Below are 57,671 nucleotides of genomic sequence, written 5' to 3' on the forward strand. Positions count from 1 at the left end.
GAGGCGTCACCTGCTGCGATCGTGGCGGCGGAAATCCCCGCGACACCCCGCCGACAGGCGCCTAGCGTGGCCCCATGACCCCGCACGACACCCCCCCCCCCCCCCCCCCCCCCCCCGCCCGCCCCCCCCCCCCCCCCCCGCCCCCCGCCCCCCCCCCCCCGGCCCGCCGTGCGGCGGGCCGGTGTGCCTAGGCCGGCTGGGTGGCCGCGGCGATGCGCTCGGAGCGCAGCGCCTCGTACCAGCGGTCGTCGATCGGCGGCAGCGCGTTCACGTCGAGCGCCAGCTTGAGCAGCAGGTCGGCGATCAGCGGATTGCGCGCGAGGACGGGCCCGTGCATGTACGTACCGAACACGGTGTCGTTGTACGCGCCCTCCGTGCCGTCACCCGTGCCGTTGCCCTTGCCGAGCCGCACGTTCGCGAACGGGCGGGCCGTGGGGCCGAGGTGGGTGACGCCCTGGTGGTTCTCGAAGCCGGTCAGCGGAGGCAGGCCGAGCCGCGGGTCGATGTCCCCGAGGACGTCGCCGACGCACCGTTCGCCCTCGCCCCGCGTGGAGACCACGTCGAGCAGGCCGAGGCCCGGCTCGCGCTGGCCGAGGTCGTTGATGAACTCGTGCCCGAGGATCTGGTACCCGGCGCACACCGAGAAGACGATCGCGCCGTTGCCCACCGCGCGGTGCAGACCGCCGTCGCGGCGCAGCCGCTCGGCCGCGAGCCGCTGCGGCCGGTCCTCGCCGCCGCCGATGAGGTAGATGTCGCCGGAGGTGGGGATCGGCTGGTCGCTGCGCACGTCGAGACGGGCCACGTCGAGGCCGCGCTGGCGGGCCCTGCGCTCCACGACGAGGGCGTTGCCCTGGTCGCCGTAGGTGCTCAGAAGGTCCGGATAGATCCACACCAGACGCAGGCTGTTGTCACTCATTCTCTTCGTCCTCCGTGGCTCAGTTGCCGACACGACGCCTCAAGTCCTGGAAAGCGGTGTAGTTGGCGATGACCTCGATGCGTCCGGGCGGAGCCATCTGCACGGCCTGGTCGAGGTTCTCGCATACCTGGAACTGCTGGTTGGCGACTTCGAGGCGTACGGCGAGGTCCAGCTTGCGGTCGCCGAGGACGAAGATCGGGTGCCCGGTCAGGCGGGTGTAGTCGACGTCCCACAGCCAGGACGTGTCCGTGCCGTCGGCGCCGCGCGCGTTCACCGACAGGATGACCGGGGTCGGCGGCGGGTCGATCAGGGAGAACGTCTCCAGCCAGCCCGCCGGGTTCTTGGCGAGCAGCAGACGCAGGTCGCGCTGCATGAACTGCACCACGTCGTAGCGTCCGGCGACGGCCTGCACCTTGTACATGCGCTCCAGGGCGACCTGCGGCGGCACCCCGAAGACGGCGGCCACGGCGGCCGACGAGGCGGCGTTCGCCTTGTTGGCGCGGCCCGGCAGCTGGAGGTGGATCGGCCAGGCGGAGCCGTGCGGGTCGAGCACGTGGTCCCCGGACAGGGCCCAGGTCGGCGTCGGCCGGCGGAAACCGCAGTCCCCGCAGAACCAGTCGTCGCCGGGGCGCTGCATCACACCGCCGCAGGACGGGCAGGACCAGGCGTCGTCCTTCCACATCTGACCGGCCGCCACCCACATGACGTTCGGGGAGGAGGACGCGGCCCAGACGACGAGCGGGTCGTCCGCGTTGGCGACCACGACGGCCTTCGAACCGGCGAGACCCTCACGCCAGTGCTCGGCCATCATCCGGGTCTCGGCGGCCCGGTCGAGCTGGTCGCGCGAGAGGTTCAGCAGCGCGATGCACTTCGGGTCCGTGTCCCGGGCCACGCCCGAGAGGTACTTCTCGTCGACCTCGATGACCGCGAACTTGGAGTCCGAACCCCCGGCCAGCGCCGAGGTGATGCCCGCGGGCATGTTGGCGCCGAGCGCGTTGGACACGACCGGGCCCGCGGCGCCGAGTGCCTCCGCGATCAGCCGGGTCGTCGTGGTCTTTCCGTTGGTCGCCGACACCAGGATCACGTCCAGGTGGGTGGCCAGCCTCGCCAGCAGGTCGGGGTCGAGCTTGAGAGCCACCCGGCCGCCGATCACCGATCCGCTGCCGCGTCCGGCGGCTCGCGAGACGGCCGCCGCCGCCTTGCCCGCCGTCACGGCCAGCTTGGCCCGCGGCGTCAGCGGGTCCGAGTTGCCTGACATCGTTTCTCGATCCTCCTTGCGTACGCGCCGCGCCCCTGCCCCCGGCACCGTGTGGGCCTCAGCCTATCGAGATCCACTCACGTGCCCGAATCGCGGCACCACCTGGGTGCCCGCGCGACATGCGCGCGCCTCCCAGGACCGTACCCTTGCCGCCATGCGACAGAGTTCCATCCCGGGCACCCGCGGGCGCGTCCGGCCCCTCTCCCTGCTCGGCGACCCCGTCCTGCGCACGGCGTGCGCGGAGGTCACCGACTTCGGTCCCCAACTCGCTTCCCTCGTCGAGGACATGTTCGCGACGATGTACGCGGCCGAGGGTGTCGGCCTCGCCGCGAACCAGATCGGCGTGGGACTCCGGGTCTTCGTATACGACTGTCCCGACGACGACGATGTCCGCCATGTCGGGTATGTGGTGAACCCTCGGCTCGTCGCGTCGGACGGTGTGGTCCTGCGCGGGCCCGAGGGCTGTCTCTCGCTGCCGGGTCTGGAGGCGGGTACCGAGCGGTTCGACCGCGCCGTCGTCGAGGGGGTCACCGTCACCGGGGAGCCCGTGACCGTCGAGGGCGCCGGCTGGTTCGCCCGCTGTCTCCAGCACGAGTGCGACCACCTCGACGGCCTGGTGTACGCCGACCGGCTCACCGGATGGCGCAGGAAGCGGATCCTGCGTCAGGTGGGCCGGGCGTCCTGGAGCGGATGAGGCGAGGTCAGAAGCCGGGGCCGCCCACGCGGTCGCCCGCCGCGGCGAGCCGGCCCCAGAGCAGGTCGGCCAGGCTGCGCACCAACTCGGCTCGGGTGCAGGGTCGTTCGCCGAGCCACCAGTCGCCGGCCGCGTGCATCATGCCGACGATCCCGTGGCCCCAGACCCGCGCGAGCTGCTGGCTGCCCGGACCGAGGTCCACGCGTTCCTCGATGACCTCGGCCAGTTCCTCGCCCATGCGGCGCAGCACCGGCGCGGAGTACTTGCCGACGTCGAAGCCCGGGTCGCCCGGCTGGCCGCCCTCCGACGGATGCATGAGGAAGCGGTACACCTGGGGGCGGGCCTCGATGGCGGCCAGATAGGTGTCGAGCGTCGCCTCGACGCGCTCACGCCGGCCGGCCGGAGCGTCCAGTGCCGCCCGCAGCGCCCCGAGGAGTGCGTCGGTGTGCCGCTTGGCGAGCGCGGCGTACAGGCCGCCCTTGTCGCCGAAGTGGCGGTACAGGATGGGCTTGGTGATGCCGGCCTCGGCGGCGATGGCGTTCATGGAGGCCCCGGGGCCGTCGCGGAGCACCACTCTGTCGGCGGCCTCCAGCAGCTCGCGCCGGCGGCGGTCCGCGGACCTCTGCTGGTCGGTCCGCTGTGTGGTGTCCATGTGCTCTCCCCACCCGTGGTGATTCGGTGACGCCTGCGCAAACTAACACTGTTCGGCGCACGGGGATCGAACGGGCTACCGAGCCGGACCCGGGAGTTGACTTTTTCTACTGGGCGGTAACAGACTCCAGTTACCGCAAGTAACATATCAGTGCAGCGCTGGAGGGGACATGGCCGAGTTCACCATGGAGCTCAACGACGAACAGAAGGAGGTCCGGGACTGGCTGCACGGCTTCGCCGCCGATGTCATCCGCCCCGCGGCCGCCGAATGGGACGAGCGCGAAGAGACTCCCTGGCCGGTCATCCAGGAAGCCGCGAAGGTCGGCATCTACTCCCTCGACTTCTACGCCCAGCAGTACTTCGACCCGACCGGACTCGGCATCCCCATGGCGATGGAGGAGCTCTTCTGGGGCGACGCGGGTATCGCCCTGTCCATCGTCGGCACCGGCCTCGCCGCCGTGGGCGTCCTCGCCAACGGCACCGAGGAGCAGATCGGCACCTGGATCCCCCAGATGTACGGCGACGCCAACGATGTCAAGGTCGCGGCCTTCTGCTCCTCCGAGCCCGACGCCGGCTCCGACGTCGCCTCGCTGCGCACCCGCGCCGTCTACGACGAGGCCAAGGACGAGTGGGTCCTGAACGGCACGAAGACCTGGGCGACCAACGGCGGTATCGCCAACGTCCACGTCGTGGTCGCGGCTGTCGACCCCGAGCTCGGTTCCAAGGGCCACGCCTCCTTCATCGTGCCGCCCGGCACCGCCGGTCTCTCCCAGGGGCAGAAGTTCAAGAAGCACGGCATCCGCGCCTCGCACACCGCTGAGGTCGTGCTGGAGAACGTGCGCATCCCCGGCTCCTGCCTGCTCGGCGGCAAGGACAAGCTCGACGAGCGCCTCGCCCGGTCGCGGGAGCGGGCCAAGTCGGGCGGCGAGCGCGTGAAGAACGCAGCCATGGCCACCTTCGAGGCCAGCCGCCCCGCGGTCGGCGCGATGGCCGTCGGCACCGCCCGGGCCGCGTACGAGGTCGCCCTCGACTACGCCAGGACCCGCGAGCAGTTCGGCCGCCCGATCATCGACAACCAGGGCGTCGCCTTCCAGATCGCCGACATGCGCACGTCGATCGACGCCGCGCGGCTGCTGGTGTGGCGGGCGTCCTGGATGGCGATCAACGGCAAGCGGTTCACGGCCGCCGAGGGCTCGATGTCGAAGCTGTTCGCCAGCGAGACGGCGAAGAAGGTCACCGGCCAGGCGATCCAGATCCTCGGGGGCAACGGCTACACCCGTGAGTACCCGGTGGAGCGCATGCACCGTGACGCAGCCATCTACACGATCTTCGAGGGCACGAGCGAGATCCAGCGTCTGGTGATCGCCCGGACGCTGTCGGGCATGCCGATCCGCTAGGCGCAGGCGAGCGGGCCGGTGGCCGGTGCCGGGGCGGTCCGCGGGACGGCGGGCCGGGGCCGGTCCTGGTCTCGCGCCGTCCGCCTCGGCCCCTCAGTCGCCGGTCGTCCCGCTGCTGTGCGCGATGCAGGCGACGTCGATCCGGTCGGCCAGCTTGGCCAGCTCGATGGTGAGCGCGGCCACCGTGTCCTCGTCGAGCCCGTCCTGGCCGGCCTCCACCAGATGCAGCCACCGGCCGCCCACCGTACGCAGCAGCTTGCTGACATCGGCGGCCGCCACCTGCAACGTGCCGCGGTCGTCGACGATCAGGGGGAGGGTCACTTCGCGGTTCACAGTGGGGATCGTAGCTGCGGAACGCTCACGCTCCGTGCCATACGGTGGTGATGTTGCAGAACTCGCGGATTCCGTGCGCCGACAGTTCACGTCCGTAGCCGGACCGCTTCTCCCCGCCGAAGGGGAACGCCGGGTGCGAGGCCGTCATCCCGTTGAAGAAGACACCGCCGGCCTCGATGTCCCGGACGAACCGCTCCACCTCGGCCTCGTCACGCGTCCACACGTTCGAGCTCAGCCCGAACGGGGTGTCGTTGGCGAGGGCGATGGCCTCGTCCAGGTCGGCCGCCCGGTAGAGCGTGGCGACGGGGCCGAACGTCTCCCCCTGGTGGACGCGCATCTCGGGGGTGATGTCGGTCAGCACGGTCGGCGCGTAGTACCAGCCGTCCGGGAACCCGGCGGGGCGTTCGCCGCCGCAGAGCACGGTCGCGCCGTTCTCCACGGCGTCGTCGACGAGCTCCTCCAGGTCGGTGCGGCCCTGCTCGGTCGAGAGCGGTCCCACCTCGGTGTCCTCGTCGAGCGGGTCGCCGACCTTGAGGGCCCGCATCCCCTCGGCGAAGTGCCGCGCGAAGGTGTCGAACACGTCGGTGTGCACGATGAACCGTTTGGCGGCGATGCAGGACTGTCCGTTGTTCTGCACCCGTGCGGTCACGGCGGTCCGCGCGGCGCGCTCGACGTCGGCCGACGGCATCACGACGTACGGGTCGCTGCCGCCCAGCTCCAGCACCGTCTTCTTCACCTCGTCACCGGCCACCGAGGCGACCGCCCGGCCCGCCGGCTCGCTGCCGGTCAGTGTGGCCGCCTTGACGCGCTGGTCGCGCAGGATGTCCTCGACCGCTCCCGAGCCGATGAGCAGCGTCTGGAAGCAGCCCTCGGGGAAGCCCGCCCTGCGGAACAGGTCCTCCAGGTAGAGCGCGGTCTGCGGCACGTTCGAGGCGTGCTTGAGCAGGCCCACGTTCCCGGCCATCAGCGCGGGCGCGGCGAACCGGACCACCTGCCACAGCGGGAAGTTCCACGGCATCACCGCGAGCACCGTGCCGATCGGCCGGTAGCGCACGAGGACGCGGGAGGCGCCGGAGTCCTTCGCGTCCGCCGCGTCCGGGTGCTCGTCGGCGAGCAGGCCCTCGGCGCGGTCGGCGTACCAGCGCATCGCCTTCGCGCACTTGGCGGCCTCCGCGCGGGCCTGCTTGACGGGCTTGCCCATCTCGACCGTCATCACCCGGCCGATCTCGTCCTGGTCCTGCTCCAGGAGGTCGGCGGCCCGGTGCATGAGCCGTGCCCGCTCGGCGAACGAGGTCGTGCGGTACGTACGGAACGTGGCCTCGGCGGCGGCGAGCCTGCGCTCGATCTCCTCGGCGCCGAGCGCGTCGTACGTCTTGAGCGTCTCGCCGTTCGCCGGGTTCACCGTCGCGATGGCCATGGGCCGACCTCCTGAGAGCGGGCTGTTGTTCGACCCTCCCGCGCGGCGGGGTCCGCCGCAACGCGGAGGGCTGCTGGGCGAGCCGGCGCACGTGGCCGAACGCCGGCTCTCAGGCCGAGTGCTCCATCAGGCGGTCGAGAAACGTGGACTGGGCCGGCACGATCAGCGTCCGGGCGCGGTCCGGGGTCATCCACTCCACCCGGTCCAGTTCGGGAAACTCCTGGTGACGGCCCGATCTCGGCGGCCACTCCAGGGTGAAGGTGCCGGGGACCATCGTGGCCGGATCGAGGTCCGCCTCGATCGCCCAGGCCGTGACGACCTTGCCGTTCGTCTGGGTGACCTCACCGAGTGTGACGGCCTCGCCGTCGGGGGGCGGCAGCCCGAGCTCCTCGCGGAACTCGCGGTGGGCCGCGTCCCAGGCGGTCTCGTCGGGCTCGTACTCGCCCTTGGGGACCGTCCAGGCCCCGGCGTCCTTCCGCGCGAAGAAGGGGCCGCCCATATGGCCGAGGAGGACCTCGAGGCCGTGACCGGTGCGCCGGAACAGCAGCAGTCCCGCGCTCCGCTTGACCCTCTTGGCGCTCATGCCGTCACCTCGGGGTGGGCGGCGAGCAGGGTCTCGACCGTGTCGGCCTCGGCCGGCCGCTTGTCCTCGCGGTAGCGGACCACCCGGGCGAAGCGCAGGGTGACGCCGGCCGGATACCGCGTGGACCGCTGCAGACCGTCGTAGGCGATCTCCACGACCAGTTCGGGCCGTACGGTCACCACGTGTCCGTCGTCCTCGACCGCCAGTTCCCGCAGCCGTCCGGTCTGCCAGGTGAGCATCGCGTCGGTCATGCCCTTGAACGTCTTGCCGAGCATGGCGAAGGAGCCGTCGCCGGTGCGGGCGCCCAGGTGCAGGTTGGAGAGTTTGCCGGTGCGCCGGCCGTGTCCCCACTCGGCCGCCAGGACCACCAGGTCGAGGGTGTGCACCGGCTTGACCTTCAGCCAGGAGGCACCGCGCCGGCCCGCGCTGTAGGGGGCGTCGAGCGCCTTCACCACGACGCCCTCGTGGCCGCGCGCCAGCGAGTCGGCGAGGAACCGCTCGGCGTCGTCGGCGTCCTCCGGTCCCGCCGCCAGTGTGCGCCTGACCCGCATCGGCTCGGGCACGAGACGGGCCAGCTCCGTGTGCCGCTCCGCGAACGGGAGATCGAGCAGGTCCTGCCCGTCGACCGAGAGGGCGTCGAAGAAGACGGGGGAGACGGGCACGGCCTTCGCGGCCGTCGCCACGTCCACGCGGGAGCCCACGCGCCCCGCCGTCTCCTGGAAGGAGCGCGGCCGGCCCCGCTCGTCCAGCGCGATCACCTCGCCGTCCAGGATGAACCGTTCTCCGCGCAACTCCCTCGCGATGACGGTCAGTTCGGGAAGGCGGTCGGTGATGTCGTCGAGGGTGCGGGTGTAGACGCGCACCTCCTCGCCGTCGCGGTGCACCTGTACCCGGATGCCGTCGAGCTTCTCCTCCACCGCGCAGGCGCCGAGCTTGCCGACCGCCTCGGACACCGACGCGGCGCTGTGCGCCAGCATCGGGAGCACCGGCCGGCCGACCGTGAGCCGGAACCCCGACAGCGCCGGTGGACCCTCGGCCAGCAGCGCCCGCGCCACCGTCCGGAGGGAACCGGCGAGCATCACCGCCCGCCGTACGTCCCCGGCGGGTGCGCCGGTCGCCTGGGCGAGCCCCTCCACGGCCAGCGCGTCCAGGGCGCCCTGGCGCACCTCCCCGGTGAGCAGCCCGAACAGGAAGCGCTGCTCCTCCTCGGTGGCCGCTCCCATCAACTCGCCTACCAACCGGGCCCGTTCGGCCTGTGAGCCGGTGCCGGACACCTGACCGAGAGCGGTGAGCCGGGCGTCCACCTCGCGCACGGTGAGGGTGGGCCCGGCGGCGGGTGGGACCCGGTCGCTCAGCACCTTCCAGCCGATACCGAGCCGGCCCTGCGGCAGCCGGCCCGCCAGATAGGGGATCACGATCGGCACGTCGTCCGGCTCGGCGTCCCGGAACAGCTCCGCGAGCAGAGCGGTCTTCCGGGACCGCGCCGAGGTGGCGGCGACCTCCTGGGACACATGGGCGAGCCGGCTCAGCAGCATGCAGCCATGGTGCTACGCGGACGCCGGGTTCACACCCGTACGGGCCGGCCGGTGGTCGTACGGTGCCGTGGCCGGGAGCGGTCCGCGGGGCCGCGTCCCTACCGCCGTCCCCGTGCCGCGGCCGCGTCGAGGTCGGTGAAGAGCAGCTCGCCGTTGAGGGTGGCCGCCGCCCGGTAGCCGGCGCTCGCCGCGTTCACGACCTGCTCGGCGAAGCCGGCCGCGTTGCCCGCCGCCCAGACGCCGGGCACGCTCGTCAGCCCGGTCGGGTCGATCGCCGGGTAGGAACCGAACGGGGTCTCGGTCAGCTCGGCGCCCAGCCGTTCGAGCAGACCGGTCTGCGGCACGGCCCGGGGCGCCACGAACAGCACCGAGCGCGCGTGCGTGGACCCGTCCGCGAGACGGACACCGGTGAGCCGGTCGGCGTCCACCACGAGCTCCGCGACCTCGCCGGGCACCACGGGGACCCCCGCGGCGGCCAGGCGGCGCAGATCCTCGTCGGCGAGCTCGTTTTCGGCGACCGTGTGCAGGAACAGCGTGACGTCCTTCGACCACTGGGACACCATCAGTGCCTGGTGCACGCTCATCGGCGTCGTGGCCAGCACGCCGAAGGCCTCGTCGCGGACCTCCCAGCCGTGGCAGTACGGGCAGTGCAGCACATCGCGTCCGAAGCGCTCGGCGACGCCGGGCACCGCGGGCAGCTCGTCGACCAGGCCCGTGGTGACGATCAGCCGACGCGCGTGGACGGTGCGCCCGGCCCCGAGCGTCACCTCGAACTCCCCGGCGCCGTCGCGGGCCACGTCCACCGCCCGGTCGCGGACGATCTCCACCCCGTAGCCCTCGACCTCCCGGCGGCCCTCGGCGAGGAACGCGGCCGGCGCCATGCCGTCCCGGGTCAGATACCCCTGCAGGTGCGCGGCGGGCGCGTTGCGCGGCTCGCCCGCGTCGACGACGAGGGTGCGGCGCCGCGCCCGGCCGAGGACCAGCGCCGCGGACAGTCCTGCCGTGCCGCCGCCGACGACGACCACTTCGTATGTCTCGGTCATGGTGACCACCTCCACCCCGAACGTCGCCGATGCCCACCGGATTGACAAATGGCTTTGCCGATTCTGCAATATGGGGATGAGCGAGGAGACGCACGCGGACGGGAACGGGGCGGGCCTGCCGGGAGTGACCGGGGACGCCGGCACGGACGAGGTGCTGGCCGAGGTGGGTCCCCGGCTGCGCCGGATCCGCAAGGACCGCGGGGCGACGCTGGCCGGACTGTCCGAGGCGACCGGCATCTCGGTGAGCACGCTGTCGCGGCTGGAGTCGGGGCTGCGCAAGCCCAGCCTGGAGCTGCTGCTGCCCATCGCGCGGGCGCACCAGGTCCCGCTCGACGAACTGGTCGGCGCCCCGCGGGTCGGCGACCCCCGGGTGCGGGCCGAGCCCATCGTGCGGGGCGGCCGCACGCACTGGCCGCTGAGCCGCCAGCCCGGCGGCCTCCAGGCGTACAAGGTGCTCGAACCGCAGCGGTCCATGGCCCCGGACCCGCGGACCCACGAGGGCTACGAGTGGCTGTACGTGATGTCCGGGCGGCTGCGCCTGGTGCTCGGCGAGCACGACGTGGTGCTCGGGCCCGGGGAGGCGGCGGAGTTCGACACGCGGGTGCCGCACTGGTTCGGGTCGACGGGGGAGGGGCCCGTCGAGTTCCTGAGCCTGTTCGGGCCGCAGGGCGAGCGAATGCACCTGCGGGCCCGGCCGAAGGTGCGCGGTCAGGAGATCTGACGGCCGGGGCGGCTCCACCGGGCGTGGTGAAGATGACGGGCGCCCCCTGTTCCCAGGTGGGCAAGCGACCGCTTAGTATGCGATCGACCCCGGTCAGACGACGCAGTCCCCTGGAGGCCCCGCATGCAGGCATGGCAAGTGCACCAGAACGGCGAGCCCGCGGAGGCGATGCGCCTCCAGGAGGTGGACCGGCCGACGCCCGGTGACGGCCAGGTCCTGCTCACGGTCCGCGCCGCCAACATCAACTTCCCGGACGCGCTGATGTGCCGCGGCCAGTACCAGGTCAAGCCGCCGCTGCCGTTCACGCCCGGCGTGGAGATCTGTGGCGAGACCGAGGACGGACGCCGGGTGATCGCCACCCCCGTCCTGCCCCACGGCGGATTCGCCGAGTACGCGGTCGCCGACGCCGCGGCCCTGCTGCCGGCCCCCGACGCCCTGGACGACGCCGAGGCCGCCGCCCTGCACATCGGCTACCAGACGGGCTGGTTCGGCCTGCATCGCCGCGCCCGTCTGGAAGCCGGCGAGACGCTGCTCGTCCACGCCGCCGCCGGCGGGGTCGGCAGCGCGGCCGTACAACTCGGCAAGGCGGCCGGCGCGACCGTCATCGGCGTCGTGGGCGGCGCCGACAAGGTCGCGGTGGCACGGGAACTGGGCTGCGACGTCGTCATCGACCGGCGCGCCGAGAACGTCATCGGCGCGGTCAAGGAGGCGACCGGCGGACGCGGCGCGGACGTGATCTACGACCCGGTCGGCGGCGACGCCTACACCCAGTCCACCAAGGTCGTCGCCTTCGAGGGCCGGATCGTGGTCGTCGGCTTCGCGAGCGGCACCATCCCGAGCGCGGCCCTCAACCACGCCCTCGTGAAGAACTACGCGATCCTCGGCCTGCACTGGGGCCTGTACAACACCAAGAACCCGAAGCTCGTCCAGCGCTGCCACGAACAGCTCACCGAGCTGGCCGCGCGCGGCGCGATCAAGCCGCTGGTGAGCGAGCGGGTACCGCTGAGCGGGGCCGCGGCCGCCGTGCAGCGGGTCGCCGACGGGGTCACCACCGGGCGGATCGCCGTGGTGCCCGCACTGGAGAACGGAGCGGCCGCATGACCGACGCAGCCGAACTGCGCCGCCGCACCCAGAAGTTGCTGGTCGCGCACCCGCCCGCCGAAACCGATCGCCTCGACTTCCTCGCGGCACGCTTCGACGCCGGACTCGCCTGGGTGCACTACCCGCAGGGCCTCGGCGGACTCGACGCACCGCGCCGCCTCCAGGCCGTCGTGGACGCCGAACTGGCCGCCGCGGGCGCGCCCGACAACGACCCCCGGCGCATCGGCATCGGCCTCGGCATGGCCGCGCCGACGATCCTCGGCTTCGGCACCGAGGAGCAGAAGCGGCGCTTCCTGCGCCCCCTGTGGGTCGGCGAGGAGGTGTGGTGCCAGCTCTTCAGCGAGCCCGGCGCCGGCTCGGACCTCGCCGCGCTCGGCACCCGCGCCGTCCGCACCGACGGTGACGCGCCGGAGGGCGGCGGCGACTGGGTGATCAACGGACAGAAGGTGTGGACGTCCAGCGCCCACGTCGCCCGCTGGGCCATCCTCATCGCCCGCACCGACCCGGACGTCCCCAAGCACCGGGGCATCACGTACTTCATCTGCGACATGAGCGACCCCGGCGTCGAGGTACGGCCGCTGCGCCAGATCACCGGCGAGGCCGAGTTCAACGAGGTCTTCCTCACCGACGTCCGCATCCCCGACGCGCACCGTCTCGGCGAGGTCGGCGACGGCTGGCGGGTCGCCCAGACCACCCTGATGAACGAGCGCGTGTCCATCGGCGGCATGCGCATCCCGCGCGAGGGCGGCATGATCGGCCCGGTCTCGAAGACCTGGCGCGAGCGGCCCGAGCTGCGTACCCACGACACGCACCAGCGCCTCCTGAAGCTCTGGGTCGAGGCCGAGGTCGCCCGGCTCTCCGGTGAACGCCTGCGCCAGCAGCTCGCCCAGGGCCAGCCCGGCCACGAGGGATCCGGCATGAAGCTCGGCTTCGCCCGGCTCAACCAGGAGATCAGCGGCCTGGAGGTCGAACTCCTCGGCGAGGAGGGCCTCTTGTACGAGGACTGGACGATGCGCCGACCGGAACTGGTCGACTTCACCGGCCGGGACGCCGGGTACCGCTACCTCCGCTCCAAGGGCAACAGCATCGAGGGCGGGACCAGCGAGGTCCTGCTGAACATCGTCGCCGAACGCGTCCTCGGCCTGCCGTCCGAGCCGCGCACCGACAAGGACGTCGCATGGAAGGACCTCGCCCGATGAGCCAGGTGAGCACCGAACCCGATCTGCTCTACACGGAGGAGGAAGAGGCGCTGCGCGCCGCCGTGCGCGACCTCCTCACCGACCGCTGCGCCGCGGCCGACGTCATCACCCGCGGCGAGTCCGCCACTCCGCACGACCCCGAGCTGTGGAAGGCCCTCGCCGACGGCATGGGGCTCGCCGGACTCCTGGTGCCCGAGGAGCAGGGAGGCCAGGGTGCCACGCACCGTGAGGCCGCCGTGGTCCTGGAGGAACTGGGCCGCGCGGTCGCGCCCGTTCCTTACCTGACGAGCGCCGTCGTCGCCACCGAGGCGCTGCTCGCCTGCACGGGAGCGAGCGCCGCCGAACTGCTCGCCGCGCTCGCCTCGGGCCGTACGGTGGGCGCCCTCGCCGTCCCGCTCAACGCCGGACCCGGCGCCGTCCACCGGACCGTCCGGCTGGAAGGCGGCTCGCTGCACGGCGAGTTGACGGGCGTCGCGGACGCGGCCGCCGCCCATGTCCTGCTCGTGCCTGCCGACGACGGCGGTCTCTACGCCGTCGACGCGGACGCCGTCACCGTCACCCCGCAGGTCTCCCTCGACCCGACCCGGCCGCTCGCCCGGGTCTCGTTCGACAAAGCGCCCGCCCGCCTGCTCACCGACGACGCGCCGAGCGCTGTCCGCCGCGCGCTGCGGGCCGGTGCCGGACTGCTCGCCTCCGAGCAACTCGGCCTCGCCGAATGGTCGTTGACGGAGACGGTCCGCTACCTCAAGGAACGCAAGCAGTTCAACCGGCCGGTGGGCGGCTTCCAGGCGCTCAAGCACCGGCTGGCCCAGGTGTGGCTGGAGGTCGTCAACACCCGCGCCGCGGCCCGGAACGCCGCCGACGCGCTGGCCACCGGCAGCACCGACAGCGACGTCGCGGTCGCCGTCGCCCAGGCGTACGCGGCACCGGCCGCCGTCCACGCGGCGGAGGAGGCACTCCAGTTGCACGGCGGGATCGGCATGACGTGGGAGCACCCGGCGCACCTGTACCTGAAGCGCGCCAAGGCCGACTCGATCGCGTACGGCACGGCGGGCGCCCATCGCGCGGCACTGGCGGAACTGGTGGACCTCCAGGCGCCCTGACCCGACCGAGTACCGGCACCGGGAGTGACCCGGGAGCAGTCCGGAAAGGCCCGCCCCGCCCGGGGCGGGCCTTTCCCGTGCGCCCGACCCGTCCGAGGGAACCGGCCAGGACAGGACGGCCACGAGGCGGCTGACGAGGCGTCACCGGGCGCGCGGTACGCCGTGGAACGCCCGGATCCGGTGAAGTGAACGAACCGCGGCAGTCCGGCCAACTCCCGCGACGGCAGGGTTTCCTGGCCTCTGCCGGACCGCATACTCCCTGAGGTCCCGTACGGCCCCTCAAGGGAGGCAGAGCATGGCCCTCACCACCCGCCGCAGAGCCCTCGGCGCCCTCGGCGCCGCCCTCGCGAGTTCGGTCGCGCCATTCGCGTCGCGGGCCCTGGCCGCCGACGCCGAGCCCCGCACCCGACCCCTGTGGCGCGCCCACGCCCACAACGACTACGACCATCCGCGCCCCCTTCGCGACGCCCTCGACCACCGGTTCGGCAGCGTCGAGGCCGACATCTACCTCGTGGGCGACCAACTCCTCGTCGCCCACGACCCGGTGGACCTCGACCCCACCCGCACCCTCGAATCCCTCTACCTCGCCCCGCTGGCGGCCCGCGTCCGCGCGCAGCACGGCTCCGTCTACCGGGGCCACCGCGCCCCGCTCCAGCTCCTCGTCGACATCAAGACCGAGGGCTCCTCGACCTACCGCGAACTCGACCGCCATCTGCGCCGCTACCGGCACCTGTTCACGACGTACGCGCACGGCCGGGTGCGGCCCGGACCCGTCACCGCCGTGATCTCCGGGGACCGCGCGGCCCGGGCCCCCATGGAGGCGCAGACCGTCCGGCACGCCTTCTACGACGGCCGGCTCACCGACCTCGGCAGCGCCGCGCCCGCTTCCTTCGTTCCGCTGATCAGCGACAACTGGACGCTCAACTTCGGCTGGCTGGGCGAGGGACCCTTCCCGGACGCCGAACGGGCGAAGCTGCGCACCATCGTGTCCACCGCCCACCGGCACCGGCAGAAGGTCAGGTTCTGGGCGACGCCCGACGTGGCGGGCCCGGCACGCGACGCCCTGTGGCGCGAACTCCTCGCCGCCGACGTCGACTACCTCAACACCGATGACCTGGGCGGTCTCCAGGAGTTCCTGGACGCCCACGACCGTCCGTAGAACACCACTCGTTCGGCGGACACGTCAGCCGCCCGGACGAACTCCCCGCTGGGCCACACTTGCGGCCGAACGCCGCGAAAGCGGACGTGGCGGAGGAGGTTGACGATGGCCATTTCCATCTCTGCGGTGCTGCTGCTCCTGGTGCTGGCGGTGATCTTCCTGCGCAACGGGCTGAAGGTCTCCCACGCACTGGTCTGCGCCCTGCTGGGGTTCCTGCTGGCCAGTACGAGCATGGCGCCGACGATCCACAGCGGACTCACCGCCACCGCGGACATCGTCGGCAGTCTCACGCCGTGACGCTCCGGGGCGTGCACCGGCGTGCCGCCCCGGAGTCGTGGTCGTGACGGTGCCTCACGGGCGGGAGAACACCCCGATGCCGTTGGGTACGGGGCGTTCCGCGCCGCCGGTCGGGTGGTTGAGGACGCTGACGGAACCGGAGCCCGCCTGCCGGGCGACCATCGTGGTGGACCCGCCGCCGTCCAGGCTGAACGCGTCCTGTGATCCCAACTGCCGCATCGCCGCTGTGACTTCGGCGATGGTGAGTCCGCTGCGGAACTCCGGGGCGCCGTCCAGGGCGAGGAGCTGCAGCCGGTGCCCGTGGTCGGAGAAGCCCACGGCGGTCCGTACGGCCGAGGTCCTGTCGTCCAGGCCCGGCAGGGGTACACCGCCGGTCATCATCGGATAGCCGCCCACCGCGAAGCGGTACGGCACCCGGGACGACCCGGCCACCAGCCTGTGCCGGACGAGGACGCGTTCGCCGACCGACAGCGTCCGCAGCAGCCCGGCACCCGTCTCACGGCCCACCAGGACCGTGGTGTCCGGCGCGATGCCGCCACTGCCCGGGGTGTCGGCGACGGCCACGACCCGGCCGCCCCGGACCGTCACCTCGTAGGTGTCGGTGCTGCACGGCGCGGCGCGCTCGGTGTCCGTCCCGCAGGTGGCGCGCAGCCGCGAGACGCCGCCCCAGTCCGAGGTGAACGCGCCGACGGAGCCGACCGGGAGCGCGTACTGGTTGAACCCGCCGAGCGGCCAGGTGCCGTCCTGGCTGCGCACGGATCCGTCGAGGTCCAGGCCGTCCAGCCGCGCCCGGCGGTCGACGCCCACCCCGAACACGTCCTCGGTGTGGGTGCCGGGCGGCAGGGCGGGCCCGAACCGCTGGCCGTCCGGAACCGCCGCCTTGAGCGCGTGACCGCTCGCGATCGCGGGTCCCACGGTGGCACCCGTGGCCTCGACACCCGGGTGCTGAGACTCCTCGATGTCGAAGAAGTCGCCGTTGACCCCGGCGACGGCCCCCTGGTCGCCGGCCAGTCGGGACACGGGCTCCCGCGACGCCACGGCGCCGGGGTGCAGCAGGTCGACCCGCACGTGGGGATCGCGCAGGTCGACGGTCAGGACGTGCGCGTGCGCCACGCCCTTCGCGGCGGGGATGTCCAGCTGGCTGTACTGGACCCCGGGCGCGATGGTCCCGGTGTCCTCCGCGCCGCTGGCCGGTGCCGCCCCCACCAGGGCCGCACCGGCCAGCGCTCCGCATGCCGTGAAGACCGTCAGTGCCGATCTGAACCGTCCGTCGCGACGCGTCACTGTGCCCCCTGATGTCTCGTCAACTTTCCCAGGACTCAGGGGGATTGCACCAGAGGACGGTGCCCGTGCCGGTGGCTAGCGGCCGACGACCCGGGAACGGATCAGAAAACGCACTCCTTCGGGTGCTTCGAGGGAGAAGCCGCTGCCCCGGCCCGGCACGACGTCGACGGTGAGGAGCGTGTGGCGCCACAGCTCGTACTGGCTCTTCGACATCCAGAACGTCACCGGCTCCTCGACGCCCTCGACCTCCAGCTCTGCCAGCAGCACGTCGGAGCCTCCGGTGCGGAACTCGCCGGCCGGGTAGCACATGGGCGCGCTGCCGTCGCAGCAGCCGCCCGACTGGTGGAACATCAGGGGCCCGTGCAGGCCGTGCAGCCGCCGCAGCAGGTCGGCGGCCGCGGGGGTGAGCCCCACGCGCGCGACGTCGTCGTCCTTGTCGTCGTCCATCGGTACTTCCCGTCGGGTGTCACGGCTCGGCTCGCACGGCTCGTGCGCAGGGTGCGGGACCGCGCGCCGGGCGACCCCCGGCGCGGGCCGAGGGACCAGCACAGCACGGGGGACGTTGCGACGAGGTTGCACTCACGGGATGCGCACGGGATACGAAGAGCCGGCCCCGGTGACGCCCGCGAGGGTGCGGGTCGTCACCGGGGCCGGCCAGGGCGTGCGCTGTTCGGGGTGATCGGCCCGGGTGATCGGTCCGGGCGTGGGGACGGTGGCGGGTGAGCGGGTGTGCCCGGTCAGCAGATGCGCGGCAGTTGCTCGCCGAGCGGCATGTCGACCACGCGGGTGCCGCCCAGACCGGTGGCCGCGACGACCATGCCGGGGTGTTCGGGAACGCAGTGGCCGATCACCACGGACTCCTTGCCCAGCGGGTGCGCGCGCATCGCCGCGAGGACGGCGTCGGCGTGCTCCGGCGGCACGAACGCCACCAGCTTGCCCTCGTTGGCGACGTACAACGGGTCCAGACCGAGGAAGGCGCAGGCGTTGGCGACCGTGTCGGGGATCGGCAGCGACCGTTCGTCGAGCGCGATGCCGACGCCGGCCGCCGTGGCGATCTCGTTGAGGGAGGTGGCCAGGCCGCCCCGGGTCGGGTCGCGCAGTACATGGAGGTCACGGCAGGCGGCCAGCATGTCCGCGACGAGTCCGGCCAGCGAGGCGGTGTCGCTCTGGATCTCGACACCGAACTCCAGCCCCTCGCGCACACTCATGATGGCGACGCCGTGCACCCCGATGGGCCCACTGACGACGACCACGTCGCCGGGTGCCGCACGCTGCGGGCGGATGTCGACGCCGTCCGGGATCAGGCCGATCCCGGCGGTGTTGATGAAGATGCCGTCGCCGTGCCCCGCGTCGACCACCTTGGTGTCGCCGGTGGCGACCACGACGCCCGCGGTGCGGGCGGCCTCGCCGAGAGCCTCGGCCACCCGGCCCACGACGGACAGTTCGACGCCCTCTTCGAGGATGAACCCGCAGGACAGATAGGCGGGTACGGCCCCCGCCATGGCCAGGTCGTTGACCGTCCCGTTCACGGCCAGGTCCCCGATGCTGCCGCCGGGGAAGAACAACGGCTGTACGACGAAGGAGTCGGTGGAGAAGGCGAGCCGGGCGCCGCCCATGTTCAGGTGCGCCGAGTCGCCGAGTTCGGCGAGCACGTCACCTCCGAACGCGGGGGCGAACAGGTGCTCCACCAGTTCGGCGGAGAGTGTGCCGCCCCCGCCGTGCCCCATGATGATCCTGTCGTGGTCGCGCAGCGGCGCGGGACAGGTCCAGGACGAGAAGTCGACCGGAGCCGACGCGGAGTCAGCCAACGGAACTCGCCTCCTTGTCCGGGGTCTCCAGCCGCCGGTACAGGTAGTACGCGGCACACGCGCCCTCGCTGGAGACCATCGTCGCGCCCAGCGGGTTGCGCGGGGTGCACTCCTTGCCGAACGCGGCGCACTCGTGCGGCTTGATGAGCCCCTGGAGCACCTCGCCGCTCCGGCAGACGGTCGACTCCTGCGTGTCGATGCCGGTCACCGAGAAGCGGTGCTCCGCGTCGTACTCGCGGTACTTGGGCGACAGACGCCAGCCGCTCGCCGGGATCATGCCGATCCCGCGCCAGGCCCGGTCGGTCACCTCGAACACGTCCGCCAGCATGGCCCTGGCCGCGGGACTTCCCTCGGCCTGCACGGCCCGCGGATAGGCGTTCTCCACGGTGTGCTCGCCCGCCTCCAACTGCCGTACCGCGCGCCGGATGCCCTCCAGGATGTCGAGCGGTTCGAACCCGGTCACCACGATCGGCACCCGGTGCTCCTCGGCGAGTTCGGGGTATTCGGCCATGCCCATCACCGTGCAGACGTGCCCGGCGGCGAGGAAGCCCTGGACCCGGCAGTCCGGCGAGCGCATGATCGCGTCGATGGCCGGCGGTACCCGGACGTGCGAGACCAGCAGGCTGAAGTTGGCGATGCCCAGCTTCTTCGCCTGGTAGACGGTCATCGCGTTGGGCGGCGCGGTCGTCTCGAAGCCGATGCCGAAGAACACGACCTGTCGCTCGGGGTTCTCCTGGGCGATCTTCAGGGCGTCCAGCGGCGAGTAGACGACACGTACGTCCGCGCCCTCGCTCTTGACCTTGAACAGGTCGCGTCCGCTGCCCGGCACGCGCAGCATGTCGCCGAACGAGCAGAAGATCACGTCGGGCCGGGAGGCGATCTCCAGGGCCTTGTCGATGATCTCCAGCGGGGTCACGCAGACCGGGCAGCCCGGTCCGTGGATCAGCTGGATCTCCTCGGGCAGGAGCTGGTCGATGCCGTGGCGGATGATCGAGTGCGTCTGACCGCCGCAGACCTCCATGAGCGACCAGGGCCGCGTGGTGATGGCCCTGATGTCGTCGAAGAGCCGTTTGGCGAGGACCGGGTCGCTGAACTCGTCCAGGTACTTCATGGCCGCGCCTCCTTCTCGACGCCGTCCGCGGGCGGCAGTCCGGTTCCGGCGGGGCGTTCGGCGCCGGCGTCGCGGGCGGCCTTGCCCCACGGGTCGCCGAACTCCTCCTCCAGCACTCCGAGGTTCTCGAACAGTTCCAGGGTCTGCTTCGCCGACTCCTCGTCCAGCCGCTGCAGGGCGAACCCGACGTGGACGATGGCGTAGTCCCCGACCTGCATGTCCGGCACGTACTCCAGACACACGTCCTTGACGACACCGCCGAAGTCCACCTTGGCCATCCGCGTCGCGTCGCGTTCCTCGATCTCCAGCACTCGGCCGGGTACGGCCAGACACATGACGCGCTCCTCGCTAGTCCTGTGCTCGGGCGGCGACGATCAGCTGCCCGAGGGCAAGACCGCCGTCGTTGGGGGGAACCCTGCGGTGCCGCAGCACGGTGAAGCCGTCCCGTTCGAGGACGGTGCCGCAGCCCTCGGTGAGCAGCGCGTTGCAGAACACTCCGCCGCTGAGGGCCACCGTGCGGATTCCGGTGCGGTCTCGTGCCACCGCGCACACCTCCTGGACCAGGGCGACCACCGCCCGGTGGAACCGGCGGGCCACCGGCCCGGCCGCGACCCCGTCGCGGACGTCCGCCGCGGCGGCGGCCAGGACCGGACCCGGATCGGCGATCAGGGGCGCCGCGGGGTCCTGGCGGTCCGTTCTCAGGATGAACCGGTACGCGTCGTCGCGCTCGTCGTCGGCCGGCGGGCCGGTCAGGTCGCCCAGCGCCGCGTTCTCCAGCTCCATCGCGGCCTGCGCCTCGTACTCGACCCGGTGGCGGATCCCGGCGAGCGAGGACACCGCGTCGAACAGGCGTCCCATGCTGGAGGTGGGCACGCAGTTGAGCTCCCGCTCCAGCTGCCGTTCGAGCAGTCGGCGCTCCTCGGGTGTCGCGGCGGCCGCGCACGGCAGCTCGTCCGTCCAGGGCAGGCCGGCCGCCCGCAGATGGGACAGCGCCATCCGGTACGGGTTGCGCACCGCCGCGTCGCCGCCGGGCAGCGGCACGTACCCCAGATGGGCGAACCGCCGGTATCCGTCGTAGTCGGCGAGCAGCACCTCACCGCCCCACACCGCGCCGTCGTCGCCGTATCCCGTCCCGTCGAAGGCCACGCCGATCACCGGTGCCGAGCCGTCGAGACCGTGCTCGGCCATGCAGGAGGCGACATGGGCGTGGTGGTGCTGCACGCGGCGCAGCTCCAGCCCGCGTGTCTCGGCGGCGCGGACCGCCCACCGGGCCGAGCGGTAGCCGGGATGCCGGTCGGCGACCAGCAGGCGCGGCGCGACGTCGGTGAGGTCCGTGAGGTGTCCGGTGGCCCGTTCGAAGGCGGTCAGGGTGGCGAGGTCGTCCATGTCCCCGACATGCGCGGACAGCCAGGCGTAGCGGCCGTCGCCGGCGCAGAAGGTGTTCTTCAGGTCGCCGCCCACGGCCAGCGCCGGCAGCACCGGGACCGGCAGCGCGACCGGGAAGGGGGCGTAGCCGCGCGACCGGCGCACGGGCAGCTCGGCGCCGGCGCAGACCCGGACCACCGAGTCGTCGCAGGGCACGTGGATCGGGCGGTCGTGGGTGAGCCAGGCGTCGGCCAGCCCCGCCAGCCGGGTCAGTGCCTCCTCGTCGTCGGTCACGATGGGCTCGCCCGAGCGGTTCCCGCTGGTCATGACGAGGACGGTGGGGCCCGGCGGGTCACCCGGCAGACCGAGCAGCAGGCGGTGCACCGGCGTGTACGGGAGCAGGAAGCCGAGGTCGGGGCTGCCGGGCGCGACCTCCGCCGCGATGTCGTCGGACCCGGCGTCCCGCCGCCGCAGCAGGACCACCGGCTTGCGCGGCCCGCGCAGCAGCTCCTCCTCGACGGGCCCGAGGTGGGCGAGGCGCCGGACGGTCCCCACGGAGTCGGCGAGCACGGCGAAGGGCTTGCCGCCGCGGTTCTTGCGCTTGCGCAGGGCACGGACGGCGGCGGTGTCGCCCGCGTCGCACGCCAGGTGGTAGCCGCCGATCCCCTTGACCGCCACCACGGCCCCCTCGGCCAGCAGCCGGCGGGCCTCGGCCAGCGCCTCGGCGTCGCGGGGCGCGCGGAGGTCGCCCGGGCCCGTGCGCAGCGTGAGCCGGGGACCGCACGCGGGGCAGGCGATCGGCTGGGCGTGGAAGCGCCGGTCGGCCGGGTCGGCGTACTCACGGGCGCAGTCCGCGCACATCGGGAAGTCCGCCATGGTGGTGCGGTCCCGGTCGTAGGGCAGCGACGTGACGACGGTGAAGCGGGGGCCGCAGTGCGTGCAGGTGATGAACGGGTGCCGGTGGCGCCGGTCGGCGGGGTCGGCCAGCTCGCTCATACAGGCGTCGCAGGTGGCGGTGTCGGGGGAGACCAGCGTGCGGCCCGGGCCGCCGGACGAGGGGCGGATGGTGAACACCGAGCCGTCGTTCTCCAGGGGCACGGCACGTTCCTCGACGGACTCGACCACCGCGAGCGGCGGCGGACGGGTCCCGATCAGGGCGCAGAACGCGGCCACGGCCGCCGCCGGGCCCTCCACCTCGGCCTCGACACCGCCCGCGTTGTTGGTGACCCAGCCGGACAGGCCGAACTCCTCGGCGAGGGTGTACACGAACGGCCGGAAGCCCACGCCCTGCACGACCCCCGTCACGGCGACGTGCCGGCGCTCGCGCCCCGGAGGCCCTTTCACGGCGCGTTTCCCCGTGCCTCGGCGGGGACCGGCGCGGCTCCGGGCGCCCGGTCGTGCCGGTGTTCCCCGCCGGGGGCGGGTCCCCGCCCGCCGCCGTCGCCGTCGCCGTCGCCGTCGCCGTCGCCGTCGTGGGTGTGCGGGCCGGTTCCGTCGCCGTGGTCGTGACTGTGCAGGTACCGCTCGTGCTGCCGGGCCAGGACGGGGACGTGCGCCTCCTCGCCGTCCGCGGCGCGCAGGACGTGAGCCAGCAGGGCGTCCACCCCCTCGCCGGTGCGGGCCGAGGTCTCCAGGACCGGCACTCCGGGGTTGACCTGCTCGACACCGCGCAGGAACGCCTCCCGGTCGAAGCCGACGGCGTCCGCGATGTCCGTCTTGGTGATCACCACCAGCTGCGCGAGGCCGAAGGCCGTCGGGTACTTCACCGGCTTGTCCTCGCCCTCGGTCACCGACGCGAGCGCGATGCGCAACGTCTCGCCGAGGTCGTACGAGGCGGGGCAGACGAGGTTCCCGACGTTCTCGACGAACAGCAGTCGCGTCCCGTCCGGCAGCCAGCCCTCCAGCCGCCTGCGGAGCATGCCCGCCTCCAGGTGGCACAGGCCGTCGGTGAGGATCTGCTGGACCGGGGCGCCCGACCGGGCCAGCCGGGTCGCGTCGTTCTCCGTCGCCAGGTCGGCGGTCACGGCCGCGGCCGGGGTGCCGCTCGCCACCGCCCGGGCCAGCAGCTGTTCGAGCAGGGCCGTCTTGCCGCTGCCCGGGCTGGAGAGCAGATTGACCGCCACCGTGCCGCGGTCACCCAGATAGCCCCGCAGCGCCAGCGCGTTCTCGTCGTTCCTCGCCAGCACGGCCTGATGCAGATCAACGGTGCGGCACATGGCCCGCCTCCTCGTCGCGTGTCGGCAGCCCGGCCGCCGCGGGCCGTGGCCCGTCCTCCGCGCTCTCCGCGCCCCGCGGCCCGTCGGCGAGGACCACCCGGACGATCTCCAGCTCCCGGCCGCCGAGCAGGGTCAGCGTCGCCCCGCACGCCGTGCACCAGAGCACCGGCGGCATCCCGGTCGGCGCCTCGCGGCCGCAGTTATCGCAGCGCCCGCGCCCTTCGACAGTGTCGATCAGCAGCCGGGCCCCCGCCAGCGAGGTCCCCTCCGTCGCCAGGGTGAACGCGAAGTCCAGCGCCTCGGGCACGACCCCCGCGAGCTCACCGATCCGCAGGGTCAGCGACGCCACCGCACGTCCCTGGTGCCGCACGGCCTCCTCGACCTGCTCGACGACGGCCACGGCGATCGACAGCTCATGCACGGCCGTCACCCCCGGTGACGACCGTCCCGTCCGGCGCCGCTCCCGGGTGGGTGGCGAGCGCGCCGCTGGCTACTCTGAGAAGACGATGACTGGCCACGAGGTCGAGCGACGCGCGCTGCTGACCCCGGTGCTGCTCCTGCTGTTGGCCGAACGCCAAGGCCATGGCTACGAGCTCGTTCAGCGCCTGGGCGCCTTCGGCTGTGCCGAGGCGGATCCGGCCCACGTCTACCGGCTGCTGCGGGGCATGGAGAGCAGCGGCGAGGTCACCTCGCACTGGCACGCCTCGGAGAGCGGTCCCGCCCGCCGGGTCTACGCGATCACCCAGCAGGGCGCCATGAACCTCGCCCTGTGGTTCGTCCGTCTCGGCGACCTCCATGGCACCCTGCACCTCTTCCTGGAGCGGTACGTGCAGCTCGACGGCGTCGCCGGACGTCCGGGCCGCGGCCGCGGGGGCCCGGGTGCCGCCGGCGCCGATTCGCCCGGTCATGAGCGCACGCCGGATCACATGCGTCGCATGCGCAAGTAGCGGCGGATGTCCGACAGGTTCCTGGCGACCCCGTAGGCCACCACGAGCCCTGCGGCCACGCCGACCCATGTCCATTCCATGCCTGCCTCCATCGTCGTCAGCTTCCTTGGGGTACGGCGCTGTCGCGGCGCACCAGGTCCAGCACCAGGTCGGCGGCGGCGTCCACGACCGCGGCGACCGGGGGCGTCAGACCCATGCCCTCGTCCGTCGCGCCGGGTTCGCAGCCGATGACGTACACCGCGTCGGGAAGGGTGCCGCCCGCTCCGGCGTGCAGGTCGTGCAGCAGGGCCAGCACGGTGGCCGGGTCCATCGCATGGGTGTCCAGCGGGCCCGGTCCGGGCCGCTCCGAGGGGGGCTCGGGGCCGATGTCGATCGTGTAGAGGGTGCCCGGCGTGCCGCCCCGGCCGACGAGATCGACCAGGACGAGGGTCCGGTAGCCCTCCAGCAGGCGGTAGGCGAGGTGCACCCCGCGGATGCCGACGTCCATCAGCTCGACGCCGGGCGGGAGTTCGGGCATGCGCGCGGAGAGGCGCCGTACGGTCTCCACGCCGAACCCGTCGTCCTGGAGGAACACGTTGCCGACGCCGGCCACCAGCACCCGCCCGGTGCCGTCGGGCTCGGACGCGCCGGCCGGTTCCGTGTGCGCGGGTCCGGTCACGGCGCCACCCCCTTCCCGTCCTGGAGCTCGTCCCTCAGCGGAACCACCTCGTCGGGCTTGAAGTAGAGGAAGCGGCCCTGGGCGCGCCGCAGGTCGGTGCCGGGGTCGTCGTCCACGACGACGGCGAGGTGGGTCTCGCCGTCGAGGTCGCCGACCACGGCCTCGACCGTGGCGTGCCGGCCGACGAGGAAGGAGTCCTGGGCGTCGGAGCGCCGGGCGCCGGGTGTGAGCCGGACCCTGCTGCCGGCCTGTACGGTCTCGCCGTCGATGACCACACCGGCCGGCACCTCCGGGCCCTCGGGATCCCGTGCCGGGTCCCACCAGGGGTGCCCGGGGCCCTCCGGCAGACTGAGCCCGCTCTCCGGACCGGCCGGCGACTCGCCCGGAGCGTCCTCCCCGGTGACGTCGCGCAGACCCCGGATCGCCCCGTGCAACCGCTCCCGGACGGCTTCCGGCATCTCGTCGACGAGGTCGATGACCTCCGCGGCCCGCGCGTCCGTGCCACGGGCCTCGCGCTTCTCCCGCTCGGTGAGCGCGGCCGTGCGCAGCGAGAGGATCTCGTCGATCTCGGTGGCGTCGTAGAGGGGGCCGGGGCTCTCGTCGGCGACGGCGGGGTGGTCCTCCAGGATGATCGGCGAGGACAGCATGACGTCCTCGGTGCCGGGAGGTCCCGCGAGCACCGGCCAGGTGTGGTCGTTCGAGCAGCCCGCGACGAGCGGCCGGGCCCACTCGGGCGGGTCGGTCAGTGACAGGAACCGTCCGCCGGGCACACCGAGGAGCAGATGGGCGCCGATCATGCTGTGGGCGAGGGCCGTCTCCCGGTCGGTCCCGGCGCCCTCCTCCGCGACGGTGGTGTTGTGCACGCTCACCGTCAGCCGCAGCACCCGGTAGGGGCCGGGCAACTCATCGGTCCGTGGACGCAGTTCACCGGTCAGCCGCTGCCTGCGCCGTACCAGCCGTCCCACCGTCCGGCCCTCGGCGTCGGTCACCGGCTCGTGCTCGACGGCGGCCGGAAGGTCGAACCGCACCGCGTGGGCGGTGGCCTGATCCCCTGTCATCTCGGCGAACGTCTCGTGGACCAGGACACGCTCTTCGTGCCCTTCGTCCCAGGGCACCAACACCCGGTCGGCCAGCTCCAGTTCGGGTACCTCGGTGTAGCCGCCGTCCGGGTCGAGCCGCTCGACCGTGCGTCGCCGGACGTGCAGGAAGCGCAGTTCGGCGTGGAGCCGGTCGCCGTCGCGGGGCTCCAGCAGGCACTCGGTGCGCTGGACCGCGTGCTCCCCGGTGCCGGCGGTCCAGGCAGGCGGCACCAGAACACCGAACTGCCAGCGCAGTTGGTTCTTCGCGGCCGAGGCGCGGTAGGGATAGAGGACGTATCCCTCGAACAGCACCGCGTCCGCGACCGCGCGGGCCTGCTCGAAGCCGTACTCCAGAGGGTTCCTCATCTCACTCGACCCCCTTCGCCTCGGTGCTCGTCAGGAGTTCCTCGAAGACCCGCTCCCAGGAGGGCAGCGCCCGCGAGGACCGGTAGCGCCGCAGTGCGTCCAGTACGTCCAGCCGGACGCGCAGCCAGCCCGAGTTGGGGAAGTACTGCTCGATCATGTTCCGCCAGACGTCCACCGGCATGCGGTACGCGGTCTCCTTGTGCCAGGGCACCGGCTCGGCCCGGAAGCCGTCCCGGCCGGTGAAGACGGTGCCGGAGAAGAGCAGCAGCAACGGGATCTCGCCGCGGGACAGCGCCCGGAAGTACGAGGCCGAGGCCACCTCCGTGTCGTAGGTGCACGGCACCGGGAGATCGACCTCCGTCGCGCCGGTGAACCCCGGCACGGTGATGGAGGCGTGGGCGAACTGGAGCGGCTTGAGCGTGCTGCTCCAGCGGTCCGGCTCACCGAACAGGTCGCCCAGCATGCCGACTTCCTCCGGGTCGTAGGCGCGTCCCGCCGGCTCGATGCGGATCTGGCAGCGCAGCGCGACGGCGTGCACCGGCTGGTGGTCGGCCTCCTCGATACGCAGCCCGAACAGCAGCGTGGGTCCTGCGCCGAAGGGCTCCGGGCGCACACCGGTGCAGGTGAAGCGGAGATCGGTCACGGGGTGCCCCCGGAGTGCTCGGCGGTGCTCCCGGACTCCGCCGTGACGGGCGCGGCGGGCGCCGCCGAGCCGGTGGCCGCCGGGCGGTCCGTCTTCAACGGCCTGGCGGCCGCCGTGATCCGCTCGAAGAACTCCGCGATGTCCGCGCGTGCCTCCGCGCCACCGTCGAAGCCCTTCCAGTGCAGCCGCATCCGCCCGACGAGTTCGTAGCAGACGTCGACCGGGACGAGCGTGCAGGTCACCGGAGTGCCGCGCTCGTGGTGCAACAGCAGTGCCTCCACGTCCGGTTCGAGGACATCGGCGAGCCGGCTGCGCCCGAGGACCGCGTCCCAGGTCTGCGGGTCGAGTTCGCTCTCGGTGGCGCCGGCCGGACTCGGGTAGAAGGCCGCGAGCCGGTCGAGGTCGGAGTTGCGGAAGAAGAAGGCGAGCGCGACGGGGATCTGCAGCCTGTTCCAGTCCGCCTCCTCCAGCTCGAAGCCGGGATCGGTGAGGTAACGGGCGGGCACGGCCCGGAAGCGGCCCTGCCCCGCGCCGGGCCGGGTGAACAGCAGATGGCAGGGCGGACAGGCGCACTTCAGGGACCGCCGGGTGGTGTCGACGAGATGCCGGTGCTCGGCGGGCAGCGGCTCACCGCACAGGTCGCAGCGCTCACCGGCCGGGGGCGGCCGCCGGGTGAACTGCTTCAGCACGTCGGCGGTCACGGTCCCGCCCCCAGCAGCTCGCCGGGCAGCGCCACCCGCACCTCGCCGTTCTCCTCCAGCAGGGGCACGGGCTCCAGATGGGCCCGGTCGCCCCGTCCCGCCCGGTGCACGTCGAAGGTCGCGGCGCACTCGGCGCAGCGCAGCGACTCGCCGTCGAGCACCGCGGGCGCGAGGCTCGTGGCGCACACCGGGCAGCGGTCGCGGTAGGCGTACAACTGGCCCGGCAGCCGGACGATCAGCAGGGCGCGTCCGGACACCTCGGTGACGCCGGTGGACGGCTCCTTGAGCGGCAGGGCGCCGGGACCCAGGAGGTACCAGCGGGCCGGGTCGTCCGCGTTCTCCGGCGGGCCCGCACCGTCCGGTGCGTCCTCCGGCCGGTGCGGGAGGATCTGGAGCAGGGCCGGCTGCGCCTCCTCGTCGGTCACGCCCTCGACCTCGATGTGCGCGATCTCGGGGGCGATCCGCGCGACCGCCTCCTCGATGGTCCAGCGCACCGTCTGGGTGGAGGAGGGGCAGCCGTCGCAGCTGCCACGCAGTCTGAGCCGCAGCGTCGGGCCCTCCCGCGCCTCCAGATCGAGCCCGGCCACCTCGACGTCGCCCGCGTGCGAGCCGAGATAGGGCCGGACCTTGTCCAGGGCGCGGCCCACCCGGGTCGCGGTGTCCTCGGGATGCAGGTCGTGCAGGATCAGCAGATCGCTGACCAGTTCGTCGGCGGTGAGCACGGCGAGGGGGTCCGCGCCCTGCGGCGCGGCGCCCAGCAGCCGTACCGCACGGGCCAGGCCCTCGCCGTAGAACTCCACCAGAGAGCGCACCAGTTCGTCCGCGGTGTCGCGCGCCTCCGGTCCCGCCTGCTGCGCCAGTTCGTCGAGCAGCGTCTCGATCCGCTCACCCGTCTCCTGTCCGGCCATCGGCAAGCACCTCTCCTGAGGAAGGTCAGACCGCCAGTCCGCTCAGCCCGGTCGGCATGTGCGTCTCCTCGACGGTCCGCCCGCCGCCGACGTACATGTGCACGCCGCACGGCAGACACGGGTCGAAGCTGCGGACGGCCCGCATGATGTCGATGCCCTTGAACGTCTCGGGCGGGTTCTCCTCGAAGATGGGGGTGTTCTGCACCGCGTCCTCGTACGGGCCCGGTGTGCCGTAGATGTCGCGTACGCTGCCGTTCCACGGCGTCGGCGGATACGGGTGGTAGTTGGCGATCTTGCCGTCTCTGATCACCATGTGGTGGGACAGCACGCCCCGCACGGCCTCGGTGAAGCCGCAGCCGATCGACTCGTCCGGCACGTCGAACTTCTCCCAGGTCTGGGTGCGTCCGGCACGGATCTCCTCCATCGCCTGCTCGGCGAAGTAGAGGGCGGCCGCGGCGGCGTACGCCTGGAAGTAGGTGCGGGCCCGGTTGCGTTCGAGGGCGTTGCTCCACTGCGGGATGGTCCACTCCAGGGCCATCTCCGGCTTGGTCATGGTGCGCGGCAGGTTGATCTGCACGCTGTGCCCGGTCGACTTGACGTAGCCGATGTCGACGAGTCCGGACAGCGCCGTGGACCACAGCCGGGCGATCGGGCCGCCGCCGGTGTCCAGCGCGAGATGGTCCTTGCCGTCGAACCAGCGCGGTGACATCACCCAGCTGTACTTGTCCTCGAAGTCACGCTTCTGCGGCGCGGGGATGGTGTGCTGGTTCCACGGGTGCCGCTCGTCGACGGGGTTGCCCAGCGGGTCCCGCTCGACGAACTTCTCCATGCCGGCCCAGTCCTCGTAGTACGAGCTGCCGAGCAGGATGCGGATGCCGAGGTTGATGTCCACCAGGCTGTTGGTGACGAGCTTGCCGTCCACGACGACTCCCGGGGTGACGAACATCCGCCGGCCCCAGTCCTCCATGTGGGCGTACTGGAAGTCGCAGTACGCCGGGTCGTTGAGCGCGCCCCAGCAGCCGAGCAGCACCCGGCGCCGGCCGACCTCCTCGTAGCCGGGCAGCGCCTCGTAGAAGAAGTCGAAGAGGTCGTCGTGGAGCGGGACCACGCGCTTCATGAACTCCACGTAGCGGGTGAGCCGGGTCAGGTAGTCGGTGAAGAGCTGGATGGTCGCGACCGTGCCGACCCCGCCCGGGTAGAGCGTGGAGGGGTGCACGTGACGGCCCTCCATCAGGCAGAACATCTCGCGCGTGTAGCGGCTGACCTGGAGGGCCTCGCGGTAGAACTCGCCCTCCAGCGGGTTGAGCGAGCGCATGATGTCGGCGATCGTGCGGTAGCCGTGGTCGGCGGCGTGCGGGGCCTCGGTGCGCTCGGCGAGTTCGAGCACTCCGGGGTTGGTCTCGCGGACCATCCGCTCGCAGTAGTCCACGCCGACCAGGTTCTCCTGGAAGATGTTGTGGTCGAACATGTACTCCGCGGCCTCACCGAGGTTGATGATCCACTCGCCGAGGGCCGGGGGCGCCACCCCGTACGCCATGTTCTGCGCGTACACCGAGCAGGTGGCGTGGTTGTCGCCGCAGATGCCGCAGATCCGGCTGGTGATGAAGTGCGCGTCGCGCGGGTCCTTGCCGCGCATGAACACGCTGTACCCGCGGAAGACGGACGAGGTGCTGTAGCACTCCGCGACGCGCTTCGCCTTGAAATCGATCTTGGTGTGGATGCCGAGACTGCCCACGATGCGGGTGATCGGGTCCCACGACATCTCCGTGAGGCCGTCACCGGCCGGCTTGTTCGTCGCCGTCGCCATGGTGCCGCGCCGCCTTCCTGTCGGGTGTGCTGCTCAGCGGATGACCGCGGTCACCACGGGGCCTTGTAGCCGGTCGTGAGCTTCTCGCCCTTCCCGCGCCACTTGGGTTCCTTCTCGACGGTCTTCTCGGTGATGTGACGCAGCCGCCGCACGACCGAGCCGTAGATACCGCTCGCCGTGGCGGACACATGGCCGCCCGGTGGCTCGTCCATGAAGGGCATGAACTTGTCGGGGAAGCCCGGCATGGTGCAGGCGATGCAGATCCCGCCGACGTTCGGGCAGCCGCCCACGCCGTTGATCCAGCCGCGCTTGGGCACGTTGCACTTGACCACCGGACCCCAGCAGCCGAGCTTGACCAGGCACTCCGGGGAGCCGTACTCGGTGGCGAACTGTCCCTGCTCGTAGTACCCGGCCCGGTCGCACCCCTCGTGCACCGTGGCCCCGAACAGCCAGGTCGGCCGCAGCTCCTCGTCCAGCGGGATCATGGGCGCCGCGCCGGCCGCCTGGTAGAGCAGGTACAGCAGGGTCTCCGAGGCGTTGTCCGGGTGCACCGGGCAGCCCGGGATGCAGACGATGGGGATGCCCGCCTTCGACTTCCACTCCCAGCCCAGGTAGTCCGGCACGCCCATCGCTCCGGTCGGGTTGCCGGCCATCGCGTGGATCCCGCCGTACGTCGCGCAGGTCCCGATGGCCACCACGGCGAGCGCCTTCGGGGTGAGCCGGTCCAGCCACTCACTGGTGGTGATCGGCTGACCCGTCTCCGGGTCGTCGCCGAAGCCGCACCAGTAGCCCTCGGGCTTGACCCGTTCGTTCGGGATGGACCCCTCGACGACCAGCACGAAGGGCTCCAGCTCTCCGCGGTCGGCCTTGAAGAACCACTCGACGAAATTGTCGGCGCCCTCCACGGGGCCGCACTCGAAGTCGATCAGCGGCCAGTGCACCGCCACCTTGGGCAGTCCCGGCAGCGCGCCGAGTGCCAGCTCCTCGATGCTCGGCTGGGTCGCGGCGGTCAGCGACACGGAGTCCCCGTCGCAGCTCAGCCCGGCGTTGATCCAGAGGATGTGAACGGTGGGGTCGGTCGGGTCCTGCGCGTCGTCCTGTGCGACGGGATCGGTCGTCGTCGCTGTCGGGGCGTCCATGAGCCCTCCTGGGAAATCGGCTGAATCCAGCCAAAAAATGGCCAAACTGCCTTTCCCATGGTGACCGGTGAGACGCCCGCAGGTAAGTGCGAACGGGCCTTATCGTCCGCGCGCACTGCCCGGGGGCGGGCACCGGCACGGCCCGCGGTGACCGCTCAGGACGGGGCTCAGGGCGCACCGGCGTCCACCGGGGCGTCCGTGGTCTGCCAGTGGTCGATCTCGAAGGTGACCTCGGGGCCGCGGGTCACCCCGTCGTCGCGGCGCAGACCGGACGCGACGGAGATGGTGAACCCGTCCGGGTCGGCGTCGGCACCGCGGTCCCGCAGCAGGTCGGCGATCCGGCCCCGCAGGTCGTCACGGATGAGGGCGGCCATGTCGGCGGTGAGCCGCACGTCCCGGTGCGGGGCGTGACCGTCGCCGTGACCGGTCAGCCGTAGCGACGGCAGCGGCAGCCCGTGGTCCCGGTTCCACAGGCCGACCCGGACCAGGTGCTCGGCGAGCTGGCCGAGCTTGAACCGACCGCCGTCGGCCATCGCGCCCGAGGTGTCGAACGTGATGAACCGGTGCAGCGGCGGGCTGTGGCCGTGCAGCACCACCAGGGTCAGCGGGTTGGCCTCGGCCGAGTGGTGGTCGGACAGCAGCGCCGCGTGCGTCTCGTGCGGGGACTCGCCCGGGCGGCGGCTGTAGGAGCGGAAGTACCACTGCGCCTTGCCCTCGATCATGGGGGCGGTCTTCAGCATGTGGGTGGCAGCCTGGCGCAGCGTGCGGTCCTGCTCGGCCCCGGGCGCATCCTGGTCGCGGGCCTCCTTCGCCGCCACCAGCGCCTCGGCCAGCCGGATCCGCGCCCTGAGGCGGGCCGTCTCCTCCTCGGCCGCGCCGTGCCGTTCGGCGTGGCGGAGCCGATGGGCGAGTGCCTCACCCACGGAGCGCAGCTCGTCGGCCGACTGCTCCAGGTTGTGCTCGACCGCCGCGGCCATCTCGGCGCGGGTCCTGCTGACCCGTGCGTGGTTCTCCAGGGTGAGTTGGGAGAGGCCGTCCTCACTGGACAGCACGACGGACGCGAAGTGGTACCCGAAGTGCGAGCCGCCCTCGCTGCCCTGCTTGGCGTAGTTGACGTCGAGGGACGGCTGTCCCCCGGGGCCGGCCGCGTTGACGGACTGGACGAGATATCCCTCGCCCACCTCGGCCCAGGCGCCTTCGTTGACCCCGATCCGCAGAGCGGCCGCCGACAGCGCCTCGCGGCGCGGGTCGTCGACGTGTTCGTAGCTCAGCGCGCTGCCGTACTCCCGGCCGGGCAGCGGTGCTCCACCCTGGCCGCCGACGGCGCGGTCGTCCCGGCCGACCTGTGCCGCGGCCCAGTCCGGTCCGGTGCGGGCGGGGTCGAGCCGGCCCGCGGCGACCCGGGCGAGGGACTCGGCGAGGTGGTGCGTGCCGGTGACCTCCGCCGTGTCCAGCGCGCTGATCCGGCCGGTCGTGACGCGGGTTCCCGGAACCCGGAACACCGCGTGGGAGGCCCGGACCTCGCCGGACACCATCTGCGCGAAGTCGCGGCAGGCCTCCTCGTCGGAGCGGCCCGAGCGAGTCAGGAACCGCGGACCGATCCGCAGCAACGGCTCCGCGGGCGTTCCGTCCGCGTGCCGCGGGGTGAGGGAGACCTCGGGGTCCGCGATCAGCCGCACCTTGCTTCCTGCGGCGGCCAGCCGGACGTTCGCGTCGGCCACGGCCCGTGGGGTGGCGTACGCGTGCCGGCTCAGGCTGTTGCTGTCCACAGCCAGGGTGCGGTCCGGCGACACCTCGATCCAGGACCCGTCACCGACGCGCACCTCCTCGAACTGCTGGACGGGCAGTACCAGGGCCGGGCTGTCGTCGCGGGCCGGGTCGGCGGCGTGGAGGGTGGCGAAGCGGGTCGCGGGCAGCCGCTGGAACAGCACCGCGTCGTCCGGCGCCGCGACCGTGTACGCGTCCGTGACCAGGCGGTTCGCCCGCAGCTCGGCGAACGGGTCCGCCGCTCCCGTGGCCTCCCACCGGGGGTCGGCGCCCGACAGGGTGATCCGCTCGGCCGTCGTGGTCGGCGTCGGCCGGACGGTCCGCATCGAGAGGGTGCCGCCGACCGGAGTCCAGACACGGTTCCCGGTCGCCCGGTGGACGGCCTGCGGCAGGCCGAGGACGCCCTCCGGGAGGCCGCGCACGGCGAGCACGATGTCGGCGTGCGAGGGCCGGTGCGGGTCGTTCGCCAGCAGGGCGGCGAACTCCTCGGGATCGGAGAACCTGACCTTGCCGCCCGGTGTCTCCAGGGTGATGTGGCGTCCGGCCGCCCGGGCCAGCACCACGTACGCGTGCGCCGGCATCTCCGCCAACTCCCGCGTCCCGTCGTCGCGGACCACGGTGTAGTGGCCGGCGTCGAGCCGGGTGCGTCCCGCGCCCGTCCAGTTGCGGCCGTGGTCCGTCCGGGTGTTCTCGTGCAGCACCTGGCGGACCAGGCTCTCGACGTACGCCTGGTCGCGGCCGGCGAACGGCGCGGCGGCGGCCTCGCGCCCGGTGCCCGCCCGGTCCGCGTCGGGCGAGAGCAGGGCGTCCCGGGCGGCGGCACGGCCCGGGCCGGGCGCACTGTCCCCGGTGTTCGGGAGGTCGCGCAGGACGGGACCGGAGTCGGTGACCGCCTCGATGGCCCGCGCGTAGGCCTCGGGCACCTCGATCGTGTCGATGTCCGCCATCACGCCGTGCCGGTCGGCCTGCCGTTCCAGACGGCGGAAGAGTGTGGACGGGTCGTGGTAGCGGTCGGGCAGTCCGGCGTAGTGCAGCAACTCGTGGAGCGCCCTCGCGTCGTCCGCGATCCCCTCACGGGTGCCCAGCGGGAAGGTGAACTGGTCCCACTCCCGGACCGGTTGACCGCTCCGGCTGATCTCGATGGCCTCCGGGTGGTCCGGAAGGTGTTCCACCTCCACGTCGATGTGCAGCTGGTCGCCCGAACCGGGCAGCCGGCGCCCGTCGTTGACATGGGTGTCGAGGACCTCCTGGAGCCGGTTCCGGTACGCGCCCAGGTCGTCGGCGCCGAATCCCGCGCCGAACCGCACGGGCAGGTGCAGTGAGAGGTTGCGGACCCAGCGGCCGTCGTCCGCCTGGATGCGGGCCATCGCCATCCGGACCACGACGTCCCGCCCGGCCAGCATGCCCGGAGCCGGCCGGTCCGCCCCGGGATGACGGGCCGGGTCGTACCGCTCGGTGCGCAGCACCGCCCACGCCGCGTGCTCCCGGCGTCCACGCCACTGAGCGGGTGCGACGGGCTGCTCGGCGGGTGCGACGGGCCGCTCACCCTCGGCCGGCGGCTGGTCGTCCCGTGGAGGGTTCTCGTCCCGCGTGCCGCGCGGCCCGTCGTCGTCGCCTGCCGAGGCGGGCTGTACGGAGGGCTGTTCGGCCGGAAGCCGGGTCACGGTGACGAGAGCCTGGCGGCGGGCCTCCGGGGTGTCGTGGGCGGGGTCGGTGCCGTGCGGCAGGTCGGGGCCGCGTGACTCGCGCACGATCGTCACGGAGTCGGACGTCAGCGGCGAGCCGAGCCCTTGGAGCTGGGCGTCGAGCCGCCGGACGAACAACGCGCGTACGGCGTCAGCGCGTTCGGCACCGATCTGGACGGACCTGCCGAAGTGGGGCCGGCCCGCGACCAAGGCGACGCCGTGGCCGGTGATCGTCACCTCCGGCAGTCGCAGCCCTGCGGCCACGCCCCGGACCGCGCCCTTCGCCACCTCGGCGGCCAGCGCGTCCACGTGGGCGGCCGCGGCGGGGTCGAGCGCGGTCGCGTCCGCGGAAGCGAACCCCACGGAGCGGGTGACCGCGGGGACGGGCGCCGCGCCGACGGGGGAGTGGTGAGCGGTGGTCCGCGGAGCCGCCGCAGGCGGGGCTGTCCGCGGGGCGCGGGGGGCCAGTTCGTCGGCGCGCAGGTCCGCGACGCGGCTCCTGGGGGCGTGCGCGGCGGCCCGGAGGGAGGTGGAGGCGAGGGGCTGCCGGTGCGGGGCGGGGGCGGCGCCGAAAGCCGCGGGCGGGGCGGGGTGTTCGGGGACGGCCGGTGTCGCGGCGGTGGACCAGTGGAAGACGTGACCGTCGACGGTCCGGGCCGCGCCGTAGCGCCCTTGGTCGTCCTGACTGTGCACGGTGATCCGGACGGGCTGGCGCATCAGGGCCGCGGGGCCGCTGATCTTGGCCTTCCCGGGTTCGGTGGCCGCCCGGCCGTGCGGTAGTGCCGCGTCCGGGGTCGGACGGCCCGGGGTGCCCGGGGCGCGGGTGACCGGACGGGCCGCGTCGTACGACTGGTCGCGGGCGACGCGGCCGGTGTTCAGCGGGACCGCGACCACCGGATCGCTGGTGAGGACCGAGAAGTCGAGCGGGGAGACGCTCCAGTTGTAGGCGTCGGTGGCGGTGATGGCGGCTTCGCCCTTGACCGCGACGGCGAGTTCGTCGTCGGCCGCGTCGCGCCGGTTCAGCTCCACCGCGGGCCCGGTGGCCTCCATGGACAGGGCGACCGACGTGCCGGGCACCCGGTAGGGGGCGTCGGCGGTCCGCAGTTGATGGAAGAGGGCAGGCAGCGACTGCCCGGAGAGCGTCTGGCGGACCGCGAACTGCTCTTCCAGTGACAGGCGTTGTTCCTGGCTGAGGTCGTGCTCACGGCCCAACCGCTCGTCGGCCACGAAGGTGTCGAGCCAGCGCGCTCCCCGGGACATCAGTGGTTCGGGCAGCGCCGACCGCGCCGCCCACCAGGCCGCGTCGGCACCCCGGGAGAGCGCCCACGAGTAGTACGCGCCGGTCTGCCCGAGCAGCCCGTCGCCCCAGGGCCGAGGGGTGGCCTGGGCGCGGACTGCCGTGTCGTGCAGTGCCTTCGCGCTGTCGAATCCGACCAGGTCGTGGGCCTCGCGCAGAGTGGACTGCCAGGCGACACGGTCGGCCGCGCCGCCTCGGCCCGCGAGCACGCCCAGTTGGAGGCCGTCCGGCCGGACGGCCGCGGCGGGATCGGGGTTCTCCGGGAGGCGGGGGTGCGGGGCGGCCGTCGCCCGCTCGGTGAGCGACTCCGGCACCCAGGCGGTCGTCTCGAACGGCCCGACGACCTCGGGGGCCCGGTCCAGGTGGACGAACCGTCCCCACTCGGTGCGCCGGGTCACCGTCACCTCGAAGCGCATGCGCGTGCCGAAGCGGGCGTTCGCGTCGCCGAAGCCCGAGGTCTTGTGGCCGACGGTCGTGGTCACCCCCGACTCCGCACCGGTGCCCCGGCCGCCCTCGACGGCTCCGGCGGGAGCCAGGGACACCGCGTTCAGGTGGGGGACCGGTGGCCGTACGGAGCCTCGGAAGTTCGCCTCGGCGCCGAGCGACCACTTGCCCGCGGCTTTGCCCTTGACCGTGTGCGCGGCGCTCACGTCGCGGGTCAGCGGCCGGTCGGAACGCGAGCCGTCGTCGCGCCAGCCGTCCGTGATCCCGCGCACCAGGACTTCGGTGACGACGCGTCCGGCGCGGGTCTCCTCGACGTGCCGGTCGAGGACGCCGGGACCCACGAGTTCGTCGTAGCGGGCGGCGAGACCGTCCGGCGAGAACGTGTCCGCGAAGGGCAGGGCCGCCACCGGCACGGCTTCCTCGGCGCCGCCGCGCAACTGGCGGTCGATCGCGCGCAGTACGGGGTCGGTGTCCGGTATCTCCACCAGGGCAGCGCCCGAGACTCCCTCGTCGAGCAGGGTGGCCCGCAGCGGTGCGGGGGTGCCGTCCGCGCCGTCCCGTGCCGGTGGACCGGCGTGCAGCCGGGCCACGTCCTCGTCGGACAGCAGCACGAGCACGTCGTGGTCGCGGCGGACCGGCTGCCCGGCCCGCGGCACTCCGCCGGGGTCGGTGACCCGTCCGACGACGCTCATCTCGGCGGTGGCCCGGTAGACGTGCCAGGTGCCGGTGTGGCTCACCTTGCGGGTGGTGCTGATCTGCTGCTTGAGCGTGTCGGCGCCGTCCCACTGGCCGCCGGCCTTGCCCTTGAAGCCGCCGCGCAACTGGTAGCCGGTGGTCAGCTCGCCCGTGGCGGTCTCCGGGAACGATCCGAAGTCCGGGCCGAGGCCGCCCTTGAGGGACCAGGACGTCTGGTCCGTGAGGGTGGTGGACCCACTCGCCTTCACCTCCAGGTCGAGCGTGGCGTCCCCGGTCAGCGTCTCCTGGTAGGTGAGGTCGCTCAGCCGGGTACGGACGGAGAGGCCGACGGTGTCGGGGTCGCGGCCGTCGCCGACGTGCTGGTCGAGGGTGTTGGCCCAGCCGGCGTGCGAGGCCGAGACCAGACCACGCAACTGCGCCTGACCGGAGAGGGCGTGCACGGCCTCGCCGAGATCGGGGACGGCGGGCGGCTCGCTGTCGGTCGTCCGGGACGCGTACGCGCCCCGCAGGGCGGTCTCCGCCTGCTGCCGGAAGCGCGACTCGTCGGCGACGTGCGCCACCGCGTGCAGCTGCGGCAGCCGGGCGGGCCGCAGGAAGCGCGGCGGTGCCGCCGACACCTCCGGGCGCCGCACCTCCACACGCAGCGGTTCGCCGGCCGCCGGGGCGATCTCCCGCACCGGGTGCGGGGCGCGCCCGTCGGCGGAACGGTCCGCGGGCAGCGCACCCGGCGGCTCGCCCTCCCGGTGCGGGCCGATCATGACGCTGTACGCCACCGGAAAGCTGAACGCTTCGGCCTGCCCCTTGTGCTGGAAACCGCGCTTGACCTGCGTCTCCGAACCGGCGACGGTCTGCCGTGAGGGACCGTAAGAACCGTCGGCGCCGCCGAGCGCGAACGCCCGCACCGTGTCCGCCGGGTTGAGCGCGCTGCGTACGTTGCCGCTGACTCCGCCGGTGTGTTTGCTGCCCCGCGTGACGCCCTTGTCGGAGGCGTGACCGCGGGTCACGGTGTTCTTCGCCGTCGAGCGTACGGCTCCGTCGTGGGCGCCCGCCCCGGTGTTGGCCCGGATCACCACCTCGTACGTCCGGCCGGGCAGTCCGGGCAGGTGGGAGGCGTCCAGGGTGATCCGGAAGGTTCCGTCGAGGAGGTGACCGCCTTCGGCGCGCAGACCGGCGGAGGAGACCCGTTCGCGCAGCAGGCGCTGGTTGTCCATGGCCTGCGGGGTGACACGGGCCGCCCCGGCGTCGGGCGGCGGCAGGATACCGGGGGCCAGCGAGCGCAGCCGCTGCGTGATGTGACGCTCCAGCTCCACCGAGCCGGGGACGTCGACGAACGCGGTCCGGTGGGCGGTCAGCGGTGTGCGCAGGTCCCGCGGCACGGCGCGGGTCCCAGGACCGTCCGGGCGGCCCGGGCCCGCGTGGTCGTCCTGGGTGCCGGGGGCCCCGGCGGGGCGGAGCCGGACCCGGAGGACCTCACCGGCCGGCGCGGCGGGCGTGTTCTCCTCGTCCCGGCCGGCGATCCGGGCGGCCGGTTCGTGGCGGACCGCGCGCAGACCGTCCGTTCCCGGCGAGAAGTGGTCGCGCAGCACTTCGACACGGAACCGCGCCCGGGTGCCGATCAGGTCGCCGGTGCCCGCGTGCTCGACGCTGCTCTCCAGCGAGAAGGTCTGTTTGCCCTTCTCCTGGTGCGCCTGGCTGTGGGCGTAGGTGTAGCCGCCGGTGAGCGTCAGCCAGGTCGACTCGCTCGTCTGCCGGCTCTCCCACAGCCGCCAGGACCCGCCGCCGTTCAGGCCGGCCGACCAGTTGGAGGTGTCCGTGCGGCCCGTCCCGTGCTCGCCGGTGGCCTTGCTGCTCACGGTCCGCTTGTCGGAGACGGTGCCCTCGTGGACGGAGGTCTCGGGTTCCAGGGTGAGGCGGAGCCAGGCGTGTCCGCCGTCCGAGAGGTCGAGCCGCTTGGAGGTCAGGCCCCAGCCGGCGGCGTGCTCGAAACCGTCGACGACGTTCTTCGGGGACAGGAAGGCGAGAATGTCGTGGTGGGCGGTGCCGTCCGGCCTTCCCTCCAGGGGGAGTTGACGGAAGACGTCCGTGCGGACGGTGTCGAGTCCGGTGATGTCGAGGGGGCGTCCCTCGGCGGCTCCGGGCCGGTCGTGCTGCCAGCCGTTCGTCCGTGCGGCCGGCTGGGCGCCGGGTCCCGTGCTGGGGCGGGCGATCTCCGCCGTGACGTCGGCGGCGATGTGCACGGTGCTGGGCGAGGGGAGCGGGTGGCCGTCCGGTCCGACGACCTCCGCTTCGTAACGGAAGCTGGAGACGTACGTGTCGGTCGGGCCGGTCAGGGCGGTCTTCGTGGCCGACTCGGAGCCGGTCGTCACCGAGGTGTCGGCGGCGTGCGTGACCCCGCCCGCTTTCACCGACGGTGTGACCACCGCGAGTTGGTCGGCGTGCCCCGGTACCGAACGGATCACGACGGGTGCAAGGTCCAGGCCCGCCTCGGAGGTGGTGAGCGAGGTCTTCTTCGGCTCGTCCTGCCGCTTGGCCTCGGCCGTCCGCTCGAATCCCTTGCCGTCGTTCTCGTTCGACCGCGGTGCGTCGGCCTTGAGGCGCCATCCCGCGGGACGGGCCGTGAGCACCACGTCGTGCGGGATGCCGCCGACCCGGAGCTGGAAGCGCAGGCCGCCGTTGACCATCTCGTCGTGCTTCGCGCGGAAGGCGGCGGGGTCGAACTCCGCGTCGAGCTTCTGCACGACCTGCCGGTCGGTCCGGTACCGGTGGGGCAGCGTCGCCAGGACGCGGGCGCGCAGCGCCTCCGGACCCGGCGCGTCCGTGATGTTGATGCCGGCCAGCGATCGCTGGTACCGCCCGCCCAGCCGTGCCGGCGGATCGGCGTGCGGCTCGGGGGACGCGGCCCGGTCGACGAAGGGCTCGGGCGGTCCGCCCGCGCGGCCGGGATCCCCGGTCGGCGTCGGCGGGCTCAGGGGATCGCCCTCGGGCTCGACGACCTGCGGCTCCGGCTCCACCACGACCTGCCGTACGGCCGACGCGCTCGACCCCAGCTCACTGAGGGGGAGTTCGCGAGGAAGCGCCGACGATTCCGGTTCCACCAGCGGTGGTTCGTGCCGCGCGGCCGGCGACTCGGGCTCCGGCAGCCTCGGTTCGGGTTCCGGCGACCTGGTGAGCGGCTGAGGGATCATCGCTTCGGCGGGTTCCGCCGCCCGGTCCCCGGACCGCGGCTCCGCCTCCGCCTCGTCGGTCCGCAGGCCGGGCCGGGGCCGCGGATCGAGCTCGACGGGCCGGGCGTGGACGAGTTCGGCCTCGTTCAGGCCGGGGTGGAAGCGGAGCAGGGGCTCGCCGCCCTCCTGGTGCGACTCCACGATCTTCGTGAAGATGCCCTTGCTGAACGGCGACGACGGTTCCCAGTCCATGTGGGCGCCGTGCATGACCGCCATGTCGTTGGCCATCATCTCGCCGACCACCCGGTCGTACGGACTGCCCTTGAGCCGCGTACTGCCCGGCGTGCTGATGTCGAACACGTCGTGGTCGCCGGTGATCTCCCGCCAGCCGCCCTCCGTGTCCCGGCCGAACACCAGCCCGTCCTCGACCTTGAACCTCCCCTGCGCCGCCAGGTTCTCCATGACCGGCGCAAGGGTGCCGAACTCCTTGTCGCGCTGCTCGAACCGCGCCTCGATACGGCCCCAGGTCCGGTCGTCGATGTCCCCGCGCTGCGGCATCTCGGGCCGGAAGTACCCGATCAGGCCGCGGTGTTCGGCCCGGGCGCCGAGATGGACGTCCACGTCGTTGATCGACTTGGCCTTGATGTCCTTCGGCTTCGGCAGCTTCCCCTGGTCGAGCCAGTCGGGGGCGGTCGGGTTGGTCGGCCGGACGTCGATCCTCAGCCGGTGTCTGGCCGACATCTCCTTGAACTTGGCGAAGTTCGCCTCGGGCATCCCGTAGAGGGCCCGCGCGTCGGCCGGGGTGACCCCGGTCGACGACAACTGGCGCAGCTCGGCGAAGCCGTCCGTGGTGGGCACCGCCGACAGCGAGGGGTGGTCCGGCGCCGCGTCGGCGCGGGCCCGCCCCTGCGCGGAGGACTCCGCCTCCGCCTCCCCCGAGGGCCGCGCACGGGTGGAGGCCGGTGCCGGACGGGTCATCATGGCGGTGCCGTCGGACTGCGTGACGGAACCGCCGTTCCCCGTGTCCGAGGTGTTCGTGGCGGGCGCGCGCGGCGCGACCTCGCCTCCGCCGGACTGCGCCTGCTGCTGGTAGTACGCCTGCCACGCCAGGGCCTGCTGAATCCGGCGTCGGGTCTCCCAGACCTGCGGGAAGTACGGGAGGTACTGCTGCACGAAGTCCGCGTACATCTGCGACGCGCCTTCGGGATAGTTCTCCGGTGCGATCGCGAAGAACTGGTCGATCGGCGCCAGGTACGGCTCGACGTCGTACCCGGCCAGGTTCCGGTTGTGGCGGACGTGATCGCGTACCGCCTCGTACCGCTGCCGGGCGTGCTGGAGGCGGTCCGTGTCGAAGGCGTCGCGGTCCTGGCCGCGACCGTCGAGTCCCAACTCCTCGCGGATCGACTCCAGGTCCCTGTGGGCGAAGCCTCTCTCCCGGCCGTACACGTCGACGGGCTTGCGCCAGCCGGTGGCGGGATCGGCGGGCCGGTAGGTGCTGTACGGGGGTGAGTCCTCTTCGAACTGCTTCGCGTAACGCCCGGAGGCGGTGGGGGGATCGCTGACGACGACGCGCTCGTAGCCGGGGGCGAGGCCGCCCTTACGGGTGCTGCCGGAGCCGTTGTTGTCGTGCCAGGCCTCCATGCGGCGGGAACCGGTCGCGTCCGACTCCTCCAGATAGTGGACGCCGTGGCCGATCAGCGCGACAGCCTCCAGGTTCCCCGAGCGGAACCCGAGGTGCTGGACCCCGTGCTGCCGCGCGAGGTGGTCGTACAGCCGGAACTGGCCGGTACGGGTGTTGCCGCCCCAGGCGGTGAGCCCCGGGTCGGTGCCCCGCCAGAAGCCGGTGACCTGGTGGATGGCGTCGGTGTGCAGCTCGGCTCGCATGTCCCGGACGAGTTCGTCCCACTTTCCGCTCCCGGCCCCGTCGGGATGCGGGTCGCCGGTGATGATCACCGCCTTGTAGCCGTCCCCCAGATTCCGAAGGAGCTGGCGGACACCCTGGAAACTGGTGTCGTGCTCCATCCGGCTCCTGAGGTCGGACCACTGCGTGGCCTTGCCCGAGAAACGGGACCACAGCACGAGCACGGGTTTGTCGCCCGCCGGGATCCGGATCCCCTGTCCGGCCAGCCACCCTTCGACCGCCGGGTCGTGCTGCGGACCCAGGTCCCAGGCGTCGCGGACCCGCTCACGCAGATGCGGGGAGAACTCCCGGGCGACGTGCTCGGTGCCGTCGGTGACCCCCCACAACTCCTTGACCTGGAACATGTCGTGGAAGGACTTCCGGATCAGCCACTCGGTCTGTGCGATGCGGGTCGCTTCCTGGTTCAGGGCCGGCCAGGGGTTGCTGCCCGTCTCCAGACTGGGAACGTCCACGAAGTGGATGCGCGCCGACGCGATCCCGCTCTCGGCGTAGAAGGCCGCGATGGCCCGGGACTTGTCCCGGACCGGGTCGTGTCCGGGCAGACCTGCGGCCGGTCCGCGGGCGATGAGCACGTGCCGGTTCGGGTCGTGGAGCAGGGAGGTCAGGATGCCGAACTGGTCGCCGGATGCGTAACCGGGTTGCATGATCAGGGAGTTGTCGGGCGAGTACGTCGGCTGACCGACCATCCGGGGGGCGACCGCAGGCACTTCGGCGCGGTCACCCGACCGGTTCTGCGCCCCGTCCGTAGAACGGTTCGCCCTCCCGGTCCCCGACCGGTCCTCGCCCTGCCCCTCCGACCGGGTCCCCGACGCGGTCTCCCGGGGTTCACCGCTCGGGACGGCCGCCTCGTCCTGGCCGTGCCGCAGGGGGTCGGACACCGGGTCCACCCACACGTGGCTCCGGTCGGTGGCCGCGGCGCCGTGCCAGGCGCGCGCCCACTCCTCGTCGTGCGGGAGACCCGCCGACCCCAGGTGGTCGGGGCGTGGGGTGCCGGAGGTCCCGTCGAGGTCGCCGACCAGCGCGCCGATCAGCCGCAGATGGCGGTCCCGCAGACCGGCCTGCCGCAGGTTCTCGGGGGCCGCCGCCCGGTAGTCGCCCTGGAGGCTGCCCTCGACGGCTGGGCGATGCGGGGTGCTCGCGTCGCGGTACTCGTCGCGCAGGCCGATCTGGTGTGCCAACTCGTGGGCGTAGTCGACGGGTTCGGCATCGCTCCACCACGCCCGCTGGTCCATCGCCCGGTCCCGGCCGACGAGGTCGACGGTCAGGTGCGGGGTGTCGCCGGGCGCCGCGCGCAGCACCGTGACGTGCAGCCGGTCGCCGTTCGGCAGGTGGTAGCCGGGCTCGTTGAGGAACTGCCGGACGCCGTCGGCCATCCGGTCCCAGACGGCCGCGGTGTCCCGGCCCACGCCGTCTCCCCGGAACGCGACCCTGACCGTGAGGTCGGTGACCGGGCCGCCCCGATAGCTGAACCGGCGGGCCTCGAAGCCGGACCGGACGACGAAGCGCGGGGTGCGGTCGAGCCGCATGCGGGGCGCGGGCACCCGTTCGCCGGGAGCGTGACCGGGGGGCGGCGGCGGGGTGGGTCCCGGGTCGGGCGTGGAGGGGATGCTGGGACGCGTGGTCGTGGTGTCCGCGTTCCGTGGGGGAGCGGCCTGTCCTTCCGCCCTGCCCGCGCTCTGCGCCGTGGTGAGGGACTCCGTCGTCGCGGGCGCCTCCGGCCCGTCGGCCGCCGCTCCGGTCGGGGCCTGCGGACCCGGGGCCCGCTGCGTGCCCGCTGTCGCGCTCGTCGGCGCCGTCGTGGTCTCCGCTCGGGCGGCCGTCGTGGCCCCCTGCCCGGTCGCCGTGCCGTTGCCTGCCGCCGGGGGCGTCGTCTCCGTGCGCACGGACGACCGCGGTCCGCCGGATCCGCCGGGCCCCTCGGACGCCGTCGACGAACGGGTCCGCCCCGTAGCGGAGTCGGCGTCACCCGAGCTGGTGGAGGTGGTGGCGGGACGGGGAACAGCCGCTGCGCTGCCGCTGCCCGAACCCGCCCCCACACCGGTGCCGGGGCGGACGGTCGAGGCGGGGCCCGGTGTCGCCGTACCGGCTCCGGGCCGCCCGGTCGCGCCGTTCGGGGAGGCCGACGTGCCGGAGGAGGCGGACGGGGTGGTGCCGGGTGCCGTGGCGAGGGTGGTCGCGAAGCCGGGCAGGCCGCCGTCGAGCGTGGCGGCCACCGGGGTGTGGGTGCCGCCGGTGCTGCCGTGGACCGGCCGAGCGCCGTCGGCGCGCTGCCCGTGGACGCCGGCCCCTTCCGTCTCCTCGCCGGTCCTGGTCGCCGCTCCCGTCGCGTGCGCGCTGCCGGTGTTCGTTCCGTCGGCGGTCATGGGCGCGGCCTTGCCCGGGGACGGCGGCGGGTCCGACAGGGCCGCCTTCTCCGCCGTCTCCAGGCCGGGCAGGTCGAAGGTGAGCGGGCCGGGGACGTTCAGGTGGACGGGGTCGACCTCGGTGGTGCTTCCCTTGCCCCCGAAGCGGCGCTTGCCCCCGCCGCCCAGGGCTCCGAGGGCTCCCGCGGAGATCGACGTACCGAACTCGTCCTCGCCGCTCTTGTAGATCCCGTACATGATCCCGGCGGTGCTCAGGCCGGTCGCCGCGCCCAGGACGCCCTTGCCGAGCAGGGAGTGCGCGAACTTCGGGGCCAGGACGCTGCCCGCGCCGAAGAAGAGGCCGCCCATGGCCCCGCCGATGGCCCCGGAGACGACGGCGGACACCGTGTTGTCGGTGCTCCACTCGGTGCGGTCGCCCTTGAGGAACTGGATGGTCTGGACGGCGACGTCGAGACCGACGTTCATGGCGACACCGGTCGCCACGGAGATGAGCAGCCGCCGCAGGATCATCTTCACCGCGACGCGCGCCGCGGTGACGGCGAGCGGGATCACCTCGGGCGCGAAGAAGGCCCACTGGGCGATCTGGGCGGCCAGCAGGATGAGCTGACCGAGGATCATGTACTTGGAGTACTCGACCTGGACAGCGGTGTGTCTGCCCAGCTTGCCCAGTTGGCCCGCGGACTCCGCCATCTCCGGCAGCGTGGACTCCAATTGGGTGACGAACCCGCGGAACTCGTCCGCGACCTGCCCGCCCACGCTCTCCAGGACGCCGTTGCCGGACGCGCCGATCTGCTCGCTGATCCCCTTGAGTTCCTGCGCGGCCTCGTTCCAGGCCTGGCCGAGGGCGTGCAGGTTGTCCTCGTTGCCCTTGGGCCACGCCTGGCCGACCGCCAGCCGGGCGACCCAGGCGAGCTCGGGGGGCATGTCGACGCTCATGTGCTGCCGTGTTCCTCTGTCGGGCCGTGCTCTAGCGGCGGGAGCGGTGCGGCGACACGTCGCTCACCGTGGCGGAGTCGGAGGGGGTGATGGCGCGCAGCGCCTCGACGTTCTGTTCCTCGGTCCGCTCGAAGCCCTTGGCCATGGTGCGGATGCCCTCGACCGTGCTGTCCAGGACGTCACCGACCCCGGTGATGCCGTGCCCGAGCTGCCGCTTGGGCTCGGCGTACTGCTCCAGGAACTGCCGGCCGCTCTCGTCGTCCCCCCAGCAGTCGCCCAGCGCCGAGAGCCGGCCGTCCAGCTTGGTCGCGATGGACCGGATCCGCCCGGCCAGCTCCTGCACCTGCGGGGCGGCCTGCTCCAGGCGCTCGGTGTCGACGGAGAACGTGCCGTCACTCATGGGTCTCCCCCTGGAAGCCGTGGTCGACGTAGTCGCGTACGGAGTCCGGCATCGCCGGGTCCTCGGGCAGCAGGGCACCGGGGTCGACCCGGCCCTGCAGCAGGTCGGCCACCGTCACCCCGGGGGGCAGCTCGCCGGCGAGCACTCCGGCGGCACCCTCCAGCGCCTCGGACCGCGCCTGCTGGAGCGTGGCGAGCAGCACGTCCGCGAGTTCCTTGGGGGCCATCCGGCGATAGGCGCCGGTGGGGAACTCGATGGCCGTGACCTCCCCCTGCGCGCCGACGGTCACCTTCACCGTCTGGCGCGGGGCGGTCGCGGTCGACGTCGTCGCGTTGATGCGGCGCCGGGTCTCGGCGGCCTCCTCGCGCTGCCGGCGGTACTGCTCCAGCAGGTCCTCGATCTGCTGGTCATACGGGCTGGGCACCTGAACTCCTCTTCCCAAGAACGGTGTTGACGGGCGACGATCCTCGGCGGGGCGGACTCAGTAGGTCGCGGCAGGGCCGCCGGGGACGGTGCCCCACGTGCTCTCGTCCTGGACCAGCAGGTCCGCGATGCCCCGGCCGGTCTCCTCGGTCTCCTCGCCGGCCTCGTCCCCGGTCTCCCCGTCGGGGACCTCCGGTTCGGGCCCTCCGTCTCCGCATCCCGACACTCCACGGACGGCGCTCACCACCGGCGACCCGGGGGCCTGCCGTTCCGGCTGCCAGGTGCTCAAGGGCTCGCTCGTCGCGCCCTGTTGCTCCTCCTCGCACTCCTCCCGCGTGGCTCCCGCCCCGGGAACCGCCCAGAGCAGCGGCACGAAGGCGCCCGCTCCCGCACCGGTCTCCCAGGCGGAGAAGTCCTCCTCGCCGTCGTCGGCCACCGGACGCGGGACGAGAGCGGTGCCGTCGTCGCCGGGCAGCGGCAGCCCGTCGGAGCCGACCGCCGCCCGGGTCGTGGCCGTCGCAGGTTCCGTGGCACCGGCCACCGGCGCGGCGGCCGGTCCGGCCGTCGCCGACTCTTCGGTGCGCCCTTCCACCTCGCCTTCCACCTCGCCTTCCACCTCGCCGTCCACCTCGCCGTCCACCTCGCCGGCCGCCCCGGCGGACGCCACGCCCTCCGCCGCGGCCGCGCGGGACCCCTCGGCGCGGACGGTGGCGCCGGGGGCGCCGAACCCGGGCAGGTACGGCACTCCGGGGAGGGTGGCCACCGCCGGGGCGACCTCGTCCGTACCGGCGTCCTCGCCGCCCTCCCAGGGCTCGGTGCTGTCGTCCAACAGCCCGGAGGCGTCCGTCCGTTCGCTCGCCGCGTCCCGGCCACCGCCGGTCGCGCCCATGCCTCCCGTGCCGGGCATGTAGGGCATGCCGCCCGCACCCAGGCCTTCGCCGCCCGCCGCGGCGCCCAGTTCCGAGCCGACGTCGTCGCCACCGGTCATCGCCTCGCCCTCCCAGGGCTCAGCGCTCGCGTCGAGCAGCCCGGAGGCGTCCGTCGGCTCCGAGGACAGACCGCCGCCGGAGCCCGTACCGCCCATGCCCGGCATGTAGGGCATCCCCGATGACGTCGCCAGCTGGGACGGCATGCCCGCCCCGGTGGCCGACCCGTCGGCGAGACCGCTGTCCAGGCCGCCGGTGAGCCCGTCCGAGAGACCGTCCGAGAGCCCCGTGTCGCCGAACGCCTCGGGGTCGGCCGTCGAGAGACCGTCGAGGGCTCCGGTGCCGGCGCCCGACCGGCCGGTGCCCAGTCCAGCCAGGCCGCCGAGACCGGGAAAGGAGAGCGGGTTGAGCGCGCTGTCGAGAGCCGAGGGGTCGAGACCGTCGAGGCCGAGGTCGTCGAGTCCGGTGCCACCCAGCCCCGTTCCGTCAAGACCGGTGCCGTCGAGACCGGTGCCGTCGAGTGCGGACGGGTCGCCGGGGAACCCCGCAAGGTCACCGGACGCGTCCAGACCGTCCGGTCCACCGATGCCCGCACCCGTGTCCAGCCCCTTGTCGAGACCGGTGTCGGGCAGGCCGGACAGGTCCGAGAGGCTGCCCGTGTCACCGATCCCGCCGTCGGGTCCGCCGAGGTCGGGCCCCGGGTCCGGGGGGCCGTCGCCGGTGCCGGGACCGTCGGGGCTGTTGCCCGGGGAAGTCACGGGGACGGGGTTGACGATGTTGTCCGTGGTGACCTGGTAGGTGTGCGCGAGGCTCTTGAGGACGCTGCGCATGTCCTCGTTCATCATCTGGACGAGCTCGGGCTTCTGGCTGATCGGGATCAGACCGTTGGACATCGGTGTGACGCCCATCGCGATGGCCTGGTCGGCGTACCAGGCGTCGATCTCGCCGAGCTTGCTCTGCGCGCTGCGGAGGGTGACCGCGTTGTTGGCCAGTTGGTGGGGGATCGAGTGGTCCCCCGTCGACCCCCCCGCCAGGACATCGGCGTTGGCCTTCACCTGGCGGGAGAAGTTGGTCATCATGTCGAGGAACGAGTCGGCTGCTGCCCCGTTCCACGGCCCGTTGTCGCCCGCGAGCGCCTTGGCCTGGTCGACCAGGCTCTTGGTGATGGCCTGCAGGGTCCGCTGTACGTGGAAGAAGGCGTTGGCGGCGTCCATGAGCGACTGGGGGTCGGCGACGGCGCGGGCGTGCGACGCGTTGGCGTCGTTCGAGACCCCGGCGGACATACCGGTGATCGCCGCCTTGATCTGCTTCCAGTCCCAGTTGTCGTAGTCGTTGATGCTGCCGTTGGACGAGCCGTCCGGGCTGCCGAAGATCGTGCCGTCGTCGCCCTGATGGAAGCCGCCGCTGTTGTAGTCCGCCACTCTCGCTCTCCTGTACGCACCTGTGCCGCGTCCGTCGCCACGCCTGGCCCCGCTCCTGCCTCGTCGCCGCCCCCCGCGCGGGTGGGCGGCCGACCGGCCGCGCCCGGCGCCCGGTGTCGGGGCTTGCGGGCCGTCGACCGCCGGGTACGGCTCAGGCGGGGGCCGGTGTGTTCGTCGTGGGGTTGCCGGTGCCGGTCATCCCGGTGCCGCCGTTCGAGGTCATCATCGTGTTGAAGTCGTTGGCGGTGTTGCCGAGCGCGTCCGCGAGGTCGGTGGCCGACATGGTGTTGGCCTCCTCCGTCGTCCCGTAGTCGTGGCTCAGCTGCTTCATCCCGTCGCGCAGATCCGTGAGACCCGTGACCAGGGCGGACAGGGCGTCGCCGTAGCTCTTCTTCAGACCCGCGTCGGCGTTGGGGCCGTTGACCTTCGTCCGCATCACGTTGGCGTGGTAGAAGGCGCCCGGGGCGATGGAGACGTCCGCGAGAGCGGTGGCGACGTCACGCACCGGCTGGATCAGCAGGCCGATGTTGGTGGCGAACAGGTCCATCGACGGGGTGCTGACCGAGGTCCCGTTCGAACCGTTGCCGCCCGGTACCGGCGGTGGCACGAACGGGTGCAGGTCGCTGAGGACGCCGGGAGTGTTCTGGACGCCCGTGCCGCCGTGGTAGTGGTGGTCGCCGGAGCCCTGCGTGGAACCGGTGTTGCCGTCGCCGTAGTCGTTGGGGTTGGTGTTCGGGTCGCTGTTGCCCCGATCGGCGCTCTCGTCCGTGATCGCCATGTCACTGGTCCCAGAGACTCACACCGTGCCGCTCACCCGCGTGGTAGGCCTCGTTGATGTGGCCGAGCGAGTTCGTGGCGTTCTGCGCCTGGGTGACCATGTCGGCGGCGGCCGTGTCCCACTTGAGCTTGACGACGTCGTACGTGCTGCGCGCGTCGCTGGTCCACTCGCTGAGGTGGATCTTCGTGCTGTCGTCCAGGTCGGTCAGCGTCTCCTGGATCTTCTTGCTGATCGCGGCCATCTCGCCGACGACGTACTCGATCTGGTTCATCTGGACTGTGTAGGTGGGCATCGTGAGGCTCCTCGGAGTGAACGGGGCTTCGGGGAAGGGGGTTGTCCGGCGGCAGTTGTCTAGAAGCCCGGCAGGGGCTGCGTCATGCTCTTGTGCAGGGTGCTCGCCGTGTCCGTGGTGGTCTGGTGCGTGGTGGTGTAACTGCCGGTGTTGGCCTGGAGCTTCTCCAGCATCAGACCGAGCTGGCTGCGCACCGTGGCGAAGTCCTGGAGCCAGGTGTCCATCGCGCCCTGGTAGGTGGTGGCCGCGTCACCGGTCCAGCTGGCCCGCAGGGCGTCGATCTGGCTCTGCATCTGCGTGTAGCTGCTGTTGGCCTCGTCCAGCGCGGCCTGGAAGCTGCCCTGGGCGGACGTCATGCCCGCGATGCTCACCGATGCTTCTGTGTTGCCGGCCATGGCCGTTCCTCTCGTCCGTGGGGTCCTCGGTCGTCACGATCGTCGCCGGGGCCCCTGGCGGTCGTTGACCGGATGCCGGGCACGCTGCCCGACCGACCGTCGATCTCTGCCCGTTCGTCCCGTCAGGGGGCCGCCGGCATCACCGCGGGCAGCGGGAGGTGTTCGGCGAGGTCGTCGAGGACCAGTTCGCGGGCGCGGGCGTGCTCGGCGAGACGGTCCGCCAGCCGGTGCGCGCCGTGGGCGCCGTGCGCCGGGTCCTGCCGGGACAGTGCCACCGCCACCTCCTCGCTCACCTCGAAGCCCAGCGCGGCCAGTCGTCGCGTGGTCAGTTCGGCGAGCCCGGCGCCGGTCCAGGACGGCAGCCGCAGGTACTCCGCGAACGACCCGGCCAGGTCGGTGCGGTCCCGGAGCAGATCCATCAGGTGCGGCGCGCTGCCGGACAGCACCAGGACGGCGCCGTGCGCGTCGCGGGACACGGCCTCCGCCGCCAACGCGTCGACGACGTCATCCCGTTCGACGGCCGGGCGGCGCTCGAAGGCGGCATCGGCCTCCGCCACCAGGATGCCGCCGGCCGCTTCCCGGAACACGTGGGCCAGGTAGGTGCGCGGCTGCCGCGGCCACCGGGCCGGGACGCCGGACAGCGTCACACGAGCGAACGCCCCGGACGCCACGACGCGGTGTTCGGCGAGCGTCCGCCCGTAGGCCGCCGCCACGGCACGGCGTCCGCTGCCCGGGGCCCCCTCCAGCACGACATCGGCCAGTCCGGCGGTGCCCTGCCCGAGTCCCACGAGGGTCTCGACACGGGCCGCCAGCGCCTCGGGCACGTGGCCGAAGCCGGTGAGCGCGGCCAGATGGCGGCCTGCCGACGCGGGGACGGATCCCGCGCCCGCCCCGGGTGCCGTCGGAGGAGCGGCAGAAGCGGCCGCCGTCACGGCGGGAGGGGCCGGGGGAGAAGCGGGCGGGAGAGTCGAGGCGGCCGGTGGTGCGGAGACGGCCGAGGGGGGTGGTGCCGTCAACTCCGTTGCGGGCAGGCGTGTTTGAGCGCGGACCGGCCTCTCCGTCCCCGCCGGGGGGGTGGGCGCCTGTGGCACCGGGGTGACGTCGGCGGCGGTCAGCCGGCTCAGGTCGCTGTCGTGCTCCGGAGACTGCGCGGCCAACCGGGAAGCCTGCGTACTGATCATCGATTCGAAGACCTGCCGGGCGACGCGGCCGTTGCCGAACGTCGGGCCCTTGGGGACGTCCTCGAAGTAGCGCGACAAGGCGTCCAGGGCGTCGTCGGCGAGTTCGTAGTAGTGCTTGGAGCACAACCCCCGGACGATGGTGACCAGTTCCTGCGGCGCGTAGTTCGGGAACTCGACCGTGCGGGCGAACCGTGAGGCCATGCCCGGGTTGGAAGCGAGGAAGCGGTCCATGTGCTCGGAGTAGCCCGCCGCGATCACCACGATCTCGTCGCGGTGGTCCTCCATCAGCTTCATCAGACACTCGACGGCCTCCTGGCCGAAGTCCGGACCCGTACCCCGCGACTGGTTGGTCAGCGTGTACGCCTCGTCGATGAACAGCACGCCGCCCAGCGCACGGTTGAAGACCTCGGTCGTCTTGATGGCGGTGCCGCCGATGATCTGGGCGACCAGGTCGGCGCGGGCCACCTCGACGATGTGGCCCTGGCTGAGGATGCCGAGTTCCGCGAGGACCGCCCCGTACAGCCGGGCCACGGTCGTCTTGCCCGTACCGGGCGGGCCCGCGAAGACCAGATGGCGGCTCATCGGCGGCATGGGCAGGCCCATCTCGGTCCGCCGCTTGGTCATCTTGTTGAGGTTGATCAGTCCGGTGACCTCGTGCTTCACACTCTCCAGGCCGACCAGCGCCTCCAGTTCGGCCAGCGGCCCGGTGCCGGAGCGGGGGGTCTCCGCGTCCTGAGGGAAGGCGGCGGGAGCGGGACGCGCCCCCGCGGGTTCCGCCGCGCGGTCCCGGGCGTTGTCCGAGACGGCGCAGTTGCTCAGGTCCGTCACGGCGTCGGCATGGGCGTTGACCCCGTGACCGCGCGCGCCGGTCATCCGGCAGCCGACGGCGGTGAGGGAGCCGCCGGCCAGCACCTGTACGGCGTCACCGGCGGACCCGGTGAACTCGCTGTCGTGCGCCGTCAGTTCGGAGCCCTCACCGACGACGGCGCCGCAGTCGCGCAGCGTGGATCCGGCCAGGTAGGCGGTCGACCTCCCGGCGAGCGCCAGCCCCTGACCGCCGCCGCTCAGCTCGATCGTGGTGTCCCGCAGGTTCAGCCGCGCACCGTCCTGGGCGCGCACGCCCGAGCCCGACGTGCCGGAGACGGTGAGCCGCTCCAGGTCGGCGGAGCCGGAGTCGGCGGCCTGCAGGGCGGCGGTCGCCGCGCCCCGGATCACAAGTCCGCTGCCGGTGACGGTGGTTGTCGCTCCCGTGACGTGCAGCCCCACCGGGCTGCCGGTGATCACGCAGTCCTCCAGGCGGGGCCGGGCGCCCCCCGTCGCCTGGAGACCGCTGCGCGTCGCGTCCGTCATCACGCAGCCGCGGAGGTGGGGCGCGGCCCCCTCGGCGATGTGCACGGACTGCCCGGCCGACCCCGAGAAGGCGCAGTCCGTGAGCGTGGTCTCGCCCCGGCTCGTGAGGTAGGCGTCCAGCCCGGCGCTGCCGGTGACGGTCACCCGGAGCAGGGCGGCCCGCGCCTCCTGTTCGACGGCCACCGCGGGCTTGCCGCTCCCGGTGATCCGGGTGGACTCGACGGTCGCGGACGCGCTGCCGTTGACACAGATCCCGTTGCCGCGCGCACGGTCGAGACGGCAGTCCCGTACGTCCAGACGGCCCTGTTCGGCGACCACGACGGCCGACGATCCGGCCTCGGTGATCTCCGTGGCCTCCAGTACGTTCCCGCCGCGCGAGGTGACGACGACGCCCGCGCCGTTCGGATTGGTGACCCGGCAGCCGCGCGCGGCCAGGACGCCCTCGTTCCACGCCAGCACCGCCGTCCAGGCGGCACCCTCGATCACGCAGTCGTCCAGCGCCGTCTGCCCGCGCCGCAGGTCGAGGACGGGTGCCTCCGGATCCGCGCCGGACAGGACGAGACCGGAGAGCTGGACCGCCTCCGCGTCCACGACGACGCTGCTCCCGGCCGCCGCGTGCACCCGGACGGACCCGGCGCCGCCCTCGGTGGACAGAGTCACCGCACGGGTGATGTCCAGGGACTCCTCGTACCGGCCGGGGGCCACGGTGACCAGCGCACCCTCCGCCGCCTCGGCCAGCGCGCCGGCGATCGTACGGTGGGCGCCCGGACGGTCCGGGGACACCAACAGGACTTGCCTGCTCACGGCTTGGCTCCTTCTGTACGACCTGTGTGTTCCGTGTCGGGGCTCAGGATCAGGCCGGGCGGGTCGGCGCTCTGCACGCCGGCGTCGGTGCCGGCCTTCTCCAGGGCGTCGAGGATGTTCCCCAGCCCCTTGAGGGCGATCTCGTCGAGCTTCACCCGCTGGAGGTCGACCCGGCCGTCATCGGCGATCTCCGACGGCGACACCTCCCGCATCAGCACGGCGTCGCCCACCGTGCGCAGCACCTTGAAGGACGTTCCCGGCAGGAACACCACGCGGTCCGGCACGGCCTGGTCCAGCGAGCCGGTCCTGCGGGCGGTCATCGACCAGATCAGCACGTCGGTGGCGCCGCCGCCCCGCGGGCCCGCGTGCAGCGACGTCCGGGCGTGACAGAACGCCCACTCGGTGACCAGCCTGTCGTCCCGGTACCAGGCGCGTTCGGCGTCCTGGAGGCGCGTACGCAGCAGGGCCGGTCCCCGGTAGGACGGCAGCCTGCGCAGTCCGGCCGTCACACAGCGGGCCAGCGGCACGTGCGGTCCCGCGGAGGCCGCGCGTACGGCGGCGTCGGCCACGCGACTGTCGCCCGACAAGTACAGCCGCACGGCGACGAGTTCGGTGAGCGCGTCCGCGGCCTCCGTCCTCGACCCGCCGCGCAGGCCCGGTGACTCGGACATCATCCGGGACACCGATCCGGCCGTCGCGTTGTACTGGTCGCTGAACGTCCGCCGCACCCAGTCCCGTTCCTGCGCGACGCCCCGTTCGGGCGGCAGCGCACAGGCGGCCGTCGTGGGCACGGGCTGCACGCGCACGCCGGTCGCCGCTCCGGCCGGGTTCGACCGCTGCGCGGGGACGGGCACCGGGGCGGAGGCCCCGGCGTCCGGCGCGGGCACCGCAAGCGGCTCCGGCTCCGGTGCGGGGGCGCCCGACTCCAGCCGGAATCGAGGGGCGGCGGGCCGGACGGGCCGCGGGGCGGACGCGGGCACCTCCTCCCGGGCCTCGGGGCGCCGACCGACGCCGTCCGCGCGGGCAGGTGTCCCGGCCGGGTCCACCTCGGGACTTCGCACCGGCCCGGGTGCGGTGCCGACGTCGGGGACCGGTTCCGCCGCCACCGGGAGATCCGGCGTGGACGTGGTGAGCCGCTCCGGATCGGGGCCTGCGGCGCTCGGGTGCGGTGGTCTGTGAACCGGTTCGGGTCCGGGACCGCCGGCGCCCGGGTCCCGCTCCGGAGCCGCGAGCCCCGACGTGGGTAGGGGCCCGACGGCGGGCGCCGGCTCGGGCTCTGCGGCGGTGTGCCCCGTCGAAGTGGCTTTCGGGGCCGGGGAGTCGGGCCACGACCTGGTGTCCGGGGCGCGATGGCCCGGGGCGCCGCCGGAGGGTGACGCCGAGCCCCCGGACTCCGTCCGGATGCGGGGCACGGCCTCCCGGGACGGCGTTCGTCCGGCCACGACCGGGGTGGTGTCGGCCTGCGGGTCCTCCGTCGTGCCGGACCCCGCACCGGCCCCGCCGCCCGGCACCGGTGCGGTGACCGAAGGGTCCGTACTCGCCCCGGCTCGACCGCCGTCCGACACGGTGACCGTGACGGCTGTGCCGTCCGCCGCTCGCTCTCCACGCGGCGGCGCCTCGTCAACAGCCGCCTGAGCGGCGGCAGTCGACGGTGTCTCCGCGCCGAACGTCGGGGCCACCCCGCCGGACGAGGTGGTCGCCACCGGCGTGCGCTCGCCGGGCCCCGGTGCCGTGACCGGCCGGCCCTCCGCCCCCGGCAGAGCGGTCGGACCCGACGTCGTCTCAGGACCGGGCTCCGTCCCCGGAGCGGCCCGCGGCACCTCACCGACGGAGGCCGTCACCTCGCCCGCCTGCCCGGCCGTCCCCGGGTGACCGGGCGCGGCGGCGTGCTCCGGCGTGTACGTGGTGTGGTCCGGCAGGTCCACGTTGCCGCCTCGGCCGGGCGCGCCCGAGGGCAGGTCCGCGTACAGGACGACCTCGTGGTCCAGGGCGTTCGCGAGACCCTGGCCGGGCGCCAGCGAGTCGGGGGTGCCGAGGCTGCCGTGGAGGACGAAACGCACCGCGGAGCGGGCGTTGGGCAGAACGGTGTCCCAGTAGCCGGCCACGTCGTCGACGGGCAGCGGCGCGCCGCCGGGGCTGCCGAGCACGACGAGGAGGTGCCGGGTGTCGGTCGGAACGGTCTCGACCGCGCGACGGTCCACCCCGGACAACGGCTCTCCGGCGGCCCTCAACCAGACGCCGGACGGGACCGGTTGGACGGTCGTGCGGTCGCCGGCCGGGCGCGGCCCGGCCGGTACGGAGAACTCCCAGATCGGCTTCGGGAACCGCTGCGAGTCGGGCTCGAAGGCGTGCCCGGGCCGGAACCGCAGCCAGGCGGCGCCCTCGTCGCCGGGCACGAACAGCCCGCCCGCGGTGGTCGGGACGAGGGGGCCGTCGGGGGCGAGGACCTCGCGGCCGAGCCGGTCGGCGATACGCCCGGCGGCCGTCCGGACGTCGTCGCCCCTGCCCCGTCCGAAGACCAGCCGCAGGCTGCCGTACCGGGAGGAGGACAGCACCTTGGCCACCGCCGCCCACTCGTCGGCGATGACCTGGGACGGCAGGTCCACGACGACGAGGGTGTGCCGCGGGTCGCGCGCGAGGCCGCCCGCGAAGCCGGCCGCCCGCTCGTCGAGCCGGTCCTTGGGATGGACGAGGAGCGCGTCACCGACCGGTGTCGCGCGCAGGCGGAGCTTGCCCATCCGGCTCATCCCCTTCCGGCGGCGGAGCGGCTGAGCACCGGGCCGTCGGGCAGGAGGGCGAGGACGCTCGCGGGCAGGGTGAGCCGGCGCTTGGTGTCGGCGAGTCCGAGAGCCCGCGCGGCCGCGGCGTCGGCGATCCGGTACTTCACGCCCTGCTCCGTGACGAGGTACTGGCCGCCGCCGTCGGCGGGGACGGCCAGCACACCGGCCCCGGCCGGCAGGGCGACCCGCCGCTCGGCCACCGCGGACACGGTCAACCGGACCTTCCCGTCGTGGAGTTGCTCCAGGCAGATCGTTCCGCCGGCCAGCGGGCGGACACCGACGACATCCGGGATCCGGTCCGTGGGGCCGCGGTCCGCCGAGACCCCGGCCACCGCGATGTCCGCCTGGGCGACCTGCCGGGGCTCGGGCGCGCCGGATCGGGCGGCGAGCAGGGCGTACGCGGTCGCGTTGACCGGGACGAGCCCGTCGGAGCGCAGCAGGTAGCGGTGTTCCGTCCCGCCCGAGCTGGTGCGGAAGAGCTGCCCGACCCGGGCGGCCTCCCCGGCGACCTTGCCGGCCGGCTTCCCGGTCCCCGGCGGCACGGGTGCGGCGAGGGCGGCGCCGGTGGGGACCGCGCCGAGCCAGTCGGCGCCGGCCGCGAGCGGCGTCTGGTCGTCCAGGCCGAGGGCGATGAGGGCGGAGTCGTCGGGGACGGGGTGCTTGACGCCGCGTACCAGCAGGTAGCGCGTGTCCTCGGGGCCCTTGAGCAGCACCTGCCGACCGGACGGCAAGGGGCGCATCGCGGCGGCCGACCGCCCGAAGGCGAGGGTCTGCCCGACGACGCCGGACCCGGCCCCCGGCAGGCAGCGCGCCCAGGGTCCGGCCGTCAGCGCGGACGCGTCCGGCACGGTGTCCGGGGCGCCGGGGATGCCGACCGGGCCGCCGTGCGGAACCCCGGCGAGGGAGGCGGCGGAGAGTGTCTCGGGCGCCGACCGCTTGCCCGCGATGAGCAGCGCGGAGGCGTAGTTGCGGGTCGGGCGCAGGACACCGCCCGCGTAGACGTAGCGGTTGCCGGTGTCCTCCTCCAGGACGAGGGCCCCGTCCTTGCGCCAGTCGTCCTTCGCGACGGGGGAGATCAGTCCGTACACGCCGAACCCGGCGCACAGCAGCACCACCAGGCCCACGCCGAACACGGAGCCGAGGGCCGACCGCCGGGTCGGGCTGTCGCCGCGGCCGGGGTCCCCGCTGACGAGGGCCGAGGCGAGCCGG

At 73.2% G+C, this 57,671-nt stretch carries 42 protein-coding genes (1 of these 42 running past the window's edge); 9 read left to right on the forward strand and 33 right to left on the reverse strand.

Annotation, left to right across the window (positions count from 1 at the left end; all coding sequences use genetic code 11):
• Positions 1–187: 187 nt before the first annotated feature.
• Together ABZT74_RS14055 and ABZT74_RS14060 are read right to left on the reverse strand one after the other, a co-directional pair.
• Positions 188–916 carry a glutamine amidotransferase gene (locus ABZT74_RS14055; protein WP_355867007.1) on the reverse strand — a complete coding sequence of 243 codons (729 nt, stop codon included), beginning with the start codon at positions 914–916 and terminating at the stop codon, positions 188–190.
• A gap of 19 nt (positions 917–935) precedes the next feature.
• Positions 936–2,174: a MurT ligase domain-containing protein gene (locus tag ABZT74_RS14060; RefSeq protein WP_355867004.1), complete on the reverse strand. Its 1,239-nt coding sequence runs from the start codon at positions 2,172–2,174 to the stop codon at positions 936–938.
• 154 nt (positions 2,175–2,328) lie between these two features.
• Between ABZT74_RS14060 and def the strand changes: the two genes are divergently transcribed.
• Positions 2,329–2,868, forward strand: coding sequence for a peptide deformylase (gene def, locus ABZT74_RS14065; RefSeq protein WP_356167825.1), 540 nt, complete (start codon positions 2,329–2,331; stop codon positions 2,866–2,868).
• Between the two features lie 7 nt (positions 2,869–2,875).
• Here the strand turns inward: def and ABZT74_RS14070 are convergent, their stop codons facing one another.
• Complete coding sequence (locus ABZT74_RS14070; RefSeq protein ID WP_081223108.1) at positions 2,876–3,520, reverse strand: TetR family transcriptional regulator; 645 nt, start codon at positions 3,518–3,520, stop codon at positions 2,876–2,878.
• Between the two features lie 169 nt (positions 3,521–3,689).
• On the opposite strand from ABZT74_RS14070, the gene ABZT74_RS14075 reads away from it, so the two are divergent.
• A complete protein-coding gene (locus ABZT74_RS14075) occupies positions 3,690–4,916 on the forward strand; it encodes an acyl-CoA dehydrogenase family protein (protein WP_355866995.1) in 1,227 nt (408 codons plus the stop codon).
• A gap of 93 nt (positions 4,917–5,009) precedes the next feature.
• Here ABZT74_RS14075 and ABZT74_RS14080 read toward each other — a convergent pair whose 3' ends face one another.
• The 5 genes from ABZT74_RS14080 to ABZT74_RS14100 form a co-directional block, all read right to left on the reverse strand.
• Entirely contained in the window at positions 5,010–5,249 is a 240-nt protein-coding gene (locus tag ABZT74_RS14080; protein ID WP_356434885.1) for a DUF6213 family protein, read from the reverse strand.
• A 25-nt stretch (positions 5,250–5,274) separates the two neighbouring features.
• Positions 5,275–6,666: an NADP-dependent succinic semialdehyde dehydrogenase gene (locus tag ABZT74_RS14085; protein WP_356434888.1), complete on the reverse strand. Its 1,392-nt coding sequence runs from the start codon at positions 6,664–6,666 to the stop codon at positions 5,275–5,277.
• Positions 6,667–6,775: 109 nt separating this feature from the next.
• A complete protein-coding gene (locus ABZT74_RS14090) occupies positions 6,776–7,249 on the reverse strand; it encodes an NUDIX domain-containing protein (protein WP_356434891.1) in 474 nt (157 codons plus the stop codon).
• Positions 7,246–8,784 carry an ATP-dependent DNA ligase gene (locus ABZT74_RS14095; RefSeq protein ID WP_356434894.1) on the reverse strand — a complete coding sequence of 513 codons (1,539 nt, stop codon included), beginning with the start codon at positions 8,782–8,784 and terminating at the stop codon, positions 7,246–7,248. Before ABZT74_RS14095 ends, ABZT74_RS14090 begins: the two co-directional genes overlap by 4 nt.
• A 98-nt stretch (positions 8,785–8,882) precedes the next feature.
• Positions 8,883–9,827 (reverse strand): NAD(P)/FAD-dependent oxidoreductase, encoded by a 945-nt coding sequence (locus tag ABZT74_RS14100; RefSeq protein WP_356434897.1) that lies wholly within the window; start codon positions 9,825–9,827, stop codon positions 8,883–8,885.
• Between the two features lie 76 nt (positions 9,828–9,903).
• Here ABZT74_RS14100 and ABZT74_RS14105 point away from each other — a divergent pair, with 76 nt between their 5' ends.
• The 6 genes from ABZT74_RS14105 (at position 9,904) to ABZT74_RS14130 (ending at position 15,407) form a co-directional block, all read left to right on the forward strand.
• Entirely contained in the window at positions 9,904–10,548 is a 645-nt protein-coding gene (locus ABZT74_RS14105) for an XRE family transcriptional regulator (RefSeq protein WP_355866978.1), read from the forward strand.
• Positions 10,549–10,671: 123 nt separating this feature from the next.
• Complete coding sequence (locus tag ABZT74_RS14110; RefSeq protein ID WP_356434900.1) at positions 10,672–11,649, forward strand: NADPH:quinone oxidoreductase family protein; 978 nt, start codon at positions 10,672–10,674, stop codon at positions 11,647–11,649.
• Positions 11,646–12,848: an acyl-CoA dehydrogenase family protein gene (locus ABZT74_RS14115; RefSeq protein WP_356434903.1), complete on the forward strand. Its 1,203-nt coding sequence runs from the start codon at positions 11,646–11,648 to the stop codon at positions 12,846–12,848. The genes ABZT74_RS14110 and ABZT74_RS14115 overlap by 4 nt, the downstream gene beginning before the upstream one ends.
• The gene (locus tag ABZT74_RS14120; RefSeq protein WP_356167846.1) at positions 12,845–13,951 is read left to right on the forward strand and encodes an acyl-CoA dehydrogenase family protein; all 1,107 of its coding nucleotides are present in this window, start codon (positions 12,845–12,847) and stop codon (positions 13,949–13,951) included. Before ABZT74_RS14115 ends, ABZT74_RS14120 begins: the two co-directional genes overlap by 4 nt.
• A gap of 295 nt (positions 13,952–14,246) precedes the next feature.
• The gene (locus ABZT74_RS14125) at positions 14,247–15,110 is read left to right on the forward strand and encodes a phosphatidylinositol-specific phospholipase C/glycerophosphodiester phosphodiesterase family protein (RefSeq protein ID WP_356434906.1); all 864 of its coding nucleotides are present in this window, start codon (positions 14,247–14,249) and stop codon (positions 15,108–15,110) included.
• A gap of 105 nt (positions 15,111–15,215) precedes the next feature.
• Positions 15,216–15,407 carry a hypothetical protein gene (locus ABZT74_RS14130; protein ID WP_355866964.1) on the forward strand — a complete coding sequence of 64 codons (192 nt, stop codon included), beginning with the start codon at positions 15,216–15,218 and terminating at the stop codon, positions 15,405–15,407.
• A gap of 54 nt (positions 15,408–15,461) precedes the next feature.
• Here the strand turns inward: ABZT74_RS14130 and ABZT74_RS14135 are convergent, their stop codons facing one another.
• From ABZT74_RS14135 to ABZT74_RS14170, 8 genes are all read right to left on the reverse strand, one after another.
• On the reverse strand, positions 15,462–16,691 hold the full coding sequence (locus ABZT74_RS14135) for a phosphodiester glycosidase family protein (protein WP_356167852.1): 1,230 nt from the start codon (positions 16,689–16,691) through the stop codon (positions 15,462–15,464).
• A gap of 75 nt (positions 16,692–16,766) precedes the next feature.
• A complete protein-coding gene (locus tag ABZT74_RS14140; RefSeq protein ID WP_356167855.1) occupies positions 16,767–17,138 on the reverse strand; it encodes a DUF779 domain-containing protein in 372 nt (123 codons plus the stop codon).
• Between the two features lie 290 nt (positions 17,139–17,428).
• Entirely contained in the window at positions 17,429–18,499 is a 1,071-nt protein-coding gene (gene hypE, locus ABZT74_RS14145; RefSeq protein WP_355866955.1) for a hydrogenase expression/formation protein HypE, read from the reverse strand.
• Positions 18,492–19,610 (reverse strand): hydrogenase formation protein HypD, encoded by a 1,119-nt coding sequence (gene hypD, locus ABZT74_RS14150; protein WP_356434909.1) that lies wholly within the window; start codon positions 19,608–19,610, stop codon positions 18,492–18,494. The genes hypE and hypD overlap by 8 nt, the downstream gene beginning before the upstream one ends.
• Positions 19,607–19,945 (reverse strand): HypC/HybG/HupF family hydrogenase formation chaperone, encoded by a 339-nt coding sequence (locus tag ABZT74_RS14155; protein WP_355866949.1) that lies wholly within the window; start codon positions 19,943–19,945, stop codon positions 19,607–19,609. Before ABZT74_RS14155 ends, hypD begins: the two co-directional genes overlap by 4 nt.
• 13 nt (positions 19,946–19,958) lie before the next feature.
• Positions 19,959–22,319: a carbamoyltransferase HypF gene (hypF, locus tag ABZT74_RS14160; protein WP_356434912.1), complete on the reverse strand. Its 2,361-nt coding sequence runs from the start codon at positions 22,317–22,319 to the stop codon at positions 19,959–19,961.
• On the reverse strand, positions 22,316–23,191 hold the full coding sequence (gene hypB / locus ABZT74_RS14165) for a hydrogenase nickel incorporation protein HypB (RefSeq protein WP_356434915.1): 876 nt from the start codon (positions 23,189–23,191) through the stop codon (positions 22,316–22,318). Before hypB ends, hypF begins: the two co-directional genes overlap by 4 nt.
• Positions 23,175–23,612, reverse strand: a complete 438-nt coding sequence (locus tag ABZT74_RS14170; RefSeq protein WP_356434918.1) for a hydrogenase maturation nickel metallochaperone HypA — start codon at positions 23,610–23,612, stop codon at positions 23,175–23,177. Before ABZT74_RS14170 ends, hypB begins: the two co-directional genes overlap by 17 nt.
• An 85-nt stretch (positions 23,613–23,697) precedes the next feature.
• Between ABZT74_RS14170 and ABZT74_RS14175 the strand changes: the two genes are divergently transcribed.
• On the forward strand, positions 23,698–24,138 hold the full coding sequence (locus ABZT74_RS14175) for a helix-turn-helix transcriptional regulator (RefSeq protein WP_356167866.1): 441 nt from the start codon (positions 23,698–23,700) through the stop codon (positions 24,136–24,138).
• Positions 24,139–24,235: 97 nt separating this feature from the next.
• On the opposite strand, the gene ABZT74_RS14180 is transcribed toward ABZT74_RS14175, so the two are convergent.
• The 17 genes from ABZT74_RS14180 to eccB all read right to left on the reverse strand — a co-directional run.
• Complete coding sequence (locus ABZT74_RS14180) at positions 24,236–24,796, reverse strand: hydrogenase maturation protease (RefSeq protein WP_356434921.1); 561 nt, start codon at positions 24,794–24,796, stop codon at positions 24,236–24,238.
• A complete protein-coding gene (locus tag ABZT74_RS14185) occupies positions 24,793–26,241 on the reverse strand; it encodes a hypothetical protein (RefSeq protein WP_356434924.1) in 1,449 nt (482 codons plus the stop codon). The genes ABZT74_RS14180 and ABZT74_RS14185 overlap by 4 nt, the downstream gene beginning before the upstream one ends.
• Before the next feature lies 1 nt (position 26,242).
• Complete coding sequence (locus ABZT74_RS14190; RefSeq protein WP_356167875.1) at positions 26,243–26,884, reverse strand: DUF6084 family protein; 642 nt, start codon at positions 26,882–26,884, stop codon at positions 26,243–26,245.
• Positions 26,881–27,585 (reverse strand): DUF5947 family protein, encoded by a 705-nt coding sequence (locus ABZT74_RS14195; protein ID WP_356434927.1) that lies wholly within the window; start codon positions 27,583–27,585, stop codon positions 26,881–26,883. The genes ABZT74_RS14190 and ABZT74_RS14195 overlap by 4 nt, the downstream gene beginning before the upstream one ends.
• Complete coding sequence (locus ABZT74_RS14200) at positions 27,582–28,493, reverse strand: NifU family protein (protein WP_356434930.1); 912 nt, start codon at positions 28,491–28,493, stop codon at positions 27,582–27,584. The genes ABZT74_RS14195 and ABZT74_RS14200 overlap by 4 nt, the downstream gene beginning before the upstream one ends.
• A gap of 25 nt (positions 28,494–28,518) precedes the next feature.
• Positions 28,519–30,300, reverse strand: a complete 1,782-nt coding sequence (locus ABZT74_RS14205; protein ID WP_356167883.1) for a nickel-dependent hydrogenase large subunit — start codon at positions 30,298–30,300, stop codon at positions 28,519–28,521.
• Positions 30,301–30,350: 50 nt separating this feature from the next.
• Entirely contained in the window at positions 30,351–31,439 is a 1,089-nt protein-coding gene (locus tag ABZT74_RS14210) for a hydrogenase expression protein HypE (protein WP_081223086.1), read from the reverse strand.
• A 167-nt stretch (positions 31,440–31,606) separates the two neighbouring features.
• Complete coding sequence (locus ABZT74_RS14215; RefSeq protein WP_356434933.1) at positions 31,607–45,712, reverse strand: hypothetical protein; 14,106 nt, start codon at positions 45,710–45,712, stop codon at positions 31,607–31,609.
• A gap of 31 nt (positions 45,713–45,743) precedes the next feature.
• Positions 45,744–46,112 (reverse strand): WXG100 family type VII secretion target, encoded by a 369-nt coding sequence (locus ABZT74_RS14220; RefSeq protein ID WP_356167889.1) that lies wholly within the window; start codon positions 46,110–46,112, stop codon positions 45,744–45,746.
• Positions 46,105–46,536 carry a YbaB/EbfC family nucleoid-associated protein gene (locus tag ABZT74_RS14225; RefSeq protein ID WP_356434936.1) on the reverse strand — a complete coding sequence of 144 codons (432 nt, stop codon included), beginning with the start codon at positions 46,534–46,536 and terminating at the stop codon, positions 46,105–46,107. Before ABZT74_RS14225 ends, ABZT74_RS14220 begins: the two co-directional genes overlap by 8 nt.
• A gap of 57 nt (positions 46,537–46,593) precedes the next feature.
• Complete coding sequence (locus ABZT74_RS14230) at positions 46,594–48,882, reverse strand: WXG100 family type VII secretion target (protein WP_356434939.1); 2,289 nt, start codon at positions 48,880–48,882, stop codon at positions 46,594–46,596.
• 151 nt (positions 48,883–49,033) lie between these two features.
• Positions 49,034–49,660, reverse strand: a complete 627-nt coding sequence (locus tag ABZT74_RS14235; protein ID WP_356434942.1) for a hypothetical protein — start codon at positions 49,658–49,660, stop codon at positions 49,034–49,036.
• A gap of 1 nt (position 49,661) precedes the next feature.
• Positions 49,662–49,952: a WXG100 family type VII secretion target gene (locus ABZT74_RS14240; RefSeq protein WP_356167901.1), complete on the reverse strand. Its 291-nt coding sequence runs from the start codon at positions 49,950–49,952 to the stop codon at positions 49,662–49,664.
• A gap of 59 nt (positions 49,953–50,011) precedes the next feature.
• A complete protein-coding gene (locus ABZT74_RS14245; protein ID WP_356167903.1) occupies positions 50,012–50,347 on the reverse strand; it encodes a WXG100 family type VII secretion target in 336 nt (111 codons plus the stop codon).
• A gap of 122 nt (positions 50,348–50,469) precedes the next feature.
• Positions 50,470–53,682, reverse strand: a complete 3,213-nt coding sequence (locus ABZT74_RS14250; RefSeq protein WP_356434945.1) for a right-handed parallel beta-helix repeat-containing protein — start codon at positions 53,680–53,682, stop codon at positions 50,470–50,472.
• Positions 53,679–56,420 (reverse strand): hypothetical protein, encoded by a 2,742-nt coding sequence (locus tag ABZT74_RS14255; RefSeq protein WP_356167907.1) that lies wholly within the window; start codon positions 56,418–56,420, stop codon positions 53,679–53,681. The genes ABZT74_RS14250 and ABZT74_RS14255 overlap by 4 nt, the downstream gene beginning before the upstream one ends.
• A 5-nt stretch (positions 56,421–56,425) precedes the next feature.
• Positions 56,426–57,671, reverse strand: partial view of a type VII secretion protein EccB gene (gene eccB, locus ABZT74_RS14260; RefSeq protein ID WP_356434948.1) — the 3' portion only. 47 nt of this gene lie beyond the right edge of the window; only the last 1,246 of its 1,293 coding nucleotides appear in the window; its start codon lies off the right edge, out of view; the stop codon is at positions 56,426–56,428.

This window comes from Streptomyces sp. NPDC005302, assembly GCF_040607345.1.
In the GTDB taxonomy this organism is placed as follows: domain Bacteria; phylum Actinomycetota; class Actinomycetes; order Streptomycetales; family Streptomycetaceae; genus Streptomyces.

What these genes read in the sequence shown, in the direction of transcription:
- ABZT74_RS14115 (WP_356434903.1), top strand. Translation starts at nt 11,646, where the DNA reads ATGACCGACGCAGCCGAACTGCGCCGCCGCACCCAGAAGTTGCTGGTC.
- ABZT74_RS14100 (WP_356434897.1), bottom strand. Translation starts at nt 9,827, where the DNA reads ATGACCGAGACATACGAAGTGGTCGTCGTCGGCGGCGGCACGGCAGGA.
- ABZT74_RS14235 (WP_356434942.1), bottom strand. Translation starts at nt 49,660, where the DNA reads ATGGCGATCACGGACGAGAGCGCCGATCGGGGCAACAGCGACCCGAAC.
- ABZT74_RS14255 (WP_356167907.1), bottom strand. Translation starts at nt 56,420, where the DNA reads ATGGGCAAGCTCCGCCTGCGCGCGACACCGGTCGGTGACGCGCTCCTC.
- ABZT74_RS14140 (WP_356167855.1), bottom strand. Translation starts at nt 17,138, where the DNA reads ATGGACGACGACAAGGACGACGACGTCGCGCGCGTGGGGCTCACCCCC.
- ABZT74_RS14210 (WP_081223086.1), bottom strand. Translation starts at nt 31,439, where the DNA reads ATGGACGCCCCGACAGCGACGACGACCGATCCCGTCGCACAGGACGAC.
- ABZT74_RS14185 (WP_356434924.1), bottom strand. Translation starts at nt 26,241, where the DNA reads ATGAGGAACCCTCTGGAGTACGGCTTCGAGCAGGCCCGCGCGGTCGCG.
- ABZT74_RS14200 (WP_356434930.1), bottom strand. Translation starts at nt 28,493, where the DNA reads ATGGCCGGACAGGAGACGGGTGAGCGGATCGAGACGCTGCTCGACGAA.
- ABZT74_RS14240 (WP_356167901.1), bottom strand. Translation starts at nt 49,952, where the DNA reads ATGCCCACCTACACAGTCCAGATGAACCAGATCGAGTACGTCGTCGGC.
- ABZT74_RS14155 (WP_355866949.1), bottom strand. Translation starts at nt 19,945, where the DNA reads ATGTGTCTGGCCGTACCCGGCCGAGTGCTGGAGATCGAGGAACGCGAC.
- ABZT74_RS14120 (WP_356167846.1), top strand. Translation starts at nt 12,845, where the DNA reads ATGAGCCAGGTGAGCACCGAACCCGATCTGCTCTACACGGAGGAGGAA.
- ABZT74_RS14085 (WP_356434888.1), bottom strand. Translation starts at nt 6,666, where the DNA reads ATGGCCATCGCGACGGTGAACCCGGCGAACGGCGAGACGCTCAAGACG.
- ABZT74_RS14205 (WP_356167883.1), bottom strand. Translation starts at nt 30,300, where the DNA reads ATGGCGACGGCGACGAACAAGCCGGCCGGTGACGGCCTCACGGAGATG.
- ABZT74_RS14060 (WP_355867004.1), bottom strand. Translation starts at nt 2,174, where the DNA reads ATGTCAGGCAACTCGGACCCGCTGACGCCGCGGGCCAAGCTGGCCGTG.
- ABZT74_RS14095 (WP_356434894.1), bottom strand. Translation starts at nt 8,784, where the DNA reads ATGCTGCTGAGCCGGCTCGCCCATGTGTCCCAGGAGGTCGCCGCCACC.
- ABZT74_RS14075 (WP_355866995.1), top strand. Translation starts at nt 3,690, where the DNA reads ATGGCCGAGTTCACCATGGAGCTCAACGACGAACAGAAGGAGGTCCGG.
- ABZT74_RS14070 (WP_081223108.1), bottom strand. Translation starts at nt 3,520, where the DNA reads ATGGACACCACACAGCGGACCGACCAGCAGAGGTCCGCGGACCGCCGC.
- def (WP_356167825.1), top strand. Translation starts at nt 2,329, where the DNA reads ATGCGACAGAGTTCCATCCCGGGCACCCGCGGGCGCGTCCGGCCCCTC.
- ABZT74_RS14215 (WP_356434933.1), bottom strand. Translation starts at nt 45,712, where the DNA reads ATGAGCGTCGACATGCCCCCCGAGCTCGCCTGGGTCGCCCGGCTGGCG.
- ABZT74_RS14175 (WP_356167866.1), top strand. Translation starts at nt 23,698, where the DNA reads ATGACTGGCCACGAGGTCGAGCGACGCGCGCTGCTGACCCCGGTGCTG.
- ABZT74_RS14105 (WP_355866978.1), top strand. Translation starts at nt 9,904, where the DNA reads ATGAGCGAGGAGACGCACGCGGACGGGAACGGGGCGGGCCTGCCGGGA.
- ABZT74_RS14110 (WP_356434900.1), top strand. Translation starts at nt 10,672, where the DNA reads ATGCAGGCATGGCAAGTGCACCAGAACGGCGAGCCCGCGGAGGCGATG.
- ABZT74_RS14055 (WP_355867007.1), bottom strand. Translation starts at nt 916, where the DNA reads ATGAGTGACAACAGCCTGCGTCTGGTGTGGATCTATCCGGACCTTCTG.
- hypB (WP_356434915.1), bottom strand. Translation starts at nt 23,191, where the DNA reads ATGTGCCGCACCGTTGATCTGCATCAGGCCGTGCTGGCGAGGAACGAC.
- hypD (WP_356434909.1), bottom strand. Translation starts at nt 19,610, where the DNA reads ATGAAGTACCTGGACGAGTTCAGCGACCCGGTCCTCGCCAAACGGCTC.
- ABZT74_RS14090 (WP_356434891.1), bottom strand. Translation starts at nt 7,249, where the DNA reads ATGAGCGCCAAGAGGGTCAAGCGGAGCGCGGGACTGCTGCTGTTCCGG.
- ABZT74_RS14125 (WP_356434906.1), top strand. Translation starts at nt 14,247, where the DNA reads ATGGCCCTCACCACCCGCCGCAGAGCCCTCGGCGCCCTCGGCGCCGCC.
- ABZT74_RS14245 (WP_356167903.1), bottom strand. Translation starts at nt 50,347, where the DNA reads ATGGCCGGCAACACAGAAGCATCGGTGAGCATCGCGGGCATGACGTCC.
- ABZT74_RS14220 (WP_356167889.1), bottom strand. Translation starts at nt 46,112, where the DNA reads ATGAGTGACGGCACGTTCTCCGTCGACACCGAGCGCCTGGAGCAGGCC.
- ABZT74_RS14130 (WP_355866964.1), top strand. Translation starts at nt 15,216, where the DNA reads ATGGCCATTTCCATCTCTGCGGTGCTGCTGCTCCTGGTGCTGGCGGTG.